At 40.8% G+C, this 54698-nt stretch carries 46 protein-coding genes and 2 pseudogenes; 4 read left to right on the top strand and 44 right to left on the bottom strand.

The annotated features are described in order from the left end of the window. From QM469_RS05825 to QM469_RS05745, 17 genes and pseudogenes are all read right to left on the bottom strand, one after another. The coding region (locus tag QM469_RS05825; protein ID WP_212750421.1) for an IS630 transposase-related protein at positions 1-86 on the bottom strand (86 nt) is incomplete at its 3' end. Positions 87-195: 109 nt separating this feature from the next. Continuing rightward, the gene (locus QM469_RS05820) at positions 196-888 is read right to left on the bottom strand and encodes a methionine ABC transporter permease (RefSeq protein ID WP_000818851.1); all 693 of its coding nucleotides are present in this window, start codon (positions 886-888) and stop codon (positions 196-198) included. A gap of 1 nt (position 889) precedes the next feature. After that, positions 890-1951: a methionine ABC transporter ATP-binding protein gene (locus tag QM469_RS05815; protein WP_414276249.1), complete on the bottom strand. Its 1062-nt coding sequence runs from the start codon at positions 1949-1951 to the stop codon at positions 890-892. Next, complete coding sequence (locus QM469_RS05810) at positions 1944-3317, bottom strand: M20 family metallopeptidase (RefSeq protein WP_371607928.1); 1374 nt, start codon at positions 3315-3317, stop codon at positions 1944-1946. Before QM469_RS05810 ends, QM469_RS05815 begins: the two co-directional genes overlap by 8 nt. Before the next feature lie 122 nt (positions 3318-3439). Beyond that, a complete protein-coding gene (locus QM469_RS05805) occupies positions 3440-4294 on the bottom strand; it encodes a MetQ/NlpA family ABC transporter substrate-binding protein (protein WP_000694516.1) in 855 nt (284 codons plus the stop codon). 153 nt (positions 4295-4447) lie between these two features. Beyond that, complete coding sequence (locus QM469_RS05800; protein WP_049502808.1) at positions 4448-5290, bottom strand: amino acid ABC transporter substrate-binding protein; 843 nt, start codon at positions 5288-5290, stop codon at positions 4448-4450. Between the two features lie 102 nt (positions 5291-5392). Continuing rightward, positions 5393-5716: an AzlD domain-containing protein gene (locus QM469_RS05795; RefSeq protein ID WP_045762538.1), complete on the bottom strand. Its 324-nt coding sequence runs from the start codon at positions 5714-5716 to the stop codon at positions 5393-5395. Further along, complete coding sequence (locus QM469_RS05790) at positions 5706-6401, bottom strand: AzlC family ABC transporter permease (RefSeq protein ID WP_371607930.1); 696 nt, start codon at positions 6399-6401, stop codon at positions 5706-5708. Before QM469_RS05790 ends, QM469_RS05795 begins: the two co-directional genes overlap by 11 nt. 161 nt (positions 6402-6562) lie before the next feature. Beyond that, on the bottom strand, positions 6563-7237 hold the full coding sequence (locus QM469_RS05785; RefSeq protein WP_414276248.1) for a lysostaphin resistance A-like protein: 675 nt from the start codon (positions 7235-7237) through the stop codon (positions 6563-6565). A gap of 120 nt (positions 7238-7357) precedes the next feature. Further along, positions 7358-8026 (bottom strand): lysostaphin resistance A-like protein, encoded by a 669-nt coding sequence (locus tag QM469_RS05780; protein WP_414276247.1) that lies wholly within the window; start codon positions 8024-8026, stop codon positions 7358-7360. An 11-nt stretch (positions 8027-8037) separates the two neighbouring features. Continuing rightward, a pseudogene (locus tag QM469_RS05775) lies at positions 8038-8711 on the bottom strand (lysostaphin resistance A-like protein). A gap of 120 nt (positions 8712-8831) precedes the next feature. After that, the gene (locus QM469_RS05770; RefSeq protein WP_414276246.1) at positions 8832-9500 is read right to left on the bottom strand and encodes a lysostaphin resistance A-like protein; all 669 of its coding nucleotides are present in this window, start codon (positions 9498-9500) and stop codon (positions 8832-8834) included. Positions 9501-9737: 237 nt separating this feature from the next. Continuing rightward, positions 9738-10601: an XRE/MutR family transcriptional regulator gene (locus QM469_RS05765; RefSeq protein WP_414276245.1), complete on the bottom strand. Its 864-nt coding sequence runs from the start codon at positions 10599-10601 to the stop codon at positions 9738-9740. A gap of 111 nt (positions 10602-10712) precedes the next feature. Next, positions 10713-11723 (bottom strand): tRNA (adenosine(37)-N6)-threonylcarbamoyltransferase complex transferase subunit TsaD, encoded by a 1011-nt coding sequence (tsaD, locus tag QM469_RS05760; RefSeq protein ID WP_375555428.1) that lies wholly within the window; start codon positions 11721-11723, stop codon positions 10713-10715. After that, positions 11713-12150 carry a ribosomal protein S18-alanine N-acetyltransferase gene (rimI, locus tag QM469_RS05755; RefSeq protein ID WP_414276244.1) on the bottom strand — a complete coding sequence of 146 codons (438 nt, stop codon included), beginning with the start codon at positions 12148-12150 and terminating at the stop codon, positions 11713-11715. Before rimI ends, tsaD begins: the two co-directional genes overlap by 11 nt. Next, positions 12147-12830, bottom strand: coding sequence for a tRNA (adenosine(37)-N6)-threonylcarbamoyltransferase complex dimerization subunit type 1 TsaB (tsaB, locus tag QM469_RS05750; RefSeq protein WP_414276243.1), 684 nt, complete (start codon positions 12828-12830; stop codon positions 12147-12149). The genes rimI and tsaB overlap by 4 nt, the downstream gene beginning before the upstream one ends. 110 nt (positions 12831-12940) lie before the next feature. Further along, positions 12941-13147, bottom strand: coding sequence for a hypothetical protein (locus QM469_RS05745; RefSeq protein WP_281335535.1), 207 nt, complete (start codon positions 13145-13147; stop codon positions 12941-12943). A gap of 399 nt (positions 13148-13546) precedes the next feature. On the opposite strand from QM469_RS05745, the gene QM469_RS05740 reads away from it, so the two are divergent. Both QM469_RS05740 and rnjA read left to right on the top strand, forming a co-directional pair. Further along, a complete protein-coding gene (locus tag QM469_RS05740; RefSeq protein WP_315640276.1) occupies positions 13547-13780 on the top strand; it encodes a DNA-dependent RNA polymerase subunit epsilon in 234 nt (77 codons plus the stop codon). A 1-nt stretch (position 13781) separates the two neighbouring features. After that, the gene (gene rnjA, locus QM469_RS05735; protein WP_045762525.1) at positions 13782-15461 is read left to right on the top strand and encodes a ribonuclease J1; all 1680 of its coding nucleotides are present in this window, start codon (positions 13782-13784) and stop codon (positions 15459-15461) included. A gap of 105 nt (positions 15462-15566) precedes the next feature. Here the strand turns inward: rnjA and QM469_RS05730 are convergent. From QM469_RS05730 to QM469_RS05670, 13 genes and pseudogenes are all read right to left on the bottom strand, one after another. Further along, positions 15567-16444, bottom strand: a pseudogene (locus QM469_RS05730) (glycosyltransferase family 2 protein). 214 nt (positions 16445-16658) lie between these two features. Continuing rightward, the gene (locus QM469_RS05725) at positions 16659-17879 is read right to left on the bottom strand and encodes a hypothetical protein (RefSeq protein ID WP_414276242.1); all 1221 of its coding nucleotides are present in this window, start codon (positions 17877-17879) and stop codon (positions 16659-16661) included. A 7-nt stretch (positions 17880-17886) separates the two neighbouring features. Next, a complete protein-coding gene (locus tag QM469_RS05720; RefSeq protein ID WP_414276241.1) occupies positions 17887-19374 on the bottom strand; it encodes a glycosyltransferase in 1488 nt (495 codons plus the stop codon). 98 nt (positions 19375-19472) lie between these two features. Continuing rightward, positions 19473-20681 (bottom strand): glycosyltransferase family 8 protein, encoded by a 1209-nt coding sequence (locus tag QM469_RS05715; RefSeq protein WP_414276240.1) that lies wholly within the window; start codon positions 20679-20681, stop codon positions 19473-19475. A gap of 105 nt (positions 20682-20786) precedes the next feature. Beyond that, positions 20787-20966, bottom strand: coding sequence for a glycosyltransferase (locus QM469_RS05710; RefSeq protein WP_371607937.1), 180 nt, complete (start codon positions 20964-20966; stop codon positions 20787-20789). Positions 20967-21514: 548 nt separating this feature from the next. Beyond that, positions 21515-22552: an aldose epimerase family protein gene (locus QM469_RS05705; protein WP_414276239.1), complete on the bottom strand. Its 1038-nt coding sequence runs from the start codon at positions 22550-22552 to the stop codon at positions 21515-21517. Between the two features lie 146 nt (positions 22553-22698). Then, on the bottom strand, positions 22699-23694 hold the full coding sequence (gene lacD / locus QM469_RS05700; RefSeq protein WP_414276238.1) for a tagatose-bisphosphate aldolase: 996 nt from the start codon (positions 23692-23694) through the stop codon (positions 22699-22701). 10 nt (positions 23695-23704) lie between these two features. Further along, entirely contained in the window at positions 23705-24871 is a 1167-nt protein-coding gene (locus tag QM469_RS05695) for an SIS domain-containing protein (protein WP_315640272.1), read from the bottom strand. Between the two features lie 118 nt (positions 24872-24989). Continuing rightward, the gene (locus tag QM469_RS05690) at positions 24990-25394 is read right to left on the bottom strand and encodes a PTS sugar transporter subunit IIA (protein WP_075229687.1); all 405 of its coding nucleotides are present in this window, start codon (positions 25392-25394) and stop codon (positions 24990-24992) included. Positions 25395-25397: 3 nt separating this feature from the next. Further along, on the bottom strand, positions 25398-26219 hold the full coding sequence (locus tag QM469_RS05685; protein WP_049509363.1) for a PTS system mannose/fructose/sorbose family transporter subunit IID: 822 nt from the start codon (positions 26217-26219) through the stop codon (positions 25398-25400). After that, a complete protein-coding gene (locus QM469_RS05680) occupies positions 26206-27111 on the bottom strand; it encodes a PTS mannose/fructose/sorbose/N-acetylgalactosamine transporter subunit IIC (protein WP_000616985.1) in 906 nt (301 codons plus the stop codon). Before QM469_RS05680 ends, QM469_RS05685 begins: the two co-directional genes overlap by 14 nt. Before the next feature lie 26 nt (positions 27112-27137). Further along, the gene (locus tag QM469_RS05675) at positions 27138-27614 is read right to left on the bottom strand and encodes a PTS system mannose/fructose/N-acetylgalactosamine-transporter subunit IIB (RefSeq protein WP_045762519.1); all 477 of its coding nucleotides are present in this window, start codon (positions 27612-27614) and stop codon (positions 27138-27140) included. Then, positions 27611-29398 carry a glycoside hydrolase family 35 protein gene (locus QM469_RS05670; protein WP_414276237.1) on the bottom strand — a complete coding sequence of 596 codons (1788 nt, stop codon included), beginning with the start codon at positions 29396-29398 and terminating at the stop codon, positions 27611-27613. Before QM469_RS05670 ends, QM469_RS05675 begins: the two co-directional genes overlap by 4 nt. A gap of 325 nt (positions 29399-29723) precedes the next feature. Here QM469_RS05670 and QM469_RS05665 point away from each other — a divergent pair, with 325 nt between their 5' ends. Beyond that, positions 29724-30440 carry a GntR family transcriptional regulator gene (locus QM469_RS05665; protein ID WP_045762517.1) on the top strand — a complete coding sequence of 239 codons (717 nt, stop codon included), beginning with the start codon at positions 29724-29726 and terminating at the stop codon, positions 30438-30440. A 271-nt stretch (positions 30441-30711) separates the two neighbouring features. Beyond that, positions 30712-35094, top strand: coding sequence for a G5 domain-containing protein (locus QM469_RS05660; protein ID WP_414308238.1), 4383 nt, complete (start codon positions 30712-30714; stop codon positions 35092-35094). A gap of 98 nt (positions 35095-35192) precedes the next feature. Here QM469_RS05660 and purB read toward each other — a convergent pair whose 3' ends face one another. From purB to comA, 14 genes are all read right to left on the bottom strand, one after another. Next, entirely contained in the window at positions 35193-36491 is a 1299-nt protein-coding gene (purB, locus tag QM469_RS05655) for an adenylosuccinate lyase (protein ID WP_311522434.1), read from the bottom strand. An 11-nt stretch (positions 36492-36502) separates the two neighbouring features. Further along, positions 36503-37345: a hypothetical protein gene (locus QM469_RS05650; RefSeq protein ID WP_311522433.1), complete on the bottom strand. Its 843-nt coding sequence runs from the start codon at positions 37343-37345 to the stop codon at positions 36503-36505. A 25-nt stretch (positions 37346-37370) separates the two neighbouring features. After that, positions 37371-38066, bottom strand: a complete 696-nt coding sequence (locus QM469_RS05645; RefSeq protein ID WP_311522432.1) for a hypothetical protein — start codon at positions 38064-38066, stop codon at positions 37371-37373. 9 nt (positions 38067-38075) lie between these two features. Beyond that, a complete protein-coding gene (gene purK, locus QM469_RS05640) occupies positions 38076-39149 on the bottom strand; it encodes a 5-(carboxyamino)imidazole ribonucleotide synthase (RefSeq protein WP_311522430.1) in 1074 nt (357 codons plus the stop codon). After that, positions 39136-39627: a 5-(carboxyamino)imidazole ribonucleotide mutase gene (purE, locus tag QM469_RS05635; RefSeq protein ID WP_311522428.1), complete on the bottom strand. Its 492-nt coding sequence runs from the start codon at positions 39625-39627 to the stop codon at positions 39136-39138. Before purE ends, purK begins: the two co-directional genes overlap by 14 nt. 190 nt (positions 39628-39817) lie before the next feature. Next, positions 39818-41080, bottom strand: coding sequence for a phosphoribosylamine--glycine ligase (purD, locus tag QM469_RS05630; RefSeq protein ID WP_311522427.1), 1263 nt, complete (start codon positions 41078-41080; stop codon positions 39818-39820). Between the two features lie 121 nt (positions 41081-41201). Beyond that, positions 41202-42749, bottom strand: a complete 1548-nt coding sequence (gene purH / locus QM469_RS05625) for a bifunctional phosphoribosylaminoimidazolecarboxamide formyltransferase/IMP cyclohydrolase (RefSeq protein ID WP_414276235.1) — start codon at positions 42747-42749, stop codon at positions 41202-41204. 82 nt (positions 42750-42831) lie between these two features. Further along, a complete protein-coding gene (gene purN / locus QM469_RS05620; protein WP_414276234.1) occupies positions 42832-43386 on the bottom strand; it encodes a phosphoribosylglycinamide formyltransferase in 555 nt (184 codons plus the stop codon). Further along, positions 43386-44408 (bottom strand): phosphoribosylformylglycinamidine cyclo-ligase, encoded by a 1023-nt coding sequence (gene purM / locus QM469_RS05615; protein WP_414276233.1) that lies wholly within the window; start codon positions 44406-44408, stop codon positions 43386-43388. Before purM ends, purN begins: the two co-directional genes overlap by 1 nt. A gap of 40 nt (positions 44409-44448) precedes the next feature. Then, positions 44449-45891: an amidophosphoribosyltransferase gene (gene purF / locus QM469_RS05610; protein ID WP_414276232.1), complete on the bottom strand. Its 1443-nt coding sequence runs from the start codon at positions 45889-45891 to the stop codon at positions 44449-44451. A gap of 168 nt (positions 45892-46059) precedes the next feature. Then, a complete protein-coding gene (locus QM469_RS05605; RefSeq protein ID WP_414276231.1) occupies positions 46060-49785 on the bottom strand; it encodes a phosphoribosylformylglycinamidine synthase in 3726 nt (1241 codons plus the stop codon). A 208-nt stretch (positions 49786-49993) separates the two neighbouring features. After that, complete coding sequence (gene purC, locus QM469_RS05600) at positions 49994-50701, bottom strand: phosphoribosylaminoimidazolesuccinocarboxamide synthase (protein ID WP_371607956.1); 708 nt, start codon at positions 50699-50701, stop codon at positions 49994-49996. A gap of 167 nt (positions 50702-50868) precedes the next feature. After that, positions 50869-52218, bottom strand: a complete 1350-nt coding sequence (locus QM469_RS05595) for a bacteriocin secretion accessory protein (protein WP_414273059.1) — start codon at positions 52216-52218, stop codon at positions 50869-50871. A 12-nt stretch (positions 52219-52230) separates the two neighbouring features. Then, a complete protein-coding gene (gene comA, locus QM469_RS05590; protein ID WP_371607958.1) occupies positions 52231-54384 on the bottom strand; it encodes a peptide cleavage/export ABC transporter ComA in 2154 nt (717 codons plus the stop codon). Between the last annotated feature and the right edge of the window lie 314 nt (positions 54385-54698).

Genomic DNA, 54698 nt, shown 5'->3' with positions numbered 1-54698 from the left:
TCAAAAACTTTGGCCGCCTCGACATGGCTGTGTCCCTCTTTGATGTAATCTAATGCTCGTTGTTTAAAATCTGTACTATATGCCATGGCTTTATTATAACATGTATTTTATAAACTAAGTGACTATAAAAGAAAAAGATTGAAGAAAATTGTTCACAACTGACTTTTTCTTCAATCTGAGAGCCACACGGCTCTTTTATTTATGGCTTAATTTCTTGGTCAAAAAGTCTCCCAAGAACTGAATTGTAAAGATAATCAGGATAATGATGAGTGTCGCAAGGACTGTTACATCATGATTGAAACGGTTAAATCCATAGGCGATAGCTACGTTACCGATACCACCTGCTCCGACCGCTCCCGCCATAGCTGTTTCACCGACAAGGGAAATCAAGGTTACAGTTGTCACACGGATCAAGTCTGGTAGACCTTCTGATAGGTAAACACCCACGATGTCCCAGAAAGTAGCTCCACTGGCTTGAGCTGCCTCGATGACACCGCCATCTAGCTCTGCCAATACCACCTGTACTTGACGGGCAAAAAAGGCAAAGACTGCAAAAGATAGGGGTACAATAGCCGCATTTGGTCCGATACTTGTCCCTACGATTAGATGAGAGAAGGGTGACAAGACTGCCAAGAGAATAATAAAGGGAACCGCACGGAATATAGAGGTAATCTTATCTAAAATCCAGAAGACGACCTTATTTTCCAAAACACCGCCTGGAGCTGTCAAGACAAGGAAGAGACCTGCAACCAGCCCTAGGAAACCTCCGATGAGGAAGGAAAGAACCGTCATATAAAGGGTCAAGTAGATTGCTGTTCCCCAGCCAGCTTGACCAGACCAACCCATCTTATAGACGTTTGGTAAGTATGCTTTAATCAATTCTGCCATCTTACTGTCCTCCCTTCAATACTTTTAGTTGCACACCAGCCTGACGGATGGCGTCTTGAGCGCTTGCCAAGGCTTCTTTTTCCCCTGACAATACAACCACAAGTTCACCCACAGGAGTGCCGTCCAAAATTTCAATGTTCCCATAGAGAATATTGGCTGTTACTTGGTAGTGCTTGTACAATTCATTCAGAAGTGGTTCATCTGTAGAAGCGCCTGCATACTTGAGTTGTACCAAAATGCTGTTTTCAGATAAGTGCTCTACGATTTCCTGTTTCTCAATCTTGACCATAGCTTCATCAATACCTGTCGCAGTTGAGATAAAGTCCTGAGTCAATGGCTGCTTAGGATCTGAGAAGATTTCAAGAACGCTACCTTCTTCAATCAAGCGGCCATCCTGCATCACTGCCACACGGTTAGCAATATCTTTGACAATCTGCATCTCGTGTGTAATCAGGACAATGGTCAAACCTAGTTTACGGTTCAATTCTTGCAAGAGTGACAAGATTTGTTTCGTTGTCTTTGGATCAAGAGCTGAAGTTGACTCGTCTGAAATCAAGATTTTTGGATCATTGGCCAAGGCACGCGCAATAGCCACACGTTGTTTTTGACCTCCAGATAGTTGTGAAGGATAGTTTTCGGCACGGTCAGCCAAGCCCACCAAGTCTAGCAATTTAGCTACTTTAGCCTTCTTTTCTTCCTTGCTGAGCCCAGAGTGTTTGAGGGCAAAGGCTACGTTTTCCTCTGCTGTTTTCTGACTCATCAGGTTAAAGTGTTGGAAAATCATCCCAATATCTTGACGTTTATGTCGTAATTGCTCAACAGTTAAGGTAACCTTGCCATCAAAAATTACATCATTATCTACAGTAATTCGACCTGCAGATGGTTTTTGCAAGAGGTTAATCACACGAACTAGGGTTGATTTCCCTGCCCCAGAATATCCAACGATTCCGTAGATATCCCCTTCTTGGATGTGAATAGTCACATCCTTGACCGCTGTGATGGTTCTTTTCTTTTGGTGAAAAGTCACATCTATCTGATCTAATTTGATAATATCTCTACTCATAGCTTCTAATCAGCTCCTCTACTAATTCAATATGGGTGTAATAATCGGCGATTCGTACATTCTCGTCTCCACCATGGTCTCGGCTATTAGCATTTCCTAGACCAAAGGCAACCATAGGTACTTCTAAGGCATCAAAGACCGTATGCATAGGTCCTGTCCCTGCAGTTGTTGGCAAGACAGATACGCCCTGTGGATAGAATTTCTTGGCCAACTCAATAACATTGAGAATAGATGGTGCACTCATATCACTTCGATAACTCATCTCACCCAAGGTATAGTATAATTCTACCTTATCAAAGCCGTTTTTGTCTAGTTGTTTCCGGATTTTATCCAAAACATCATGTGGGTCCAAGCCAGGAACCAAACGAACTTCTAGCTTGGCACTAGCCTCTGCTGGTAGAATCGTTTTAACTCCTTGCCCCTGATAACCAGACTGAATCCCTTCGATATTGAGTGCTGGTTCAAAGAAGAACCGTTTGAGAAAGGCTGTACGTTCCTCTTGTAAAAGTGGCAATTCCAAGCCATAAATCTGGCTGACTTCCTCTGGATTGCGTTGGGCATAGGTTTCAACCAAGGCTAACTCTCGTTCATTCGGCTCTTGTACTTCTTCGTACAGACCTTCAACCAAGATACGGCCATCTGCAGCTCGCAAACTGGTCAAGGCTTGAATGAGATACCATGGAGCTGACTCCACAATACCTCCATAGCTAGAGTGGATATCCACATCGGCACTCTTGACCTTGGCATCAAAAGTCACAATTCCCTTGTTTCCACCAGAGATTTCTAGCTGTTCCAAGGCATTTTTGGTTCCTTGTTCCCAGACCAATAAATCTGCACCACGAAGCTTGTTCGCATGTTTTTCTAGATATTTGTCCAAGTCCATAGAGGCAGATTCTTCTGCACCTTCCATGATGAAACTGATATTGACTGGTAGATCATCATGATGCTGCATGTATTTTCTAAGAGCACTCAAGCGGGCGGTGATATGTCCCTTGTCATCATCAACCCCACGTCCATACATGATGCCATCACGGACAGAAAGCGTAAATGGATCCTCTGTCCAGACTTGGTCGCCATCCGCAGGTACTGTGTCATAGTGGTTGTAGAAAATGATAGTCTTGGCATTTGGGCGTGAACTTTTAAAATGCGCCATGACAAAGGGTGCCGTATAACTCTCATCAATCTCGACCTCTGCACCTACACGCTTGAAGATTTCGCCTAGATAACGAGCCACCTCTTTAAGGCCGACTTGTTGGGCAAAGACTGATTTTTTAGAAATCAAGGTCCGCAACACTTCAAAGTAATGTTGCGCTACATGATCCTTTTCAAACTTTTCAATTTGTTCTTCTTGGCTAGGGAAAACCATTTTCTCTCTACCTTTCTACTAGGACTTGTACCTTTGGAATCAATACAAGTGGATGTTCCTTTTCTTTAGTCTCTATATAAAAGCAAGAGGTGGAAAAAATCTCTCCCACCTCCCTGTGTTTATTACCAAACTGGTTGATCCAAGCCGTCTGAAGTTTCTTCGATGACTTTTTTCACTTCATCAGTATGGTAAGCTGCGATAATTTTCTTGATTGCATCAGCTTTAGGTGATGATTCCCAATCTTTTTTCGCAACGATGATGTTGTACCATTGTTTTGAGTTTTCGTCAGCTTGCTCTTTAAAGAGTGCTTTCTTGTAGTCCAATTTTGCTTCTGTAACAAAAGTGTTGTTTACAACTGCAGCATCAACTGAAGTCAATGAACGAGCTGTTTGGCTAGCGTCCAACTCAGTGATTTTCAAGTTCTTTGGATTTTCTTTGATGTTTGCGATTGTAGCAAGTTCAGTTCCTGAAACATCCAATTTAATCAAACCAGCTGATTGAAGAAGGTAAAGGGCACGGCTTTCGTTAGTAGCATCGTTTGGAATTGCGATTTCACCGTTATTTGGGATTTCTTCCACTTTAGTGTACTTGTTTTCTTCCCCGTTTTTACCTGAGTAAAGGCGGATTGGTGAGATATAAGTATCTGCAATCGCTACAAGGTCTTTACCGTTTTCTTTGTTCCAGTTGTTCAAGAAGTTGTAGTGTTGGAAAGCGTTCAAGTCTACTTCACCATCAGCAGTTGCTTTATTTGGTTGTGAGTAGTCTGTAAACTCTGTGAATTCCAATTTAATTCCGTCTTTTTCAACCAATTCTTGGACTTTGTCCCAGCGTGCTTCTTCTGAACCGCTACGGTTAACAGTCGCAATTTTAACTGTAGTTGTATTGTCTGCTTTCTTGTCTGAATTTCCGCAAGCTGCAAGTGCAAGGCCTGCTACTGTAGCGATAGCTGCTACGCCTAACCATTTTTTGATTTTCATGATTCGTTCTCCTTTAAAAATAATACCGTACTAGTATCTCACAATTTGTTTGATTTCACAAATTGTTATTAGATAGTCAGATATATAGTTTTAAACTATATGTCTAAAAGTTACAAAATCATCCATCTACGAGAGAATGGATGATTTAAAAATTTATTTAATATCAGCTTCTGCTGGCAGATAAGAACCGCCAAAGAACTGTTGAGATAGCTTTTCAAGGGTTCCATCTTTATATAATTCTTGGATGCGTTTGTCCACAAATGCCTTCAACTCATCTTGACCTTTGGCAAGAAGTGGGTATACGTAAGGTTGTTGGTCGCTTGGAAGTTCGATAACTTTCAAGTTATCCAAACCTTGGTCCTTGATGACTGTCTCTACACCGATTTTATCAAAAATCTTGTAGTCAAATCGGCCATCACTCAAACGTACCATGATTTGTTGGAAGTCCCCTTTAACGTAGTTAAGGATAGTTGGGTTATCTGAGTGTTGTTTGTTGTAGTCTTCTAGCTGTTTAGCAGATGTTGTTCCTTGAACAACTTCTGTTGATTTTCCACCGATATCATCAAACGATTTGATGCTAGAGTCATCTTTTTTCACTACAAGAACGTTAGGGTTTTTAGCAGTTGGAGCTGCATAAAGGTATTTTTCAGCACGTTCTTTAGTGTAGCTGATGTTGCTAACAGCCATTTGGTAACGATCAGCATCAAGTCCTGCAAAAACACCTGACCACTCTGTCTTCTCAAACTTGACAGTATACTTGTCAGAATCTTTAAAGATAGCGCGAACCACTTCAATCTCGTAACCAGTCAATTCGCCATTTTCTTCATAGTTGAATGGTTTTGGTGTAGCATTGGTTACAACGATAATTTCTTTTTTACTAGATGTTGCTTCACCAGATGCAGCATCTTTCTTTTCACCGCCTGAGCAAGCTACCAATACACCTGCGGCTACAAGCCCTAGAGCAGCAAGTGATGAATATTTAACGATTTTTTTCATGATAAATCCTCCAAAATAGAATACAATCTTATTTTAACAGAAAAAAAGGAATTACGCTATTATATGATTTCTATATTTGTGATAGGTTTTCTTTATGGCTGATTAAAAGACCAAACGTAGGACTGCTATCAAGACCACTCCAAAGAGAACAGTCCCAACCAGATTACGGTAACGAAAGGCTACAAAAGCCGTTGGAAAGACTGCTAAAAAGTCTAACCACTTTATCTGCGGAAGGCTTCCAACTTTTCCTGTCACCACACTTGAAAGAATCAAGGCAAAGATAATAGAAACTGGTAGAAATTTCAAAAAGCGCTCTACGATAGGCGGCAAACCCTTGTACTTGGCTAGGATAAAAGGAATCATTCTTGGAATCCAAGTCACCAGGCCAGAAAAGACAATTGCTAATAAAATATACTTACTGACCATCCAAGACCACCCCCATGGTACAACCTAGCAAGGTCGCAAACAGAACAGCTAATGACTGAGACACCACCGTCAAGAGCAAAAAGAAAGATACAGCTACAACTGCTAAAATTATGAAGAGATTGCGCAAAGGAATCCGTTTTTGCATAATCTGAAATTGGGAAGTAAAAATCCCAATAAACATCCCCACTAGAGCAAAATCTAAGCCAAAAATTTCTGGATTTGGTAGAAGTCCACCTAGAGCAGTTCCGACTACAGTTCCGACAAACCAAGCCACATAGCTGTTAAGGTTGTTCCCGTGCATCCACATAGGATTGACCTTATCCGTATGCACCAACTCACCCATCAAAACGCCATAGGTCTCATCGGTCAAGAGGCTGGACATGCCGATATTGTGCCAGAGACTTGTATGACGGAAATAAGTCGACGCATGCAAACTCAGCAAGAAGAGACGCAGATTAATCAAAAAGACCGTCATGGCAATGGCTGCCACAGGCGCTTGAACTGCTATCAAGGCTATCATGGCAAACTGAGCACTCCCAGCATAAACAAAGAGGCTCATCAAGCCCATCTCTACAGATGTCACATAGGGCGCACCGATAATCCCACAGGCAAGACCGATACTAACATAGCCCAGAGCTGTCGGCACCGCAGCCTGCACACCCTCCCAAAATCCTTTTTCTTTCATAGATTTCCTCACTAATCATTCCTTCAGCAACTGCTTTCCAAACAGTCACAGCAAACATTATTATAACATATTCGTGAAATAGAAAAAAGTCTGCTGACTGACAAGAACAGAAAAAGACTGGGAAGCCAGTCTCATGATGCAACTTATAAACTATTTTAGATTTAATACCCAAATACCAATAAACTAACAACGATTAAAAATGTATTCCACAAGATATGAAGAGCCATTGGCCAATAAACTGAACGAGTATAACGAAATAGCATACAGAACAAGAGACCTGCTCCTGCATAAACGATGAAGTCTGTTAACACCCAGCCATACTGTAAAACATGGATAAGACTAAAGAGTGTGGAGGAAATGACGACATCTATATAGTGCTTTTTAAATTTGGACAATGCCGTCATCAGAAGCCCACGAAAAACTAACTCTTCAACGATAGGAGCAATGAGACTGCCATAGAGAATGCGCATAATAAAGTAACTAATTCCTGTCAAATTAGCAGCTTCTTTCATCATTTCGCTCCCATTTTGCGTGCTAGGAAAAATCAGAGTCGTTATATTTACCCACACAAACATCAGTATAAAGAAAAGAAAGAAGACACCCAGATAAGCCCAACGGAACTGGAAGCGACCGCATTCTTTCCAACCTTGACTCTTTACAAGAACCACTGTAGCAGCAATCCCCTCAAGAGCTATCAATAAAATTTGTAAGCCATAAAATCCAAAATCTGATAATTGGTTAACAAATTCTAACCTTGCTACAAAATTGAAAATTAAGTAATAGATGATTATTATCAAAACAGTTGACAAGTAGAATTTCTTATCTTTCTTTTTCATCGTTGATCCTTTTAAGTTTTATTTACGTCGTCTTTCAGCCAAACCTTCCCAGAGTCCTTTCATCCAATCAGAAGCACCACGATTAGGACTCATCCCTTTATTTACAATTCTCAAAATCCACTAAAATAACAAAGGCAGAATTTGAGCAATGGCATTATTAACTATATGCAGTCCAATAGGCCAATAAATAGACTTTGTCACTCTAAAAAAGACTGCCATTATTAGACCACCACCCATATATACGAAAAAGTCTGTCAAGACCCAACCATGACTACTGATATGCAAGATTCCAAATAAAGCAGCCGAACCAAGCATATCCAGTCCCCACTTCTTCCCTTTTTCCAGAGCTGTCATCACCAATCCACGATAGATCATCTCTTCAAAAATGGGACCTGCAATCACTGGATAGAAAAAATACATCAAAAATGCAGTAGGACCTGTAAAAGTAGGAAGATCCAGTTGATAAGAAATTTCATTTTGGGTGGACGGAAAAATAAAAAATGTAACGAAATTCCAAACAAAAAAAGCTAGAAGAGCTAAAAAGAAATAGAAAAGATAGGACACTTTAAATTTTCTGCTATTGATTTGTTGCCATTTTCCTGACCAAATCATGGCAACAAGAGCAAGCAAAACCACAAGAAAATTCAATATCATATCCGAAAAATAATAGCCAAAATCAGATAGACCAGCAGCCAAGTCGCTGTGTAAAACCAGACGGATGAAGAACTGGTCCGCCATGATAAGTAGAATAGCTACAAACAAGTAGTAGCGTGAGATTATCTTTTTCATATATCACCCTTCTAAAATCCAAACACCAATAAACTGACAATGAGCAAGAAGGTATTCCATGAAGCATGTAAAGCTATGGCCCAATAAATAGAGCGTGTATATCGAAACATCATGCAAAATATCAAGCCCATTACAAAGTAGAGTATGAAATCTGTCGTTATCCAACCATGCTGTAAAACATGCATAGCACCAAATATGGCAGCAGAAACAAGAACATCAATATAGTAGTTTTTAAATTTAGACAAGCTTGTCATCAAAAAACCACGACACACGATTTCTTCTGCTACAGGTGCGATAAGGCTACCGTAAAGTACACGCGTAATAAAATAGCTAATTCCTGTCAAACTGGTGGCTACTTCCACTACCGTACTTCCATTTTGCGTACGAGGAAAGATACGAGTTGCTAGATTTGCCCACACAAATAATAAGAAAAAAGAAAGAAAACACCTAGGTAAGACCAACGAAACTGGAAACGACCACACTCTTTCCAATGTTCGCTTTTGACAAAAATAATTGTAGATACGGTTCCCAAGATAAGTACCAATAAAACCTGAAACACATAGTAGATCTCATCAGACAAAGCTACAGTAAAATCTAAGTCTGGTATGACATTAAAAATGAGGTAATAAGTCAAAAGCAACAAGCCAGTTGCTAGGTGAAATTTCATTTCTTTCATTTTCTTCATTTAATTACTTCCTATACTATTTTATCGACGACGTCTTAACCACTCACCTGTTGGCTCTACAGCCCAATCAAAAGCACCACGATGAGGACTCTTCACTTGATTTATGATTCTCAAAATCCTCTAAAATAACAAAGGAAGTATATGCCCGATACCGTTATAGACTATATGCAGTCCAATAGGCCAATAAATAGACTTTGTCACTCTAAACAAGACCGCAAATATGATACCGCCACCCATATATACGAAAAAGTCTGTCAAGACCCAACCATAATCACTAATATGCAGAATTCCAAATAAAGCAGCAGAACCAAGCACGTCCAGTCCCCATTTTTTCCCTTTTTCCAAAGCGGTCATCACCAATCCACGATAAATCATCTCTTCAAAAATGGGACCTGCAATCACAGGATAGAAAAAATACATCAAAAATGCCGTAGCGCCTGTAAAAGTCGGAGCAGCGAATTGGTAAGCAAGTCCATTTTGGGTAGGTGGGAATAGGAAAAATTTGATAAAATTCCAAATAAATAAAGCAAGAAAAGCTAAAAAGGAATAAAAAAGATAGGACCCTTTAAATTTTCTACTGTTAATTTGTTGCCATTTTCCTGCCCCTACCATGAAAATAAAAACAAGCAGAACCACCAAAAAGTTCAACATCATATCCGAAAAGTAATAGCCAAATTTAGATAGACCAGCAGTAAAATCGTTGTTTAAAACCAGACCACTGAAGTACTGGTAAACAATGACAAGTAGAATGGCTACAAAAAAGTAGTAGCGTGAGATGATCTTTTTCATTCTTTTTTCTCCTATACTATGGAATGAAGACAGTATAACACGAAAAATTCCATATTTAAAAAAATCGCATATTTGATATTTTTTCTTATGGAAATTTCACATTTGCGATTTTTATGGATTTGACTTTTTCACTGATATAATATAGTTACCACTATATATGAGGACATGAAATGAAGAAACAAATCATAACATTATTGACAATTGTTGCTGATATTATTATCATTTCCCCATTTCTAACTAATCGATAAGTGCTTTGTATTGCTGTAAGCGTAGTTCAAAAAGAGCTGTTAATTGTGGATTTTCTAATATTTTCAGAGATTGGATAAAGTGTTCAATCTCTTTTTGATTGCTTCCCTTGGTTTGAAGGAAAACACTCAATTTCTTTAAAAATTGCCATGATACTTTCTCAAAAACATCATACGGATGGAGCATACTCTCCAACTCAGATTCAAAGATTGGGATGTAAGAGAAAAGTTTGCGCTCCATAAGCTCTGAGATAATATTTAGAAAGCCACTTTTCATATATAATCTATTGTGTGCCAATTCTTTAAATTCCTTGGATTTTTCGAGTAAGGAGGTTGATAAAAAGATTAAATCTTGATTGCTCAAAAAAGGCATGGTATTGCAAAAAATATAGAGTTCAAACCATGTCCAAGACTCGATAGCATAGAGATAGGTGGTTAAAAACTCGCTATCCTCCTCTGCTAGCGGATATCTTTTATCTAGTGAATGGATAGCATCTTTAATCACAATAGAGTTCAAACGACGATAGGTCTGCGCCATCTGTTCTTGCTCAATTTCTTTCAACAATTGCTCTAAACCAGCTATATCTTGATGGGCAAAACGATCCACAATCCTTCTACCAAATCGCATATGTGGAGATTCTTGGTAGTTGTTGAGCTTATGACCAAACTCATCAAAGGTCACATTTATCCCTTGGATAGCTAGGATCAACTTATCCGCAGACAGCATGGACTGCCCTAGTTCGAACTTGGATAGCTGAGAGGCTGTTAGTCCACCACAAGCCACATCTGACTGCTTGAGCTTTCTCGCCAGGCGCAATTCCTTGTAAAATTCTCCTAATTCCTGTTTTTCAATCATAGGCAAGCTCCCTTTTTAAAATTCCCTTTACTATTCTATTCGTAAAAACTTTTTACTTTTTTAACATATTATAAAATATTTTAGCAAAAAAGCCAGCTTCAAGCTGACTTTTCATTCTATAGTATCAAAAGCGAGGCTAGGTTTGGCATTTAGCTCCAATCCTGCAAAGTTTTCTTTGTTCCACTCGCTGACGCTTGCGTAGGCAATCATGCCTGCATTGTCCCCGCAAAGACGCAGAGGTGGAATGATAACCTTGACGTCAGTGATTTCAGCTGCCAAGCGTTCTCTTAATCCTTTGTTAGCTGCTACACCACCAGCTACAACGAGGGTTTTAACAGGGTATTTCTCTAAGGCTTTTTTAGTTTTTGCCATGAGAATGTCCATAACTGCAGCTTGGAAAGAAGCAGATAGGTCTTCCTTGGATAAGCTTTCTCCCTTTTGCTCGGCATTGTGGTGAAGATTGATAAAGGCAGACTTCAAACCTGAGAATGAGAACTCCAGATTATCCTCCTTAATCATGGCACGAGGGAAATCATACACATCCTGCCCCTGATGAGCAAGTTCATCGATCTCACGACCTGCTGGATAGGTCAAGCCCATGACACGTCCGACCTTATCATAGGCTTCACCAACCGCATCATCACGAGTTTCACCAACAATCTTATAATCACCAGCCTCAGAAACATAGACCAACTCTGTGTGCCCACCACTGACTAATAGAGCTAGTAAGGGGAATTCCAAAGGCTCCACACTTTGAGCTGCCATGAGGTGGCCAGCCATGTGGTTAACGGGAATCAGCGGAAGTCCATGTGCCCAAGCAAATGCCTTGGCAGCTGACAAACCAACAAGCAAGGCTCCGACCAAGCCTGGTCCATAAGTAACCGCAACAGCTGTTACATCTTCTTCTGTAATCCCTGCTTCTGCCAGCGCCTCCTCAATACAGGCTGTAATAACCTCAACATGGTGACGACTAGCCACTTCTGGCACTACACCACCAAAACGTTTGTGACTCTCAATTTGACTAGCAATGACATTGGATAAGAGCTCGTCGTCGTTTTTCAATACGGCGACACTGGTTTCATCGCAAGATGTCTCAAATGCTAAAATATATCTATCCTTCATCTATTTCTCTCTTCATGATAATGGCGTCCTCGACTGGATCATGGTAGTAGGACTTTCTATCAGCGATGACTGCCATTCTTTCTTTCTTATAAAATGCCTGTGCTCGTTGATTTGACTTTCTGACTTCGAGGAAAATCTCCTTATCTGTCGGTAATTGAGCAAATAAGGTTGACGCAATTCCCTGACCCTGATAGGTTCCTTTGACAGCGATTTGCAGGACTTCTGCTTCAAAGTTATTTTCCTGAACAGCTAAAAATCCAATCACTTCTGCCCCATCGTAGGCTAAAGCATACCAGGTTTGGTCTTGGGACAGGTCTGCTTGGATTTGTTCCAAAGTCCAAGGACTGACTGGATAAACATCTGCCATAACAGCATAGATGGATTGAGTTAAGTCAGATTGCTGTTGGATTCGTTTAACCTCTATCATAGGCGTTTAATGTAGGACTCGCCAGATTCAGTGTGGTTCTTGAGCCAATTTTCCTCAGCTTCTACACGCTTGAGGTAATTTGGCACAAAATCATGCAAAGAGTCTGCTTCCTTATCCCAAGCCCAGAGGGCTAGATTCGCTGCATTTGGCAAGGTTCCCTGATAGTTAGCCTGTGGTAGTTGTTCTTGAATCTGCTCCACAAAGGCTCCTACTTCACCGACAAAGGTTACCCGTTCAGCATCCTTGACTTGCTCTAGGACCTCCTCGAAAGATAGGTGAGCTTCAGGAAAGACTGGCTGGGCATTTTCATAAAATCCTGCATAGACATTGTTACGGCGTGCGTCCATCAAAGGGACAACCAAACCTTCCTGCTGGCTCGGTACCAGGGCCAAAAGGCTTGACATGCCCACTAACTCGATATTTAGAGTGTGAGCTAAGGTTTTGGCAGTTGCTACTGCAATTCGCAGACCTGTGTAGCTACCTGGTCCTTCTGCCACAACGATTCGATCCAAATCCTTGGGTGTCCAATCTAGGCTGGCCATCAAAAAATCAATGGCTGGCATAAGGGTAATACTGTGATTTTTTTTGATATTGATTGTCGTCTCTGCAAGAAGCTGCTTGTCCTCTAAAATAGCAAGAGAAAGAGCCTTGCTGGACGTATCAAAAGCTAATACTTTCATAACACATTCCTATCTTTTTGTCTGTTTACTATTATACTACAAAAGCCGACACATGGGAATTTTCTTTGTTTTGAAACAAAAATATCCTGCCAAACAGACAGGACAAGTACTTAAGTATTCAAACCAAAGTAAAATACAAGCCAAACCACATAGGTCACAAGAAGGAGGAAAATGGAATACAGTGTTACAAAGAGAATTTTCCAGTGTATAGCTGTTTTTCTATGTTCCAACCGAACAAATAGTAGATTGCCACCGTAAACACAGGCAACAAAAACAGCAAATACCAAGAGACGAATCGCGATAGCTAGTTGAAACATAGAGAGCCTCCTTTCTCCAATTCTAAAAGCAAATATTTCAAAATCATCATCTAACGAAAAGGATCCCAAGCAGTTGTAGCAGTATGTAGAATTTTCATACAAATAAGTGAAACACAAAATCAAACATAGCTAGTCCTCCTTCATCAAGAAAAGCCTCTTTTCTAACTTTATTATAGCACTTGCATCTGATGTCTTCAAATACTTATACAAGGTAAAATGAAATCCATTTCAAGCTCCTTACTTTCATGTTTCCTGCTTTTACTAATTCCCCTTTTTATGTTATAATTGAGATAATTGTAACGAATCAAGGTCAATAAAGACAAAAAATGAACTGGAATCAAACCAGCTTCAAACTGAGCATTTTTGAATATAGCTGACCTGAAAGCAGAAAGGAAACATATGATTTACAAAGTTTTTTATCAAGAAACAAAAGACCGTAGCCCACGTCGTGAAACAACACGCTCACTATACTTAGACATCGATGCTAATTCAGAACTTGAAGGACGTATCGCTGCTCGCCAGCTTGTCGAAGAAAATCGTCCAGAATATAATATCGAGTATATCGAACTCTTGTCTGACAAATTGCTAGACTACGAAAAAGAAACTGGCGCATTCGAAATTACGGAGTTCTAATATGGCCTACACTCTTAAACCAGAAGAAGTCGGCGTTTTTGCCATTGGTGGTCTAGGAGAAATCGGAAAAAACACATATGGTATCGAATATCAAGATGAAATCATCATCGTTGATGCAGGGATTAAATTCCCAGAGGATGACCTTCTCGGTATCGACTACGTTATCCCTGATTACTCCTACATTGTAGAAAATATCGACCGCGTCAAGGCTCTCTTGATTACACACGGACACGAGGACCATATCGGAGGGATTCCTTTCTTGCTCAAGCAAGCAAACATCCCTATCTATGCTGGTCCACTGGCCCTTGCCTTAATCCGTGGAAAACTCGAAGAGCATGGACTTTTGCGCAATGCTACACTTCACGAAATCAACCACAACACGGAGTTGACCTTTAAAAACCTTAAAGCAACTTTCTTTAGAACAACCCACTCGATTCCAGAGCCATTGGGAATCGTCATCCATACCCCTCAAGGGAAAATCGTCTGTACAGGTGACTTCAAGTTTGACTTTACACCAGTTGGTGAACCTGCAGACTTGCACCGTATGGCAGCCCTAGGTGAAGACGGAGTGCTTTGCTTACTCTCTGACTCGACCAATGCTGAGGTTCCAACCTTTACAAACTCTGAAAAGGTTGTCGGCCAGTCAATCATGAAGATTATCCAAGGTATCGAAGGACGTATCATCTTTGCATCCTTTGCCTCAAATATCTTCCGTCTCCAGCAAGCAACGGAAGCTGCTGTTAAGACTGGGCGTAAGATCGCAGTCTTCGGGCGCTCTATGGAGAAAGCTATTGTCAACGGGATTGAGCTTGGTTACATCAAGGCTCCTAAGGGAACCTTCATCGAGCCAAATGAAATCAAAGACTACCCTGCAGGTGAGATTCTTATCCTCTGTACAGGTAGTCAGGGCGAACCTATGGCAGCCCTCTCTCGTATCGCTAACGGAACTCACCGTCAAGTGCAACTCCAACCTGGTGATACCGTTATCTTCTCATCTAGCCCAATTCCAGGAAACACCACTAGCGTCAACAAATTGATTAACATCATTTCTGAAGCTGGTGTTGAAGTTATCCATGGTAAGATTAACAACATCCATACTTCTGGACACGGTGGTCAACAAGAGCAAAAACTCATGCTCCGCCTCATCAAACCAAAATACTTCATGCCTGTTCATGGTGAATACCGCATGCAAAAAGTCCACGCTGGACTTGCCGTAGATACTGGAGTTGAGAAGGACAATATCTTTATCATGAGCAATGGTGATGTGCTTGCCCTTACTGCAAATTCTGCTCGTATCGCTGGTCATTTTAATGCTCAAGATATCTACGTCGATGGAAATCGTATCGGTGAAATCGGTGCAGCTGTGCTTAAAGATCGTCGCGATCTATCTGAAGACGGTGTCGTTCTAGCTGTCGCAACCGTTGACTTCAAGTCTCAGATGATTCTATCTGGACCAGATATTCTCAGCCGTGGATTTGTCTACATGAGAGAGTCTGGCGACTTGATTCGCCAAAGCCAACGTATCCTTTTCAATGCAATTCGCATCGCTTTGAAAAACAAGGATGCCAGCGTCCAATCTGTCAATGGCGCTATCGTAAACGCCATTCGACCATTCCTTTACGAAAATACTGAACGTGAACCAATCATCATTCCGATGATTCTCACACCAGATGAAGAATAAGAAAAAATTCTCTGAAATCGAATGACTTCAGAGAATTTTTTTATTTTACAATAAGTTGTACTAATTATTTTTCTTTAATCAACTAGTCTATAAATCCTATCGCTCTCACCGACGCTTGGTCTCAATAGCTTTTTTCACCAAAATCTGTTGATAAGCTTCCATATCTCCGCGTTTCAATGATTCTTCTTCATGAATGGATAATCGCCATTTATAAGCCTGAATTTCCTTATCCAACAACTCCTGAGGTGCCCCAATCAGATTCAAAATAGTCAGACGCTCTTCAATACTCTTTAAAGGATAAACATCTGCAAGATTAACTGTTCTAGTCACACTTGTGGAGCGTTTTCTATGAATATAAATGGCTTTATTCATATAGGCAATCTTATCTGCTTGAAGATAAACCTTATAGGTCGTATAATCGTCTTCTACCTTCTGATACGTTGGATAGACAATATCCTTGAAAAGCTCCGCTTTATAGAGTTTTGCCCACGGAACAGTAAAACATTGACTAAGATTATATTTTCCGTCATATTGATGATGGAACCAATCAAAAGGGCTATACACTTGTTCAAAATAGTTGTCTGCACCTACATGGATTAAAAAACTCCCCTGATCTTCAATAAACTGAGTGAAATTACCAATTGCAATATCTGCATCCGTTTTTTCCAATAAATCATAAAGGCTTTGGATATGGTCTAACTCTAGCCAATCATCATTATCAACAAAGACAATGTAATCACCTGTCACAGCTTCCAAGGCACGATTACGACTGGAAGCAACTCCTCCATCTGGCTTATGGAAAACTTTAACACGCGCATCTTGATTCTTATATCGTTGACAAATAGCTGCTGAACCATCCGTTGAGCCATCATTGATTAAAATAACTTCAAGATTTTGATAAGTTTGTTGAAGAATGCTATCTAAACATTTTCAAGATAGGTCTCTGACATATAAACAGGAACGATAACACTTATTTTTTCAATTTTTAGTCTAAGTGCTTCAAATATCGCTGGATTGATACAATCATATTCTCTTAGCCACAAACTCTTGATTATATTTCTCCATACTAAGTTGATGATTGAAACACAAATTGTCAGCAAGTGAAATACTAAGCTAAACGCTATATAGTTATTGTTATCTTTATCTAGGAAGATCTATTCTAAAGCTTTCACGATACTTCCCTTATTTATCCATCATTTAAAAAAGTAACTTCAACTCTTCCCTGGTCACTAAGTACGGATTCATCTTTTGTTTATCATAAGCAGATTGATATTTTTCTGGATTTACAAGTTGAGATAATTCGTCAATCATCTCTGCTACACCATCCCTTGGAAACACATGGTCAGTAACATAAAACTCTGGTTGGTGACACGTGTCCTTAAAAGCATAAAGGATCATGCCATTTTCAAGAGCTGTACGGCTACCATCAAGTATTTCCTGCGCATGAGAAATATCCAGATAAATGCTACACGTTTGTAAAAGTTTCTCATATATCTCTCTAGACAGGCCTGGGTAGAGATGAACATTTGCATGACAATCCAAATCTAATAAACGCCCTCCCATTACTGTTAGCGCAGCAATATGAAATTCAAAATTCGGTAGGGCAGATACAAGGACTTCAATTTGCTCTAGTTCTTGCGTATCTGTAAAAATTAAAATATGCGGACGAAACTCTCTAAAGGCCCCAAGAAACGTTGGTAGATAAATCAGGGGAAGATTCATATTGTCTGTCTTTAATTTCAAATCTCGAGTCAGTAGTTTCCCACAACGATCTTTTAGATACGAAATATCTTCGACAGATAACTCTTCTCTTATGTAAAACATTATCTGATTAGATGAGAGGTTAGGCATATCCCTAAGCAAGCTTATATCCGATAACACTATACAATAACCTGTAGACAATTGTTTATCTAAAATCAGTTTTCTTGCTTCATCAATTGAAGAAAAGCCCTGTTCCCGACCGTTTGCTTCTCGATAAAGTGCACGATTATGAGATGAAAAAAGATAGAGTTGTTCTTGACTTTCCTGACCATAAATGTCTATCTCTTTTTTCCCACCACTCCAAATTTCTCTATGAAAACAAGTTCCCGATAAATCGTAATGATCTCTTGCACAACAAACACCTTTGTTATCATACCATTCGACTAACTCCACCATTTGTGGCCACTGAGGATAACAGAAAATCTTCCCTTTTTTATTTCCTTCCGCTACGATATCACCTGTAGAAAGAACCTCCCAAAATCGAGGTAAGGGAAGTTGAGTCATGTGTAAGGGACTTGAATTTTCATGATTAGAAAAAAAACTAGTAAAAATATTGTTAATCGTTAATGGTTTCAGATCCATCCCCATGAGTTCTAAATCTTTTTTTAGGCGATCGTCATCTGAAGACCATTCCCTCGTCAGATAATAATACATCATTGCTTTTTTATTCCCATTCTCTAGTCAAAAATTCATACCATTGTTTTGTTATGCAGTCTGATAAATATTCTTCAGCCAAGCGGTAAGAGCCTTCCCTCAGCTGTTTGATCTGTTTGAAGGCTTTCTCTAAAGCTTTTGTTAAATCAACCACAATTTCCTCATCCGAACGAGCATCAAAAGGAACTAAATAACCATTTTTACCCTCTTGAATAAAGGTCTGATTTCCATAAGGTACATCTAAACCAACAAGAGCTTGTCCAGAACCAATTGCTTCTAACAAAGTTATACCAAAAGTTTCCCATTCCGAGGTAGCCAAATAAAGTTCATACTCTTTGAAACGGTTTGAAATTGTCTGATGCCCCTTAAGATGGATATAATTTTGTGCTTCTAGATTGGCAATCTCTGCTTCAATATCCTGCCATAGCATCCCTTGCCCATAGATATCTAAGTTGACGTCTGGAAAAATTTCATGAAAAGCAACGATGGCTTTGATTGCTAAGTCTAACCGTTTTCGGCGTTCAAACCGCACGGCAATCATCACAGAATAAGGTTTTCGTTCATCAGCTAATTGCAACTGTTCTAGGGCAGCTACTGGAAGAACGCGAACTTGACCAGTTTTCCCTAGTAATGCTAAATGTTTTTCCAATTCATCCTTCTGTGATTGCGTTGATACTAAAATATCATCAAATTCCTCGGCATATTGAAAAAGGTGATAGTATTCAGAATTGATCTGATCTCCCCAATAATGAATAGAGTGCACAACACAGGATAATCTTGCTTCTCCTTTTAAACGTAAAAGAGATGATGTGAAGGGAAGATTCTCTAGACGATCAATAAATACATGATCCTCTTTACTAAACTGCAACTCTGATAAGGCTCGCTCTAAAAATTCAGACTCACTATAGAACCACTCCGATCCACACCGATAAACTGCTTCAGTATCCTCACCTGGTTCTTTCTTAATCTCTTCAAAGGCTATGGAACCATCTCTATTATGAAACAGTCGGCGAACAACTCTAGCTTCTAGACCAAATCCAGCATCCACTGCTGTAAAAAATTCTGTGAACAGCTTTTTCTTACCATAATGTTCTCTACGAAGTAAACGACCAAATACATAATAATCTACATAATCCACATAATCCGGTTTTAGACTGTTTTTATGTAGAATGGTAGTCACACCATCTTGTTCTTGAAAAATCAATTCACAATTATTTTCCTTATATTCAGCAGTCAGGTGTAAGAGCTGCTTCATATCATCTATACGGATCCCCAAGCTCATATCACGCTGATCTGTCAACAACATATGTGCTAATAGGATTTCTTCCTCAAGATGACCCAAAGAAAGGTAATAGTCCCATTTAAAGCGAGGAGGGACCTGTGTAAAAACAAAACTGGCAGGAAGGTCCAAGTCGCGAAAAACCTTCCCGCGATATGCTTGAGCAACATCTACACCATTTGGTTCTAAACCCACCATAAGATTAAAAGTGTAAAGCATTCTTTAACTCCAAACTAAACTCTAATCACAAGCATCAAATCATAGACTCCATAAAAGAAGTGAACTAGCGAATGATTAGATTATCTACTAAAACTTTCTCATTTATCTAACGAATTGAGGTAAGCTTTAATCGCCACTACCATCACTTCAGGAGTTTGTGAAGAAAAAATCTGACTTCCTCCTGTTGGGTCCTTACTGGTATTATCAAAAGCAAAGATCGGTTTCCCTAATTTATGAATCTCCTGAGTGATATTCATAATTTCGTTAAAATGATTGATATCCAAATAAAAATCGATTTTGCTAAGAACATTTTCAAAATTATAAGGATTGAACTGTGGATAAATGGACACATTTAAATATCGTTGTAAATCGACCACTTGGGAGGCAAAAGTTGTATGAGCCAAAATATGAAAATGAACCTCAGGTAGTGCTTTTATCAAAAACTCCAAGTGCTCCATCTCGCAAGCATTTGTAAAGATTGCAGTATGATATTTTTCTTTTTCTGTAAGCTCATCTAAACCATGTTTGATAATCTCTTTCCGTAAGATAATATCTGACCAATCTAAAGCATAGAAGAACCACCACTTATCTCCCAAGCGATTATTATATACAGCTGACCATGGTTTTTCGTCTGTATAATGAATAACAGAAACCTCTGATTCATATTGATTCGCTTTTACATACCATTCATCTTTTTGAAAACGTGTCGCAATAGTATCCATTCCAACCATAAAATTGTAATTGACGTCTAGCTCTTTCCATTGCCCTACAAAAAATCGGTTTAAAATTCCTTGATCACCAAACTCAACTTCATGGTACTGATCTGCTAATTCAAACAATTTTGTTGAAATCGCATGCTCTCTCCAATGGGCATTATTTATCAATAAAACGCCTGAATTGAAATTTGTTTGCTGCAATTCATCTCTAACTGCTGCGACTGGGCTATCACCTAGATCTATTGCAAAAAGGGGTGTTAAATCTCCATTGACAATAATATCCGAATCAAGATATAAAACCTTATCTTCCTTCAGTATGTCTGGAATAAAAAAGCGAAAATAAGCTGCGTATGATAAATGCGCCGTTGGTAAATGATATTTTCGGAGATGATTATTAGAAATCTTTACATTTACAATTTCTGAATGAATAGCTTTCAATCGCTGATTCATAATACGAAACCATTCCGAAGGTAGATCGTCATTAAAAACATAAAATTTTATATCATCGTTATAAGCACAAACAGACTTGATAGTAGTTTCCACCTTATCCATATATCCATTATCTGCTCCAAGTACGATTGCTTTCTTCATTTTTCAATCCCTTTTATCTAACGTTTATTTTCTTTTTCTATTAACTAATAAAATCTGTCGAATTTCATCTACCATTTTTGAGGTTCTTCATGGGCGATTACTTTATCAAAGAGTTCTGCTTGATGGGCTACAATATCTAAGGGCAGCACAGTTTTTCCCTAGATCTTGATAGGTTTGATTGAGAATACTATCTAGACATTGTCGTAAGTAGTTTTCAACGTTGTAAACTGATACAATTATACTAATTTTTCTGTCATTTTTATATTTCTCTTTATACTTTTCCAAAGTTATGAAAAACGGTTCTTCAGTAGGATTCCCAATTCACTACTAGCTTTCTATAGTTTGCGGAAAAATTCTCTGATGAAAGCTGAAATATCTTTACTCATGATTTTATCCAGCCTCTCAGTAGTCAACTCCTCTGACCGGTTCCACCAATATCCTTGATTTGACCATCGGGTAACAGTTGAAAAAAGCGCTGATGTTGCTTATTTTTATGTGAAAAGATACAGAATTTTCCAGATACTGATACCATTGCTAATCTTCCCCTTATAACTTTGACCAAGAACACGAATCTTCTATAGAGAGTTTTTTTCCCAAAAATCTTTATAAAAATCTAGTATTTTTTAGTCAAAATCCTAGATTTATTCCATTTTAATTATACCTTATTTTTAGCAAAAAAGCCATCTTATAAAATTCTCAATCGGGCATAATCTGGATTTTCAAATCTCTATAAGTCTTCTCTGCCATCATCCGAAAATCAAAAGAATAACCTAAACTCTAACAGCTAGCAAATAACTAACGGTTAAAATCTAGGTTTACTCATAGAAACTTCATTATTTCACGACAAGCTCGTAACGTGTTTTGCTGGTGAAAGTTTGGCCTGCTTTGAGAATGACTTGATCTTTAAGATCGCTATGAATAGCATCTGGTAAAGCTTGCGCTTCTAGAGCAATTCCATTGTGCTGAATCATTGGCTGACCAGCGATGATGACACCCTCATCCACAAAGTTTGCTGTGTAGACCACAAAGCAAGGACCCTCTGTCTTAAAGAGTAAGAAACGACCTGAGTTTTGATCATAAAGGAAACCAGCATTGTCATGTCCTGCAGGTAGCGCAAATGGATGGTCCAAACCAGATACGAGTTGGATTTGCTCATCTTCTTCTGCAAAGATATCCTTCAACAAAGCACCATTGTAGATATGTTTGACCACATCACTGTTAGCATCTGGGGTTTTAGCTGGAACACCATCAGGAGCAATTGGATAAATCCCCTCTGTATTCAATTGGAAGACATGGCGGTCAACTGTCTGCGTGAAATCACCAGACAAGTTAAAGTAACTATGGTTGGTTGGATTAACTAAGGTATCCTGGTCTGTCGTCACCTTGTAACTAACTTCGTAGGCACCACTTTCTTCCAAGTTGTAGCTAATCCAGATCTTAAGGTTTCCAGGGAACCCTCCTGTCCCGTCTGCTCTTTCTGTGTAAAGAGTCAAGCCATTATCATTCACTTCGACTAGCTCAAACAAGCTAGAATCCCAACCAGTTGAGCCACTGTGGTTACAGTTGCTAGCATTGTTGACTTCAAGATCATAGGTCTTACCATTAAGTTCGAAAGTCGCACCTGCGATACGACCTGCCACTGGACCTACACTCGCTCCATGTTTAGGGCTATTGCCCACATAGCTTTCAAAATCGTCAAAACCTAGGATAACATTGGCAAAATTGCCAGCCTTATCTGGAGTTACATAGCGTAAAATTGTTGCTCCATAAGTCATGATTTCCAGTTGGTATCCTGCCTCCGTTTCAAAACGGTAAGCGAGGACATCCTTGCCATCAACTTTTCCAAATACACGTTCTGTGTATGCTTTCATTCTTCTCTCCTTTTTCTAATTCAATTAAGCAAACAAACCACAGAAAGCGCATTCACTCTCTATGGTTTTATTGTATGATTTACAAACACCTTTTTCAAGAAACCATAGATATTTTATTAACAAAAGTCGTTTCTTCTATTTCTGATCTATGCTTCTACACGTTCGGTCCATGAAGTCGCTGTTGTTTGAAGAACTTTGTTCAATTCGTCAATGTTTTCAAAACCAGTTGTACGAAGCCATTCGCGAGCTGCTGCTTCACCATCTTTAATGTAAGCTTCAACGGAGCCAGCCCATGTTGCACGTCCACAAAGAACGCCGTTGAAGTTTGCGCCTGATTCGTGGGCAAAGACAAGTGTTTCTTGGAAGAGCTTAGCTGATACACCTGCACTCAAGTAGATGTATGGAAGGTTAGTAGCTTCGTCTTGAGCTTTGAAGAAAGCAGCTGATTCTTCACGTGTATGAACGATTTCACCATCGCCAAATCCTTCAACGTATTTCACGTTAACTGGAACTTCCACTTTCAAGACATCAATGTTGAAACGTGGGTCTGAGAAGACCTTCATAGCACCGATAACTTTGTGTGGTTTTACTTTAGCGTATTCTGCAGAACCTGCGTCAGCAATCTTTTCATCGTAAGCCAAAATTTCAAGGAAGAATGGAATGTCTTCAGCTACACACTCAGAACCAATACGTTCAATGTAGGCTTGTTTTTGTTGGTTAAGTTCGTCAGAGCTATCTACGTCATAGTAAAGCAAGAACTTAACAGCATCTGCACCTTGTTCCTTGATGCGTTTTGCAGACCAAACATCCAAGCAGTCTGGCAAACGTTTTGTGCTTGTTGTGTCGTATCCAGTTTTTTCATAAGCAAGGAGAAGACCAGCTTTTGGATCAAGAGCTTTTGTAGCTGGAAGTCCATACTCAGGGTCAAGAAGCATTGATGAAGCGTATTTTGTCAATTCATCCGCAACTAACACTTTAAGTTCTTCCATTTGAGCTACTGTTGGCTCTTCTGTTTGGTATTGAGCCATGAGGCGTTTCAAAGCACCACGTTGGTCAAAAGCAAGAGCTGAGATGATACCATTCTCGTCTGAGAGTTTTTGCATGCAAGCAAGTTTATTTGGGCTTAATGTTAATTTACTCATAAATAACTCCTTATTTTTCAAACTCGTGAATAATAACACCTTGAACGACACGGTTTACAGTACCAGTAGGTGATGGCGTATCTGGTCTATTACCAACTTTAAGCGAAGTTAAGAGCGAGAACAGTTGACCATAAACGATGTAAGGGAAGACACGGTAAACATCATTCAGAACCCCACCGCATCCAAGTGCTACTTCCTTCACATTTTCAAGTCCAAAGGCTTGATCACTCAAAAGCACTACGCGACGAGCGATTTGATCCCCTGCAACTTCACGTACCAAGTCCAAATCATACTTGCGAGTGTAGTCTGTGGTTGAACCAAATACCAAAACAACTGTATTTTCATTGATCAAAGATTTTGGACCATGACGGAAGCCAACTGGGCTTTCATACATAGTCGCTACTTGACCAGCAGTCAATTCCAAAATTTTAAGCTGAGCTTCATGAGACAGACCAAAGAATGGACCTGCACCTAGATAAATCACTCGGTTAAAGTCTAGGTCAACCAACTCTTTGACATCTGCCACATTGTCAAGAACTTTGCGAGCTAAACTAGATAGCACTTCAAAACGTTCAGCTTTAACAGCAAAGTCTGTTGGATCAAATACCAAAAGTGCTGTCAACATCATTGAAGTGAAGCTTGAAGTCATAGCAAAGCCAGCATCATTAGACGCAGCTGGTTGTAGCAACAAGAGGTTGCGGTCATCACCATGCGCTTGGAGAGCCAATTTCCCTTCAGCCGCACATGTGATAGTTACTTGATAAAGTTCATCAACCAAAGCCTTGGCCAAGTCAACTGTTGCCACACTCTCAGGTGAGTTCCCGCTACGCGCGAATGATACCAAAACAGTCGCCACATCTTTTTTCAAATAAGTTTGTGGGTTTGCTACGATATCAGTTGTCGCAATAGCATTAAAATTCCATTTACGTTCATCATAAACTTCCTTGAAGTAAGGAACGAGAGTATCACCTACATAAGCAGAAGTTCCAGCACCAGTCAGGATAACCTTGATGTAGTCATGTTTGTCAGCAATTCCTTGTAAAAAGGCTGCAATTTCATCTCGTCGTGCTTGATAAGCTTCAAAAGCTTCTTTCCAAACGTCTGGTTGTTGGTAAATTTCGCGAGTTGTGATTTCTGCCCCCAACTCAAGCAATTCTTCTTTTGTATAATCTAGCATTGAGTCCCTCTAATCTATTATTATATTGTTTTTTATTTAAAATATGGGAATGGGAGTAAGCCCCATTCCCATTTATATTCTATGAAATATGTTCTAACAGTATTTCTGTTATTACACCTTATTCGTCTTCATCGTCATCGAAGCCAGCCAATAGATCATTAACTTTGACAATGCTCTCTGAAGCACGATTTTTATAATCTGCATCAGCGCCAGTTAGGCTTGCATTGATAAATTCAATCACCATTGGAAGATTCATTCCTGCATAAAGTTCGATGTCACGACCTTCCATAATCAAGCGGCTCACCACGTTACATGGTGTTCCACCAAGGAGGTCAGCAAAGACTAGGAAATCATCCAAACCTTCGACAGCAGCTTCAAATTTCGCAGTGAAATCTTCTGGTCCATCTTCTGGAAGAAGAGCTACCGCATGAATGTTATCCTGTGGACCCATAATCATTTCTGTGCTACCTTTTAGTTCTTCACAAAAACGTCCATGGCTCACTAAAATCAATGATTTACTCATAAATTATGCGCCCATTCCAAGTACAAATTTACCGATGAATGAAAGTCCAACTGCAAGAGCAATGATGATACCGATTGCTTTAGTTGAGTTCATACCTTTCTTACCAAGCAACCAGAAGATGAATGCTGTGAAGATTGCTGGAAGCAAGCGTGGGAAGATTGAGTTCAAGATATCTTGGAAGTCAATCATTTTCTCACCGATTGGCAATTTGTATGAAATTTCAAAGTTGATCATTGTTGCTACAAGAGCACCCATCATGAACACACCAAGTACAGATGCAGCTTCAATCAAAGCTGTCAAAGTGCTTTGCATGTTGTTGATAAGGTTAACCCCTTCTTTGTATGCAAATTCCAATTGTTTCCAACGGAAGATGTCATACGCTACTGCAACTGCGATCCAAAGGAAGATACCCCAAGGTTGACCAGCGATAGCCATTGTTGCAGCGATAGATCCCATGATAGCAGGTACAAGTGAACCAAAGATTGTATCTCCAAGAGGAGCGAATGGTCCCATCAAACCTGTCTTGATACCGTTAACCGCATCTTTTGAGCCAACGCCATCTTTTTCTTCCATAGCAAGGTCAAAACCAGCGATGATTGTGTGGAAGAATGGTGAAGTGTTGAAGAATTGAGTATGAACTTTCATCATTTCTTTCAACTCAGGAGTTCCATCTCCATACATTTTACGCAATTGTGGCAAGATCATGTAAAGGTAACCTGATGCTTGCATACGCTCGTAGTTCCATCCCAATTGGAAAGTGAACAAGCTACGTTTGTTAATTTGATTAAAATCTTCTTTTGTTAATTTGTAATTAGAATTCGTCATCTTCAATTTCCCCACTTTCTGATGGTGTAGAAGGTGCTGCTACAGCAACTTTTTGGCTGTTCTTGAAGTGAACAACTGCAAGGAAGATACCCACGATAGAGATACCGATCATAGACAATCCTTTGAAGTTGTTTGCAAAGCCAATTTTTTCAGCAACGTCAGCAGGAAGAGTGCCAATGATACCAGCAACTGCTCCACCAAGACCTGTTACGTATGAGTAAAGTACAGTCAACATAGCTGTCAAACCGAATCCCATAGCAAGGTAGTGAAGGTTACGTTTAACTGGAAGGTAACGAAGCAAGATAGCGAATCCAAGACCTGGAAGCATACGACCTGCAAGAGTCAAACCGTCTGCAACCCATTGGTATTCTTTAACAAGGTTTACAACACCTTGTACGAATTCTCCACCGAAAGCAAGCGCGAAGAATACTGGAAGGGCACGAGAAGCAGCCCATGGAAGCGCACCAAGAAGGTAGTTACGTTCGATAGCTTTATAGTCAAAGCGTTCGATCGCAGCATCAATACGGTGTGCGAAGAATGTAGTAGTCATACGACCAAGTACGTCGAAGTAAGTCAAAAGTGCCGCTACTGGTACAGCGATTGTAGTGATCGCAAGGTCAGTTTCGATACCTTGTGAGACTGAGAAAGCAGTCGCAAGAACCGCACCAGAAGTTGCGTCGATACGAGAAGCACCACCAAAGGTACCTACCCCAAGTACGAACAACTGCAAGCTACCACCGATAAACAAACCAGTTGTCAAATCTCCCATGATTAAACCAGTAATGAAACCAGCGAATACAGGGGAACCTGCAGAAGAAACGATCGTCAACTCATCACAGATTTGATAAGCTGAGTACAAAGTGAGAAGTAAAATTTGCCACCATTGTATCATAACAATGACCTCCTAAAAATTTTTTCCTATTTTAATAAGCTCAAAAAGTCTGAAACTGGATCATTTGGAACCATTTGAGCAGTAAGTTTAACACCTTTTTCCGCCAATTTGTGAAAATCTTCTACGTCTTTATCTACAACGTTGATTGAACGTGTGATAGAACGAGTTTCTGGTGTTTGAGACATGTTGCCGACATTGACTGTTTCAAGCGGTACGCCTGCTTCTACCAAACCGAGGAAACGGTCAGGTTTGCGTGCTACAATCAAAAGACGTTGGCTATCATATTTTCCAGCAAGGATATTGGCTGCAGCTTTTTCAACTGGCAAAATGCTAAGTTTTACACCTGGTGGTGTTGCAAGTTTCAATCCGCTCTTTTCAACGTCGTTATTAACAACTTCATTGTCAACGACCATGATACGTGAAACATTAAGTTTAGCAGACCAAAGGTTTGCTACTTGTCCGTGGATCAAACGTCCATCGATACGGCATCCTACAATTGTCATAAATTTTCCCCCTTTATATGTTTTAGTGTAGGTTTACGAGTTAAATGTATGTGATCTTTATACTCCCCTTCAGTTTCAAAGATAATGATGCGGTTAGAACCTTCTTTGAGATAGCTGTGCGGAATATAAAGCGATAAGGTTGGACCAACATTCCAGAAACGACCTAGATGATGTCCATTGACATAGGCAATCCCTTTACCAAACTCAGATAAGTCTAAGTAGGTATCCTTTGGCACCTCAACTTCAAAATCATAGGCGTAAAAGGCAGGCTGACCTTCTGCCCATCCTTTTGAGAAATCAATCTTTTCAGGATTATCTAGTGGAAGCGGATAGTGTTCCCAGTTCAGCATAAAGTGTAGGTCTTTGCAGACACCTGTACGAATCCCTTTTCGTTGTGTATCTGCTAGGAATTTATGCCCGTAATTGACACGCCCCATATTTTCTATCAGGACATCAAAACGAGAGAGCGCTTTCTTTTCTCCTTGATAGAAGATGTCCTCACCAATTTCTGTCTGGTACTGAGTTGCAACCCATTTACCATCTACAAATAGCTGAGCTCTGTCTCGACCGTCAATGATACGGATACGTTCTTCTTCTGCATCCCAACTAGCTTCTGTACGATAGAGTAGGTAGCCGTAGCTTTGTCCCAACTCTTCCATTTTCTTAGGATAGAGACTCTCGATTGGACTTGTTAGGCTATCCAAGGTTTCGAACAGAGAAACTTTCTCAACCAGTGGAATGTTTTCAACTTCCATGCTCTCTTTGTAAAGCGGTTCTAATTGTGGATACTCAGGATAGTAAGTCGCCATCATTTCCTTAACTGCCATGTATTTTGCAGTTGGATTCCCAGCTTCATTAAGGAGAGCGTCATAATCATAAGATGTTACTTGTGGTAAATCAATAGTTCCTCGAGCTGAACAACCATTCATAAATCCAAAGTTGGTTCCACCGTGGAACATGTAAAGGTTGATAGAGCCTTGCTCTAGTACCTCATGTACGGCTTCTGCTAACTCCTCTGGCTCACGCGTAATGACTGGTTCTTTCCATCGGTTAAACCATCCATCCCAGAATTCCATACACATGAGTGGCCATTTCTTGCCATACTCATCAAAGAACTCTTGCATTTGCGAGAAGTTAAAGTTAGCTTTTGAACCAAAGTTCCCTGTCACAAAGAGATCATCTTCAATCAAGGTACCAGCTTTCAGAGTTGCTCGCCATGGACCATCAGATGTAAAGAGCGGACAAGTCACTGAACGTTCTTCCATCAATCGGCGAATCTCACGCAAGTAGGTTTTGTCCTCACCGTATGAACCGTACTCATTTTCAACCTGCATCATGAGGATGTTACCACCATTATCCAACAATCTTGAAACAAGACGTGGAAGTAAATGATCGTAGTAACGTCCTACCATTTCAACAAAGGCTGGATCAGAAGAACGGATTCGCATGTCTTTATTTAAAAGCCATGCTGGTAAACCACCGAATTCCCACTCTGCGCAGATAAAGGGAGATGGTCGAACAATAGCATACAAGCCTAAGTCCTGAGCTGTCTGAAGAAATTTTTCAATATCAAGATTGCCTTCAAAATTGAAGTTTCCTTCAGTTGGTTCATGTAAATTCCAAGCGACGTAGGTTTCAACAGTGTTAAAACCTAAAGCCTTGAGATTGTACAATGAATGATACCAGTCTTCTTCAGGAATTCTAAAATAATGAATGGCACCAGATAAAATTTTGAATGGCTTCCCATCTAGGTAAAAATCATCCTCAATTTTAAACCTTGTCATTTTACCACCTCATACTTTTCCGTTTGCGCTTTCATTTGTTGTTATATTAAATGATAAACTAATGAATCCATCTTGTCAATAGATTTTTCGAAAATTATTTAAAATTTTTCTTTTTTTTACTGAATTGTTTTCTAAAATTCTTGTAAAAAATTTTTTTCTTAAATATTCTCGATCCAGATAGCATAAATATATAAGTTTATAACCTCAAATAATATGTAAGTCAATCACTTAGCCTATTATTTTATTTTTTTTACATTATTTACTATCATTTCCAAACCATTTATGATAAAATCGAAGATGGAGAAGGAAAAAATGAGGTGAAAATATGGCAATTCCAAAGTATCAATATATCAAAGATGAATTAAAAAACAAAATCATTTCAGGTCAATTTGCAAGTGGCGACAAGTTCTACACTGAAGCAGAATTGATTGCAATGTATGACGTAAGTTCGATCACTGTTGTTCGCGCCTTAAACGACCTTGCTAAAGACGGTTATATTGTCCGCCAACAAGGAAAGGGAACCTTTGTGGCTCGCGCTCGCAAACACAAACTCGTAGAATTTTCTGATGTAGAAATTTTTGAAACAAAGGACGATAAAGTCACTGTTCTTTCTATTGAACGCGGTAACGATCTTAACTACTTAGAAAAATTAGGATTGCGTGGCGATCAATTTTATTACAAAATCGAACGTATCCGTGAATCTAACGGTGTTACTTATATCTACCACACATCTTATATCCCTGAACAATACATCAATGCAAACTATCCAAATCTTGAATACTATAGTTCTATCTATAATCGTTTCAAATTGGACTACCACATTCACATGAATGACGAGCATTTTGAAGAAATCAATGAAATTGTATTTCCAACTCCAGAACATGCTGCTTCTATCCTAGGAATCGACTCTCAGTTCCCAACTGTTCTCCAAACCAAGACAACTAAACTTGAGTCAACTGGCCAAGTGTTGGAATACATTGAAACATACAAACGTTCTGATTTCTATAAGATTAAATTTATCTCATGTGATCGCGATCACTAAACATTAAAAAGTCTGAGACAATCGTTTCAGGCTTTTCTATTTTTCATTATAGCACGCTAGCTTTTAGTAGGAAATATCAAATGGCTTTAAACTATAATTTGGAGAAATTTTACTAAAAACAGAGTAAAGATTGAAAAGCAGTTCAAATTAAATAACTTCTTATATTTTTTATAGGTATTTTATTAAAATACTTGACTTTACTAGATTCAGATAATACAATGGAATCAGTTTGTGAAAACGCTACCAAAACAATAAATTAGGAGGTTATTTAATGAAACCAGAAAATAAACAGCGTTTCTCTATTCGTAAATACGCAATCGGAGCAGCCTCTGTCTTGATCGGCTTTGCCTTTCATGCGCAAGCTGTTGCCGCTGATGGAGTCGTACCTACTACAACAGAGAATCAACCTACTATCCAAGCCGCAGGAGAATCGTCTCCACAGGCCAGCGAAGAAAAACTTGAAACTAGTCCTACACCAGAAGCCGTAGTTCCTGCAGCTCCAGTGACACCTGTAACAAACACTGAAGCACCAAAAGTTGAAGCTACTCCTGCACCTATTGTAGAAAAAACTGTTACAACCGAAGAAACTCCAGCAAAACCAGAAGTAACTGAAGAAGCTAAGCAGCCAGAACCAGAAAAGGCAGAAAACAAAGAAGTTGCTAAAGTTGAAACTCCTGTAGTCGCTACAGAGAAAGCAGCTCAAGTCAATGAAAAACTAGCTAAAAAGAAAATCGTTTCAATCGATGCAGGGCGTAAATACTTCTCTCCTGAACAACTGAAAGAAATCATCGACAAAGCCAAACACTATGGCTATACTGATCTTCATCTTTTAGTGGGAAATGATGGCTTGCGCTTTATGCTTGACGATATGTCTCTAACTGTTGGTGACAAGACTTATGCCAGTGACGATGTCAAACGTGCTGTCGAAAACGGAACTAATGCCTACTACAACGATCCAAATGGTAATCACCTAACTGAAAGCCAAATGACCGACTTGATTAACTATGCTAAAGATAAAGGTATCGGCCTTATCCCAACAGTTAACAGTCCTGGTCACATGGATGCTATCCTCAATGCCATGAAAGAATTGGGTATTGAAAAGCCTAACTTTAACTATTTTGGTAAAGAATCAGCGCGTACTGTTGACCTTGACAATGAAAAAGCTGTTGCCTTCACAAAAGCTTTAATTGATAAGTATGCAGGCTACTTTGCTGGTAAGTCTGAAATCTTCAACATCGGTTTGGATGAGTACGCTAATGATGCTACTGATGCCAAAGGATGGAGCGTTCTTCAAGCCTATAAATGGTATCCAGAAGATGGATTCCCAGACAAGGGCTATGACAAATTCATCGCCTATGCTAATGACCTAGCTCGTATCGTTAAATCTCACGGTCTTAAACCAATGGCCTTCAACGACGGTATCTACTATAATAGTGATACAAGTTTTGGTACCTTTGATAAAGATATCATCGTGTCTATGTGGACTGGTGGCTGGGGTGGTTACGATGTCGCTTCTTCTAAACTACTAGTTGAAAAAGGGCACGAAATCCTCAACACTAACGATGCTTGGTACTACGTTCTCGGCCGTAATGCTGATGGACAAGGTTGGTACAACCTTGATCAAGGTTTGAATGGTATTAAGAGCACACCAATTACTTCAGTTCCAAAAACTGAAGGAGCTGATATTCCTATCATCGGTGGTATGGTAGCTGCTTGGGCTGATACTCCATCTGCCCGCTACTCTCCATCTCGTCTATTCAAGCTCATGCGCCAATTCGCAAATTCAAATGCTGAATATTTCGCTGCTGACTACGAGTCTGCTGAACAAGCTCTGAAAGAAGTTCCAACAGACCTTACTCGCTACACAGCAGAAAGTATTGCAGCCGTTAAAGAAGCTGAAAAAGCCATCCGTTCTCTTGATGGCAACCTCAGCCGTGCTCAACAAGATACTATTGATCAAGCGATCGCAAAACTCCAGGAAGCTGTTAGCAACTTGACCTTCACTCCAGAAGCTCAAAAAGAAGAGGACGCTAAACGCGAAGTTGAAAAACTAGCTAAGAACAAGGTTATCTCTATCGATGCTGGACGTAAATACTTCACACTAGACCAGCTGAAACGTATCGTTGACAAGGCTAGCGAACTTGGTTACTCTGACATCCATCTCCTCCTTGGAAATGATGGACTTCGCTTCCTACTGGATGACATGACTATCACTGCAAATGGCAAGACCTATGCTAGTGACGATGTGAAAAATGCCATCATTGAAGGAACAAAATCTTACTACGACGATCCTAATGGAACTACTTTGAACCAAGCTGAAATTACTGAACTTATCCAGTATGCTAAAGATAGAGGCATTGGAATTATCCCTGCCACCAACAGTCCTGGACACATGGATGCTATGCTTGTCGCTATGGAAAAATTAGGCATCGCAAACCCTCAAGCTAATTTTGACAAGGTTTCAAAAACAACTATGGACCTTGAAAACGAAGAAGCAATGAACTTTACAAAAGCTCTTATCGGCAAGTACATGGATTTCTTTGCAGGTAAAACTAAGATCTTCAACTATGGTACAGATGAGTATGCCAATGATGCTACCAACGCTCAAGGTTGGTACTACCTCAAGTGGTATGGCCTCTATGGTAAGTTTGCGGATTATGCTAATAGCCTAGCTGCCATGGCTAAAGAAAAAGGTCTTCAACCAATGGCCTTTAACGACGGCTTCTACTACGAAGACAAGGATGATGTTGAGTTTGATAAAGACGTTATCATCTCTTACTGGTCTAAAGGATGGTGGGGTTACAACCTTGCATCTCCTCAATACCTAGCAAGTAAGGGGTACAAATTCCTTAACACGAATGGAGATTGGTACTACATTCTCGGTCAAAAACCAGAAGATGGTGGTGGCTTCCTCAAAAAAGCTATTGAAAATACTGAAAAAACTCCATTTAACCAGCTAGCTTCAACTAAATACCCTGAAGTTGACCTACCTACTATTGGTAGTATGCTAGCTATCTGGGCTGATAGACCAAGCGCTGAATACAAGGAAGAAGAAATCTTTGAACTCATGACTGCCTTTGCAGACCACAACAAAGACTACTTCCGTGCTGACTACAAAGCACTACGCGAAGAACTTGCTCAAATCCCTGAAAACTTAGAAGGATATAGCACAGAAAGTCTCGATGCTCTCAAAGCTGCTAAAGAAGCTCTTAACTACAATCTTAACCGTAATAAACAAGCTGAGTTGGATGCACTTGTAGCTAATCTTAAAGTAGCTAGACTAGGTCTTAAACCAGCCGCAACTCACTCAGGAAGTCTTGATGAAAGCGAAACTCCTGCTGCTGTTGAAAACCGACCAGAGCTTCTCGTTAAGACAGAAGAAATTCCTTTTGAAATCGTTAAGAAAGACAATCCTAACCTCCCAGCAGGACAAGAAAAAGTCATCACTGTCGGTGTCAAAGGAGAACGTACAAATTACCTTTCTGTCGTGACTGAAAATGGTATGGAAACCGAAACAGTTCTTGAAGACAAAGTCACAAAAGAACCTATCACTCAAGTGGTAGAAGTTGGAACTCCAGTCACTCACGTAGGAGACGAAGAAGGAGTTGCTCCTGTTGCAGATGCAAAACCACGTGTTGTCATCGAGGACGAAGAAATTCCATTTACAACCATCACTCGCGAGACTCCTTCGCTACCTAAGGGACAAACTCGTCTAGTAACTGCAGGTGTGAACGGTCGTCGCAGCTACTTCTATTCTGTAACTACGGCTACTGATGGAACTGAAGTTAAAACTCTAATAAGCAGTGAAGTAAACCTAGAACCTATCACCCAAGTGGTAGAGGTGGGGAACCCTGTCACTCACCTTGGTGATGAAAAAGGACAAGCTACTATTGCTGAAAACAAACCAAGAGTTGACATCCAAAATGAAGAAATTCCATTTACAACCATCACTCGTGAAACTAATCAATTACCTAAAGGACAATCTCGTATCGTGACTGAAGGTGTAAACGGCCGTCGTAGCCATTTCTACTCTGTGACTACTGCTGCTGACGGAACTGAAGTTAAAACATTGGTTACAACTGTCGTAGCGCAAGAACCTGTCGCTCAAGTGATTGAAGTGGGGAACCCTGTCACTCATGTTGGTGATGAACATGGGCAAGCTGCTATTGCTGAAAACAAACCAAGAGTTGACATCCAAAATGAAGAAATTCCATTTACAACCATCACTCATGAAACTAATCAATTACCTAAAGGACAATCTCGTATCGTGACTGAAGGTGTAAACGGTCGTCGTAGTCATTTCTATTCTGTAACTACGGCTGCAGACGGAACTGAAGTTAGAACATTGGTTACAAGTGTCGTAGCGCAAGAACCTGTTGCTCAAGTGATTGAAGTGGGGAACCCTGTCACTCATGTTGGTGATGAACATGGACAAGCTGCTATCGCCGAAGAAAAACCAACACTAGAAATCCCAAGCGAGCCAGCTCCAGCAACTGTTCCTGCTGAGGAAAACAAAGCACTTCCTCAGGGTCCAGCTCCTGTTGCAAAAGAAAATAAACTTCCTGAGACAGGAAGCCAAGGTTCAGAATGGTTGATTGCTACTGGTCTTATGTCAGCTCTCACAGCTTATGGACTTAGCAAGAAAAAAGATTAAAGATGAATCTTTTGATATAAGATAAAAAGCGGGACTTAAGTCTCGCTTTTTTGTGTTGAATATAAGTACTGTTTTACTTGTGAACCTATCACAGCATATTAGTCACCGAGTCCGAGGCGGTCAAAGATATCATCCACTCGTTTGGTGTAGTATACAGGGTTGAAGATTTCGTCGATTTCTTCTTGAGTGAGGCGAGAAGTTACCTCTGGATCTGCTTCTAGAAGTGGTTTGAAGTCAACTTGGTTATCCCAAGAGTAGGCTGTTTTTGGTTGTACCAAGTCATAGGCTTGCTCACGGGTCATACCTTTCTCAATCAAGGTCAACATGGCACGTTGGCTAAAGATAAGACCAAAAGTCGAGTTCATGTTGCGAATCATGTTTTCTGGGAAGACTGTCAAGTTCTTGACGATATTTCCAAAACGGTTGAGCATGTAGTCAATCAAGATGGTCGTATCTGGCGTGATGATACGCTCAGCTGATGAGTGAGAGATATCACGTTCATGCCAAAGGGCTACGTTTTCATAAGCTGTTACCATGTGACCACGAATGACACGCGCAAGACCTGTCATGTTTTCAGAACCGATAGGGTTGCGTTTGTGAGGCATAGCTGAAGACCCTTTTTGCCCTTTAGCAAAGAACTCTTCTACTTCGCGTTGCTCAGATTTTTGAAGACCACGGATTTCCGTTGCCATACGCTCGATAGAAGTTGCGATGCTAGCAAGAACTGCAAAGTACTCAGCGTGAAGGTCACGAGGAAGCACCTGTGTAGAGATTTCTTGAGCACGGATACCAAGCTTGTCGCAGACGTATTTTTCAACAAATGGTGGAATGTTGGCAAAGTTACCAACCGCACCAGAGATTTTACCAGCTTCCACACCAGCAGCCGCATGCTCGAAACGCTCGATGTTGCGTTTCATTTCGCTATACCAAGTTGCCAATTTAAGACCAAAAGTTGTCGGCTCAGCGTGCACACCGTGGGTACGACCCATCATAATGGTGAACTTGTGCTCCTTAGCCTTGTCAGCGATGATGTTGGTGAAGTTTTCTAGGTCACGACGGATGATGTCGTTGGCCTGCTTGTAAAGGTAACCGTAGGCAGTATCCACCACGTCAGTAGAAGTCAAACCATAGTGGACCCACTTGCGCTCTTCACCAAGAGTCTCAGAAACCGCACGTGTGAAGGCCACCACATCGTGACGAGTCTCCTGCTCGATTTCCAAAATACGGTCGATGTCAAAGTCCGCTTTCTCACGAATCAAAGCCACATCTTCCTTAGGGATTTCCCCTAACTCAGCCCATGCCTCGTCAGCCAAGATTTCCACCTCAAGCCAAGCACGGTATTTATTTTCTTCAGTCCAAATGTTCGCCATTTCGGGGCGAGAGTAACGTTCGATCATGTTGTTTCTCCTTAATCTTTTGGTGTATATAAATCTTTATAGAATTTGTCATTAAAAGATTTAAATTTATTGTCTTGACTATCTAGTTTTCCCCTAAAATAAATATACTTAGGTTCTTTATCTATTAAATCAGCAATATTTCTTGTATTAGAACGTTTTTGTATCTGCTCTAAACTTGAATATATATTCGGATAGTTAGAGCTTATAAATTGTATCTGTAGTATTTTTTTATTAAAACTTGCAATAGAAACTTGAGCTAGACCGTAAAATATCTTTTGTTTATCCTTCACAAGAGGTTTTTTAATATCAACAAAATATTCATCCAGAGAAAGTAATTCATTTTCTATTCTGATATTTTTTAAACTTTTATCAATTTGCGGATCTTTATAAAGCTCTACAAACGTTGCCACAGCAGAAAGTTGTCTATCATGAACTTGTTTTCTATAAATATTTGTTCTAGAGAAAGTTATCGAATGCTCTGTAGTATCAAGTGAAGCAACACTTTTTTTACCATTTACCTTCGCTTTACTCAATGACTTCTTAACAGATATTATTCCACTATCTGAAATTGTTCCTTTAGCCCCTAAAACTTCCTTATTCACCTGTTCCTTAAATTCTTGTGGGGATATGCAAGTACAACCTTCAACATGTAGTTCGTCATTATGAGATGGTTTAAAATAAAACCTTTTCCCACCTCTTCTTTTCCAGTTTGTACATGTTAAAGGAATTTCACAATTATTATCAATACACCTAAATTGTTTTTCAGAATTCAATCTTCCTTCAAGGGAATATTTTTGCGCCTCAAGTGCACTAATGGTCTCACTCAATTCTAAACTATACGCTCGTTCAACCACAACCTACCCCATCCTTTCAATTCTTTTACTGATAATACTTTCCATCTATCTTCAACCTATTTTTTATTTGCTCAATAAAAGGCTTAAGACGTCTATACGCTAATTTGCCAAGCTCTAACTCATATTTAATTTCTTTCCTTTGTTCAGCAATCAAGTGGATTCCATTTCTATAACTATAAATCTCAATTATTTCTGCTGGCAAATCTATTACACTATCTTCCCTATGAATTTTACCAATTAAGTTCAATTTCTCAGCTGTTCGACATTTATCATCAAATCGAATCGAAGTCTTTTGTTTTTTCTTTCTCTTATAATATATAGTGTGTATTTCTTTACCATCATGAGATAATTCAGCTTGTAATTTCTCCTTCTTATTTTGTGGAATACATATACTGGTAGGTACATTATCTTGATGAGTTAAATCTTCATACTCAGGAGTATCTGAATAATAGGTATTTAAAACATACTCTAACACCGCTTCATAGATAGATGCATAAGAGAGAATTTGACTCCTAATTTGAAATCTTAAATGTATATCAGTTGCTTCTAGTCCCTCATATAATTTATAAGCGTATCTAACAGATTGAAATTCCTCTATAATCCGTTTTTTTAAATCAGAATCTTGTATAAAATCAAATTCTTCTTCATACCAATCTTCTTTAGGTAGGTGACTTTCACAATATTTTTGAATTTCTTCTTGACTACTTTTTGGTAATGGCATAATAACTCTTTAAAACTCCTCTACTTCATCCGGCACATCACTAAACAAAGTCACGTGTCCCATCTTGCGATTCTGCTTTGCTTCTATTTTACCATACAGGTGGAGGTGGGCGCTTGGATTTTCTGTGACATATTTTTCAGCGGCCTCGACATGCTGGCCGAGGACATTGAGCATGACGGCTGGGGCATGCAGATGGATAGCTGGCAATGGTGCTCCCAGAACACCTAAAATATGGGTATCAAACTGGGAGAAGTCGCAGGCTTCGATAGAGTAGTGGCCTGAGTTGTGTGGACGTGGCGCAATTTCATTGACAATGATGTCATCAGCAGTCGCAAACATTTCCACGCAAAGGGTGCCAGATAGGTGCAGTTGTTCAGCAATTCGCACCGCCATGGCTTTGGCCTTGTCAGCTAGACTGTCAGAAATACGGGCAGGAACGATAGTTTTAGATAGGATGTTGTTGCGGTGGATATTTTCCTGAACTGGGAAAACCGTCACATCCTTACCATTCCCAGACACAATGACAGAAATCTCCAAGTCGAAATTGACAAATTCTTCCAAAACGCAGTCTGCTGAATCTGCTAATGCATAGGCTTCTACCAAGTCTGCTTCTGAGCGAATGACCTTTTGTCCATGCCCATCGTAGCCACCTGTCGCAGTCTTGAGGACATAGTTTTTCGATAGGTCAATATCTGCCAAATCTTGGCTTGAGGTCACAACCTTATAAGGTGCCACGGTGACTTGGGCCTTATTTGAGAGAAAGTCCTTTTCAAAAATACGGTTTTGAGAAATGCGAAGCAGATCTGTCCCTTGTGGGAGCTGTCCTTCTTTGATAACGGCGTCAAGGCCATCAGCATCCACATTTTCAAACTCATAGGTGAGGACATCGCAACGCTCAGCCAACTGACGGAGGGCATCCACATCGGTATAAGGTGCCACGATGATTTCCGCCACGCGAGAGGCCGGGCAATCCGCAGCAGGATCAAGTGCAATGACCTTGTGACCCATGTAAATAGCAGAAATGGCCATCATCTGACCAAGCTGACCGCCACCGATAATTCCGATTGTTTTAGATGAGCTCATTTGTAGACTCCTCTGCGATTTTTCCTTGTTCTTCTGCGAAATCTGCCAAAGCTGTCGCGATAGCCTGATCCTCTACTGACAAGAGACGGAGGGCAAAGAGGGCAGCGTTAGTCGCACCTGCTTCACCGATAGCCATGGTTGCGACTGGCACACCACCTGGCATCTGAACGATAGAGTAGAGCGAGTCCACGCCACTAAGAGCACGTGTTTTGACTGGTACACCAATGACAGGCAGAGTGGTTTTGGCAGCTACCATACCTGGCAAGTGAGCAGCGCCACCCGCACCTGCGATAATGACCTTTATGCCACGGCTACGTGCTTCTTCGGCATGTTTGAACATGAGGTCAGGCGTCCGATGGGCGGAAACAACTTTCTTTTCGTAAGCGACGCCGAAGCGGTCTAGAACTTCTGCTGTTTTTTGCATGGTTGCCCAGTCGGATTTTGAGCCCATGATGATGGAAATAATTGGTTTAGTCATAATTTTTCCTTTTTCTTCTTTTTTGATAATGGTCTTAGGTGGTGGGGACGGAAGCAAACCTTCGGTTTCATTCCTAAAATTTGAGCCTAAGGTCTCAAATTTTCCCTAGACCAGAACAGATACTGTTCTGGTCTTTTCACCACGGCGACCATTGTCGTGTTTGGCGACTGCGTCGCCTTTTCTTATATCTTTATCTAATTGCCTTGCTTCCGATATCGGTTCGGTAGAAGAGGCCTTCTGTGTTTTGGTTGTTGAGTTCCTTGTAGATAATGTTTTGGCCGTCTTTAACGGTATCTGCTGTTGTGACGAGAATATAGACACGTCCGCCGTTTGAGATGAGACCTTGGCCGTTTTCAGCGAATTTGGCACCGGCATAGTAAGTGATGATGTCGCCTTCTGTCTTGGTAGGAAGCTTGACACCTTTCTCATAAGCGAGTGGATAACCGTTTGATGCTACAACCACACCTAGTGTCACACCCTTATCCGTCCAAGTAATAGCTGGCTCTTTACCATCTAAAATGTCAGTGATGTTTTGTGCAAAATCTGATGTCAAGCGAGGCAAGATGATTTGCGTTTCAGGATCTCCAAAACGAGCGTTAAACTCGATAACTTTGGGTCCATCAGCTGTCAAAATAAGACCTGCGTAAAGGACACCAAGATACGGACGGCCTTCTTTGATCATACCTTCAAGAACTGGCTTGATAATAGTCTCCACTGCCGTATCAACTACATTCTGTGGTAAGTGTGGAACTGGCGCATAGGCACCCATCCCACCAGTGTTAGGCCCCTTGTCGTTATCATAGGCACGTTTGTGGTCCTGAGCTGTTGGCATGATGTAGAACTTGTCACCATTGACAAAGGCAAAAAGTGAAAATTCCTCTCCTGCAAGAAACTCCTCGATAACCACACGCGCACCTGAGTCACCGAATTTATTGTCCAAGAGCATCTCGTGAGCAGCTTCGACTGCTTGCTCGACTGTCTCCGCAACGACAACACCTTTCCCAAGGGCCAAACCGTCTGCCTTGACTACGATTGGAGCGCCTTTTTCTTCGATATAGGCCTTGGCTTCCTCGAAATCTGAGAAGGTCCCATAGGCTGCTGTCGGAACATCATATTTGACCATGATTTCTTTAGCAAAATCCTTAGACCACTCCAGCTCAGCCGAAGCTTTAGTCGGACCAAAAGCCTTGAGACCTGCTGCATTGAAATCATCCACGATTCCGGATGCAAGGGCATCATCTGGCCCGATAAAGGACCAAGCTATATCGTTGGCTTTTGCAAACTCAATCAATTTAGAATGTTCGGAAATAGAGATATCCACCAATTCCAGACCATCCAGAGTCATCCCGTCATTTCCAGGAACTACAAAGACTTTTTCAACGTCTTTTGACTCAAGCAACTTCTTAGCAATGGCATGTTCACGACCACCCGAGCCGACAACTAACAGCTTCATCTTTCAACCTCTTTTGCGAATTATTTACCAATATTATACCATAAACGTTCGTTTTAATCTTGTTTCGTTTCGCTTTTAAAGTAAAAAAAGGAAAGAAACTGTTTTCTTCCCTTTTATTTTCTTAATGTCTAAAATGTCTCACGCCTGTGAAGACCATGGTCAAGCCGTATTTATCAGCAGCTTCGATGGATTCTTGGTCACGGACGGATCCACCAGGCTGGATGATGGCCTTAATACCTGCTTTGGCGATTTCTTCCACGTTATCCGCAAATGGGAAGAAGGCATCTGAAGCAAGGACAGCGCCCTCAAGACGGTCTTTAGCTTGGTCAATAGCAATACGGACAGAAGCCACACGGTTGGTTTGACCAGGACCAACACCAAGTGTCATGTGGTCATTGGTTACGATAATCCCATTTGATTTGACGTATTTAATAGCTTTCCATGCAAACTCAAGGGCCGTCGCTTCTGTCTCAGTTGGTTGGCGTTTGGTAACCACTTGCCAGTCAGCCTGACTTTCTTTCACAACGTCTTGGTTTTGAACGAGGAGACCACCAACAACACCTGTGTATTCTGCTTCTGCTTCACTGGCATCTTGTGCGTCAAATGGCAAGGCTAGGATGCGCAAGTTTTTCTTCTTAGTTGTCAAGATTTCAAGCGCTTCGTCAGAATAGCTTGGTGCAATGATGATTTCAAGGAAAACACCGTGCATTTTTTGAGCTGTCGCAGCGTCCACTTCACGGTTGAGAACGACAATACCACCGAAGATAGAAACTGGGTCAGACTCATAAGCGTAGTCCCAAGCTGTTTCGATATCGTCAGCTTGACCGATTCCACATGGGTTCATGTGTTTCAAAGCCACAACGGTTGGACGATCTTTGAAGTCACGGATGATACGGATAGCAGCATCAGCATCACGGATATTGTTGAAGGATAATTCCTTACCGTTAAGCTGTTTAGCAGATGCAATAGAGTAGTCTGTTGGCAAGGCTTTTTGGTAGAAGTCTGCGTCTTGTTGAGGGTTCTCACCGTAACGCATTGGTTGCTTGAGGTCATAAGTCAAAGTGAGTTTTTCAGGCTTGCTTTCACCCACTTGAGCTGTGAAGTATTCCGCAATCAAGGCGTCATAAGCTGCTGTGTGACGAAATACTTTGGCTGCCAAACGTTGGCGAGTTTCATAAGAGGTTTCGCCGTTTGCTGCCAACTCGTCCAAAACCACAGCGTAGTCAGCAGGATCTACCACAACTGTAACACTGGCATGATTTTTCGCTGCTGAACGAAGCATAGATGGACCTCCAATATCGATGTTTTCAACCGCGTCAGCGTAAGTCACATCTGGTTTAAGGATAGTTTCCTTAAATGGGTAAAGGTTGACCACCACAAGGTCAATGAGCTCAATCTTGTTGTCCTTAGCCGCTTCCAAGTGGCTATCCAAGTCACGACGTGCGAGAAGCCCTCCGTGGATATTTGGGTGGAGGGTCTTCACACGACCGTCCATCATTTCTGGGAAACCAGTCACATCATCGATAGCAATGGTGTCCACCCCAGCATTGTCAAGGGCAACCTTGGTCCCACCTGTCGAGATGATATCCCAACCAAGTTTTTTTAGTTCTTGGGCAAATTCTACAATGCCCGCTTTATCTGAGACTGAAATAAGTGCTCGTTTAGTCATGTTCTTTCTTTTCCTTTTTAAAAAAGTTCTTTCTTTGCTACAGTGCTACAGTCGAAAATTTTCTTTCAGCTCGAGGGCTTCCTTATTTTCGTGCAGCCCCCAAAATATCCAAGACCTCTGGATAAAGTTTGTACTCTGTTTCGTGGATGCGAGTTTCGAAAGTATCAAGGGTATCCCCTTCAAGGCGCGGCACACGGACTTGTTTGATGACCTTACCGGTATCAACGCCCGAATCCACCCAATGAATGGTCACACCAGACTGGTCAACGCCTGCATTCCAAGCATCCTCAATACCATGAGCGCCTGGAAATTCAGGGAGATAAGCTGGGTGAATATTGATGATACGGCCTTCATAAGCTGCTAACAAGGTTGGACCGACGATTTTCATGTAACCTGCAAGACAAACCAAGTCAATCTGGTGTTCATCTAAGAGCTCAACAATGGCTCCTTCGTAGTCTGTCTTATTCTCAAACTCCTTGAGTTCGAAGGCATAGGATAAAACTCCAAGATTTTCGGCACGCTCAAGTACATAGGCATCCCGGTTATCTGAAAAGACAAATTCAACTGGAAATTGTTCTGCAATGACCTGAAAGTTTGAACCATTTCCAGAAGCAAAAACAGCAATTTTTTTAGCCATTATTTTATCACCACACTTGCATCTGCCTTCTTGACAATTCGACCGATTTCATAAACAGGCTCGTCAAGAAGTTCTTTGACACGTTCCACATTCTCTGGTTTCACCGCAAGCATGAGACCAATACCCATGTTGAAAATTTCAAACATTTCTTCGTGTTTGATTTGACCATATTTTTCAAGGGCTTTGAAAATTGGAAGGACTGGTACTTTGCTTTCATCAATTTCAGCAGCCAAGTCATCAGCGAACATACGTGGTACATTTTCGATGAAACCACCACCTGTGATGTGGGCAATCCCATTGACCAATTCTTCTTTGATGAGCGGCAAAGCTGCTTTGACGTAGATACGAGTTGGTTCAAGAAGAACGTCTTTAAGTTTCTTCCCTTCCAATTCTGGGAGAACTTCTTCACCTGTATAGTCCGCAAAGACACGACGCACGAGTGAATAACCATTTGAGTGGATACCGCTTGAAGCAAGCCCCAGAATCACATCGTCTTCAGCTACTTTTGAACCGTCGATGATTTGAGATTTTTCTGCAACACCGACTGCAAAGCCAGCCAAGTCATAGTCATCTTCACCGTACATACCTGGCATTTCAGCTGTTTCCCCACCGATGAGAGCTGCACCGGCTTGCACGCAACCTTCTGCAACACCTGCAACGACTTGTTCCAATTTAGCAGGTTCATTTTTACCAGTTGCGATATAGTCAAGGAAGTAGAGGGGCTCTGCTCCTGCAGCGATAATATCGTTAACACACATAGCTACACAGTCTTGACCGATCGTATCGTGTTTGTCGTACTTGATAGCCAGCATGAGTTTAGTGCCGACACCATCTGTACCTGAGATCAAGACGGGCTCTTTGACACCAGTTTTTGAAAGGTCGAACATACCACCGAAGCCACCGAGAGCTCCCATAACACCTGCACGCTCCGTACGTGCCACGTGTTTTTTGATGCGTTCAACAACTTCATAACCTGCTTCAACGTCCACACCCGATTGAGCATAAGCATTTTTATTCGTCATTTTATTCATTCCTTTTCTTTAATCGAGAGTCTTTAGCCGTCTATTTGTAAAAACTGATCTTGTCATCCAAACTTCTGCGATAGTCTTCTTCATAGTCATAGAGAGGAGTTGGATATTTCCCATCAAAGTAAGCCACACAGAGGCCGCCATTTGGTGCATCTGTCTCAATACCGATTGAGTCAATTAAGCCCTCAATAGAAAGATAGGTCAGGCTATCTGCACCAATAATTTGACAGGTTTCTTCAACCGTATGATTAGCCGCAATCAATTCCTCACGACTCTGAATATCAATTCCATAGAAACATGGATAAGCCAGAGCTGGGCTAGCAATCGCCACATGAACTTCTGTAGCACCTGCTTCTTTCAGCAATTTTACGATACGACGAGATGTTGTGCCTCGTACAATCGAGTCATCGATCATGACCACGCGCTTGCCTTTAACGACACCAGAGACAGCAGACAATTTCATCCGAACCCCTTGCTCGCGCAATTCTTGGGTCGGCTGGATGAAGGTTCGTTGGGTATATTGGTTCTTGATGAGCCCCATTTCATTTGGTAGACCTGATTCTTCCGCAAATCCCATAGCTGCGCTAAGAGAGGAGTTTGGCACCCCGACCACGATATCAGCTTCATACTTGAACTCACGTGCCAGTTGAGCTCCCATTCTCTTACGAGCCGTATGGACATTGACTCCGTGGATATTGGAATCAGGACGGGCAAAGTAAATATATTCCATGGAACAGATAGCCAGTTGAGTATCGTTTGTATAGCTATCATACTGGATGCCATTATCATCAATGATGACAATCTCACCTGGTTTCACATCGCGAATCCACTCAGCACCGATTACTTCAAAGGCACAGGTTTCAGAGGAAACCACTACTGCTCCATTAGCCATTTTCCCGATTGACAGAGGACGGAAGCCATTTGGGTCAAGCGCGGCAATTAACTTATCTTCAAACATCAAGAGATAAGCAAAACCACCTTTAACAAGACTGAGTGCTTCCTTGATTTTACCCATCAGGTTTGGATTGTGGCTACGGCGAATAAGGTGAGCCAAGATTTCAGAGTCAGAGGTTGAGCTGAAAATCGCTCCTCTTTGTTCCAATTCTTGCTTGAGCGATTCTGCATTGGTCAGATTCCCATTATGAACCAAACCAAACTGCATATCATGAAAGCGGAAAAGGAAAGGTTGGATATTGTCTACAGAAGCTTCTCCCGCAGTCGCATAACGCACGTGCCCAATCGCTCCAGTTCCTGTCAATTTATCCAAATTCGCAGGATTTTTGAAGACTTCTGATAAAAGCCCCATATCACGATGACGCTTCAATTTCCCTTGGTCATTGGAGAGGATTCCTGCCCCCTCCTGACCACGGTGCTGAAGGCTATGGAGTCCAAAATAGGTCAATTTGGCAGCGTCTGGGTGACCCCAGATACCAAAAACACCACATTCCTCATTAAGAGATTTTACTTCGTATGTCATTTTATATACCTAATTTTTATTTGTGTATCATTCCTTAACGATACTAGAGCGGAATGATACGGCAGAAGCTCGTTTCACTCGCAACAATAAATCATTTGCAATTGTCGTAAGTTAGATCTACTTGATTTTACATTTACTGATGGTTATCTATTAGAAAATCTGCAAAGCCTATTTTCCAGTAAAGTATTTAACCGCTGATGCAAAGAGATATTGGTCTTTATTTCCTGGAATATTTTGGAAGAGACCGTCTTCGAAACGTTCTGAGTGCCCCATCTTCCCAATAATTTGACCGTTCTTACTGGTGATACCTTCAATCGCATTGACAGATCCGTTAGGATTGTATTTTGAATCCATGCTTGGTTTACCTTCGAAGTCAACATATTGGGTAAAGATTTGACCATTATCACGAAGCTCTGCAAATTCTTCAGCTGTCACGACAAATTTACCTTCACCGTGTGATACTGGGATGGCATGAATGTCACCAACTTCTACTCCAGCAAGCCATGGTGAGTTCGTGTTAGCAATACGTGTTTCAACCATCTTAGCTACGTGTTGGTTGGCATCATTGTAGAAGAGGGTTGGACTAGTGCTGCCTGCATCTTCAAAGTTACCGTATGGAAGAAGACCTGATTTGACAAGAGCTTGGAATCCGTTACAGATACCGATAATCAAACCACCACCTTCGATGAAGCTATCAATGGCTGCACGTACTTTTTCGTTAAGCAAGATATTAACGATAAATTTAGCTGATCCATCTGGTTCATCTGCTGCCGAGAAGCCACCTGCAAAGAAGAGAATATTGGCTTTCTCGATATTGTCAACCATGGTGTCAACAGACTTGACAATAGCCTCTTCGTTAAGTGTTACAAATGGTACCAAGTTGACTTTTGCCCCTTCTTTTTCAAAGGCTTTAGCGGAGTCATATTCTGAGTTGGTACCTGGAAACACTGGGATGTAAACCACTGGTGTCTCAACTGTTTCTTTAACTTTGATCACAGCATCTGATGCCACAGCTGGTACTTCTTCCAACTCAGTTGCTTGTGCAAATTCCGTTGGGTAAACCTCTTCCAATTTACCTTGGAAGGCACTGTCAAGCTTGTGTCCATCAAGCGTTACATCATTGACAGAAAGTGTAAAGTCAGCTACTGTTTGTCCAATCTTGGCAACACCTGCAATGTCTTCAGGCGATGTGAAGACGAATCCACCCAATTGAGCTGTCAAGCTAGTGTCAAGGTCTGCTAATTCGACGTTTGCACCAATATGGTTACCAAATGTTGCAAGGGCAAGAGCTTCAACCACACCACCATATTTGACAGCTAATGCAGATGTGACTTTATGGTCAGCTTGAATTGCTTCAAATTGAGCAAAGTTAGACTTGATAAGATCAAAATCAATTTCTTGTGCCAAAGCTTGACCTGGAATATAGTAAATATTTTCACCAACAGCCTTAAATTCTGGAGAAAGAACCTTACGGCTATCTGCAGTTGTTACCCCAAAAGCAACCAAGGTTGGTGGTACGGTCAATTCTTCAAAGGTACCAGACATAGAGTCTTTACCACCGATAGATGGCAAACCAAGTTGAATCTGAGCTTCAATGGATCCAAGGAGAGCAGCTACTGGTTGACCAAAACGCTCTGCTTGTTTATCCATACGCTCGAAGTATTCTTGATAAGAGAAACGAGCCTTAGACCAGTTGGCACCAGCAGCAACCAAACGAGCGCTTGCTTCGATAACCGCATAAGCAGCACCATGGTATGGAGACCATTCTGCTACATAAGGATTGAATCCTTGCGCCATAACAGAAGCAGTTGTAGTCACGCCATGTTGAACTGGCAATTTCTGTACAGAAGCTTCAGTTGGTGTGATTTGGTAGCGACCACCAAGTGGGTGGTTAACTGTTGAACGACCAACTGAGCTATCAAAGATGGTTTGTAAACCTTTTTGACTTGCATGGTTAAGGTCAGCCAAGACTTCAAGAGTATCAGCTTCAAGGGTTTCAGCAGATGTTTGACGTTCTTCTGGAAGCTTGACATCCTTGTCAACCACCTTAGCATCTACAACCACACGTACACCGTTTGTATCAAGGAAACGACGCTCCAAGTCCACGATTGTTTCACCATTCCAGTGCATGACAAGATTTGGTTTTTCAGTTACTGTCGCCACCACAACAGCATCAATATTTTCTTTGTTACATTCAGCCACGAAGGCATCTACATCTTCGGGACGAACCACGACAGCCATACGTTCCTGAGATTCAGAGATAGCAATTTCTGTACCATTCAAACCTTGGTATTTCAATGGCACTTTGTCTAGGTCAATTTCAAGACCATCAGCCAATTCACCGATAGCCACACAGACACCACCAGCACCAAAGTCATTTGATTTCTTGATCAGACGTGTCACATCCCCATTACGGAAAAGACGTTGAATCTTACGTTCTTCGATGGCATTCCCTTTTTGAACCTCAGCACCAGCTGTTTCAACAGATTCAACCGTTTGAACTTTAGAAGAACCTGTCGCACCACCGACACCGTCACGTCCAGTCTTACCACCGAGCAAGATAATCACGTCACCAGCTTCAGGTTTTTCACGGATCACATTTTCCTTAGGAGCCGCACCGACAACGGCACCTAGCTCCATACGCTTAGCAACGAAACCTGGGTGGAAGTATTCACGAACATAAGTTGTTGCAAGACCAATTTGGTTCCCATATGAAGAATAACCATGAGCCGCTGTTTTAGAAATAACCTGTTGTGGCAATTTACCAGCACGAGTTTCTGAAATCGGCGCTGTAATATCACCAGCACCTGAGATACGCATGGCTTGATAAACGTATGAACGTCCTGACAATGGGTCACGAATGGCACCACCGATACAAGTAGCCGCCCCACCAAATGGTTCAATTTCAGTTGGGTGGTTATGAGTTTCGTTTTTGAACATGAGAAGCCATGGTTCTTTCACACCATTAACATCCACTTCAATTTCAACTGAGCAGGCATTGATTTCATCAGACACTTCCATGTCATCCAAACGACCATTGGCACGCTCATAGCGACCAAAAATAGTGGCCATATCCATCAAGGTTTGAGGTTTCTCGGTACGTCCCAACTCATCACGCATGGCAATATACTTGTCATAAGTCGCTTGCAATTGTTTTTCAAATTTAGAAGCTGAGAAGTCGATGTTTTTCAACTCAGTCTCGAAAGTTGTATGACGGCAGTGGTCTGACCAGTAAGTATCCAAAACCTTTAACTCAGTCTCAGTTGGTACACGTCCAATTGACTTGAAGTAATCTTGAATGAAAAGAAGGTCATCTACTTCCATGGCCAAGCCTTGCTCAGCCTTATACTTGGCAAAATCTTCTGCCGTATAGCTTTCAAAGAAATCCAAGTTTGGAATGGTCTTGTCAGACTCAGAGAAATCCTGTTTCGCAATGCCAACAGTGATATCTTTGAAACGAGAATCCACTGGGTTCAAAAGGTAGTTTTTGACAGCTTCCAACTCATTTGCATCAATATCCTTGTTAACCAAGTAAAGTTGCGCTGTGTTCACTGTTACATCATTTGAACTACCAAGCAAAAGCAAAGCTTCTTGTGAAGATGCCGCACGTTGGTCAAATTGACCAGGCAAACTTTCGATGGTAAAGAAAGCATACTTCTCAAGATCAGCTTTAACCACAGCCTCGTCCAAAACAGTATCAGTCACTTGCTCAGAGAAGATGTGTTTTTCCGCACGCGCAAACAAGTCCTCTGCCAAACCAAAAACATCGTAAACCTGAACAATCCGAAGATCCTTCAAAGTTTTCAACTGAAGATTATGCTGTAATTCTTTTACTAAAGAGTCCGATTTCACACGAAAATCAGCTTTTTTCTCAACGAAAATACGTTTATCCATTTTAGTTCCTTTATTTCTATTCCAACAGGCTATTGAAGACGAAGGTTTCCCGCTTCAACCAACTTATTTCAAGTCTTGCAACTTCTCTAACACAACCTGATATACATCCGTTAAACTGCCTAAATCTCTACGGAGTGAAAAGGTCTAGTAGACCTTTTCAGCCTGAGTCCTTTTACTTGAAAGACGAAGGTTTTTCGTTTCAAACAACTTATTTCAAGCCCTGCAATTTCTCCAACACAACCTTATATACATCCGTTAAACTGCCTAAATCTCTACGGAAAACATCCTTGTCCATATGGTGCCCTTCAGCATCCCAGAGGCGGCAGTTATCTGGTGAGAATTCATCTGCCAAGATAATCTTGCCATCCTTATCAAAACCAAATTCCAGTTTAAAATCGATCAAGCGAAGACCAATTTGTGCAAACCAATCTTTCAGCAATTCATTGATACGACGCGTTTCTTCCTTGATATAAGCAATTTGCTCATCGTTGGCAATATTCAAGAACTTGACATGCTCATCATTGATGAATGGGTCATCCAAATCATCGTTCTTGTAGTAAAATTCAACGATTGGAGTTTCCAGATTCAAACCTTCTTCCACACCAAAACGTTTTGAAAAAGAACCCGCAGTCACGTTACGAAGGACAACCTCCAAAGGAATGATGGTAACTTTCTTGTTAAGTTGTTCGGTATCAGAAATACGTTCGATAAAGTGAGTAGCTACACCAGCAGCATTCAATTTTTCAAAAATAAGAGACGAAATCTGATTATTCAGCATACCTTTACCCTCAATAGTCTCTTTGCGAGCTCCATTCAGCATGGTGGCCTGGTCCTTGTAGACCGACTTAATCACATTTTCGTCTTCTGTAGTATAGATATCTTTAGCTTTTCCCGTATAAATAAGTTTACTGGACATTTTTTGTTCGCCTTTCGTATTACTTTACATCATTCTAACACAACAGATACTAAAAATCAAATATTTCACGAACTATATTTGATATCATATCTGAAAAAGTACAGAAAAATCGCAAACGAATTTTCATTTGCGATTTTCTAAGATTGATTTGAATTAGAATGCGAACCTTATTCTCGTTTCAAAAAGCGGTCAAGATAGTAGCGTAAAAAACTCTTCCTACCTGTAATCATAGTCAAACGACCTTCAAGTCCATAACGAAGTTTTTCTGCTTGTTCAGCATTCAAATCCGTCTCTGCCTCTAATTTAAAGAAATTACCCTTTTCTGTCTGAGTCGCACTGGTATCGATATTGGTAATCTTGGATGTCAACACTAGCTGCTTATTGGCATCCGTTACCGTTGTAAATCGTACCTCATTTCCATGCTTGAGACCAGCAACTTCCTTAGAACTGATATAAGCTGTTAGTTTTGCCTTCCTCTCTTTAGCCAACTGCGGAAAAAGATGAGCGAGGATCGTTCCTTCTGGAATGATGGTAGATCGACTATGCTCAGGATTCAAATGTAGAACACCATCTTCTGTTGCTGTAATTTTCCCCTTCTCTAAAAGATTCCCTTGAATCTTTTTACCCGACTCCGCTTCAAGAATTTTCTGATCCAAGAGCGTTAATTCCTGACCTACCTTGGCTAGTTGCTGAGATTTTAATGACTCCAACTGACTTCCTAATCCAGATGCATAAGCTTGCTGGGCTCCTGAACCTGCATACTGTACTCGATAACCTGCAAGAGTTGACTCCAACTGAGTGATTTGAGCATCTATTTGAGATAGGGCCTGCTGTTTGGATTCCGATCCCTGCTCTTTTGTTGACTGATAAGACTGATAAATAGCATAAGCTGGATGATCACTCTCTAAGTGTCCATCACCCTGAATGGCAGACTTGGCTTGCTGATATTCTTTAATTTTGGACTGGGTTTCGCCAATGATATTGCCTAATTCTGCCTGACTACCACTGGCTGCTGCATTTTGAGATGATATACTAGCATTTTGTTGCTCAACCTGACTCCGCAGACTAGCAGCTTGATTTAGATAATCTAAAAAACTATGCTGATAGCCAAATTTGTCTGCTTCTGGAAATTGATCACTTCCTGCTTGAAGGCTTGCTTTTAAATACTCCATTTGAACCTTCTGATCCTTGAGCATTTCCAACTGACTAGCATAATTCTCAGCCTGCACTGCTTCTGCTCCCTCTTGGTATTGAACGAGAAGTTCTCCCTTCTTGACCAACTTATTTTCTTCCAAATGATTGGCAATAATGCGATTGTTGCTAGTTGACTGGATATTGGCAAGGATGCGACTAGGTTCGACAGTAGCCCCAGCTGTCAAGCTTATCTCCTTTTGTGCAAAGATTGAAAAGACTAGCAGAAACAAAAACAAGATAAAACTCGGAAAAATCACATAACTAGAAAAATTATGATAACGACGATTATAAAACTCCGCACTTTCTAAAAATTCTGATTGCATCTTTTCTCCTCTCTAACTATTCACCAAATGGGCATAAAAGCCACCCTGTGCAAGCAAATCGGCATGATTTCCTTCTTCGACAATCTTGCCCTGATCCAAGACAACAACCTTCTCTGTCCGCTCAGCAATGGTCAAGCGGTGAGCAATGAAAATCAAGGTTTTATCTAAAGCCATGAGATTATCCACGATTCGCTTCTCTGTCAAAATATCCAGACTGCTAGTCGCCTCATCCAATATCAAGACAGGCGCATCGGTCAAGAGAGCACGCGCCAAAGCGATCCTCTGACGTTGCCCACCTGAAATGCCCGCTCCATCCGAAGTCAATTCTGTCTGGTAATTCAGTGGCATGCGCTCAATATCCTCCCGAATCTCTGCCAACTCCACTGCTCTCAAGATATCCTCCTGGGTCGTCCCCTCCTTAGCTCCGAGGAGAAGATTCTCCAAGATCGTTCCATTAAAAACGTAGGGTTGCTGAGGCAGATAGTTGATATACTGGCGCAGAGCCTTTTTATCAATCTGATTGAGATTGATGCCACCCAGGCTAATCTCCCCCTGACTTGGATCGTAAAAATTAACCATCATCTTAGCCAAGGTCGTCTTACCTGATCCTGAAATTCCCACAAAAGCCACTTTAGAGCCTTGTGGAATAGTCAGATTGATGTCCGACAAGACATCTCGACCATAGCCATATTTGTAGTGAACCTGCTTGAAAGTCAGATCTCCTTCTAGAAAGCTCAAATCTGAGACTGTTTTCTTTTCCTCAAACTCAGATGCAACCAGATAAACTTCATTCAGACGGTTATTGGCTACCTGCGCTGTCTGAAGTTTGGTTTGCAGATTGATGATATTCTCCAAAGGATTTGTAAAATAAACAAGCAAGGTATTATAGGTGATCAACTGGCCCAAACTCATCTTATTGTCCATAACTAGGAGAGCCCCCATCCAGAGAATGCCAACATTGAGCAAGAGCTGGGCAATCTTTTTCAGAGCCTTTTGCTGACTTTCTGCCCGACTGTAGGTAAAAGATTTTTTTAGATAATCCACAAATTCCTTGTCAATCTTTTGGTAACGTTGACTTTCACTGGTCAAAGACTTGATGGTCTCAATGCCATTGATGTCCTCAATGATAGAAGAAGACAGAACCGCATTGGCTTCCATGGTATCCCGATTCATCTTTTCAAAGGGCTTCATAAAAGCAAAGATAATCACTGTGTAGATAGGAAGAGCTAGTAAACTCATGAAAAAGAGATTGCTATTCTGCGAAAATAGAACTACTGAAATAATCAAGACAATAGATACATCCAAAAAGATTGACAGAATAGTCGAAGCCAGCGCATCAATGATACTATTTGCATCCGTGAAACGAGACACGATTTCCCCTGTCCGTCGTGTCGCAAAAAAGGACATGGGCAAATGAAAAACATGCTTGATATAAGACAAAATCACATCAATGGACAAGCGTTGCCCCAAAACAATCAAGAGATACTCCTGAGCATAAGATAAGATTTGCTGAAGAACATAAACGATGACTAGCCCTATTGAGATAATGCCCAAGGTTGAACGCATCTGATCTGGTACATAAGTGTCAATGATTGATTGAAGATAATAAGAACCCACAATGTTAATCAAGGTTACCAAGAGGGTCGCCAAAACGATATTAACAATCAAACCTCGCTGTTTCACTAATATAGGGATAAAGGAGAGAAGGCCATTTTTTTGTTCCTTATGAGGCTTATAAGTCGGAGATGGTGCCATAAAAATAGTGATCCCTGTCCACTCCTTAGCAAAGCGCTCACGAGAAATCTTGGTCAGCTTAACACTAGGATCTGGATCAGCAATATGAATATTGTTCTTGTCCTGCCCAGTCACCACATAATAATGGAGCATTTTCCCTTCCTTAAGCACATGAGCCACAAAAGGAAAAGTTACATCCGGCAAATCAAACAAGGTCATGTCCGCCTTTATTGCTCGCGTCTCAAAACCAATCTCCTCAGCAACCTTGACTAAGCCTAAAGCCGTAGTCCCATCCATGGTCGTCTTGGCCAACTCTCGCAAGTGAGCCAGAGAATAATAACTACCATAATAACCAAAGACCATGGCCAATGAAGCTACACCGCAGTCCATCTGATCCACCTGCGGACGATAATGACGTTTCCCAAATTTCATATCCTACTCCTTTTCCTAACAATCTCCAAAGAAAACTTTGTAAGATTATTTTATACAAACAAAGAAGCAAAAAGAAAATTATTTCTAAAAAAACAATAACTGCACCTGAACAGCACTTTTTCCTAAATAAAAATAGGTAGAACAAACGTCCTACCTAGAAAATATAATGATTAATATTTCTTACCTTTTCCAATTTTTTGTCAATCATATAATGAAAACAAGGGTGGTACAAGATAGTTTTTTCACTCATTGTCACCTTAAAGCTTAGACCAGCAAGTACTTTAAAAAGCAAAAGATTCATCAGAAATAAGAAA

It is taken from the genome of Streptococcus infantis (assembly GCF_047464215.1).
GTDB lineage: Bacteria > Bacillota > Bacilli > Lactobacillales > Streptococcaceae > Streptococcus > Streptococcus infantis_P.
The sequence above is the reverse complement of the archived record's forward strand: the minus strand, read 5'-3'. Positions and strand labels throughout refer to the sequence as shown.

Coding starts and splice junctions, on each gene's coding strand:
- QM469_RS05645 (WP_311522432.1), bottom strand. CDS start 38,066: ATGCCATTACCAAAAAGTAGTCAAGAAGAAATTCAAAAATATTGTGAA.
- QM469_RS05790 (WP_371607930.1), bottom strand. CDS start 6,401: ATGAAAGAAAAAGGATTTTGGGAGGGTGTGCAGGCTGCGGTGCCGACA.
- QM469_RS05765 (WP_414276245.1), bottom strand. CDS start 10,601: ATGATTGAAAAACAGGAATTAGGAGAATTTTACAAGGAATTGCGCCTG.
- QM469_RS05810 (WP_371607928.1), bottom strand. CDS start 3,317: ATGGTTTTCCCTAGCCAAGAAGAACAAATTGAAAAGTTTGAAAAGGAT.
- QM469_RS05670 (WP_414276237.1), bottom strand. CDS start 29,398: ATGACAAGGTTTAAAATTGAGGATGATTTTTACCTAGATGGGAAGCCA.
- QM469_RS05795 (WP_045762538.1), bottom strand. CDS start 5,716: ATGGTCAGTAAGTATATTTTATTAGCAATTGTCTTTTCTGGCCTGGTG.
- QM469_RS05660 (WP_414308238.1), top strand. CDS start 30,712: ATGAAACCAGAAAATAAACAGCGTTTCTCTATTCGTAAATACGCAATC.
- tsaB (WP_414276243.1), bottom strand. CDS start 12,830: ATGAAAGTATTAGCTTTTGATACGTCCAGCAAGGCTCTTTCTCTTGCT.
- tsaD (WP_375555428.1), bottom strand. CDS start 11,723: ATGAAGGATAGATATATTTTAGCATTTGAGACATCTTGCGATGAAACC.
- QM469_RS05715 (WP_414276240.1), bottom strand. CDS start 20,681: ATGAAGAAAGCAATCGTACTTGGAGCAGATAATGGATATATGGATAAG.
- QM469_RS05685 (WP_049509363.1), bottom strand. CDS start 26,219: ATGACGAATTCTAATTACAAATTAACAAAAGAAGATTTTAATCAAATT.
- QM469_RS05800 (WP_049502808.1), bottom strand. CDS start 5,290: ATGAAAAAAATCGTTAAATATTCATCACTTGCTGCTCTAGGGCTTGTA.
- QM469_RS05675 (WP_045762519.1), bottom strand. CDS start 27,614: ATGACAATTGTAGGATGCCGTATCGATGGACGTTTGATCCACGGACAA.
- QM469_RS05805 (WP_000694516.1), bottom strand. CDS start 4,294: ATGAAAATCAAAAAATGGTTAGGCGTAGCAGCTATCGCTACAGTAGCA.
- comA (WP_371607958.1), bottom strand. CDS start 54,384: ATGAAATTTGGGAAACGTCATTATCGTCCGCAGGTGGATCAGATGGAC.
- QM469_RS05720 (WP_414276241.1), bottom strand. CDS start 19,374: ATGCTTTACACTTTTAATCTTATGGTGGGTTTAGAACCAAATGGTGTA.
- QM469_RS05785 (WP_414276248.1), bottom strand. CDS start 7,237: ATGAAAAAGAAAGATAAGAAATTCTACTTGTCAACTGTTTTGATAATA.
- purH (WP_414276235.1), bottom strand. CDS start 42,749: ATGACTAAACGAGCACTTATTTCAGTCTCAGATAAAGCGGGCATTGTA.
- purE (WP_311522428.1), bottom strand. CDS start 39,627: ATGACTAAACCAATTATTTCCATCATCATGGGCTCAAAATCCGACTGG.
- purC (WP_371607956.1), bottom strand. CDS start 50,701: ATGTCCAGTAAACTTATTTATACGGGAAAAGCTAAAGATATCTATACT.
- QM469_RS05770 (WP_414276246.1), bottom strand. CDS start 9,500: ATGAAAAAGATCATCTCACGCTACTACTTTTTTGTAGCCATTCTACTT.
- purK (WP_311522430.1), bottom strand. CDS start 39,149: ATGAGCTCATCTAAAACAATCGGAATTATCGGTGGCGGTCAGCTTGGT.
- purM (WP_414276233.1), bottom strand. CDS start 44,408: ATGACGAATAAAAATGCTTATGCTCAATCGGGTGTGGACGTTGAAGCA.
- QM469_RS05780 (WP_414276247.1), bottom strand. CDS start 8,026: ATGAAAAAGATAATCTCACGCTACTACTTGTTTGTAGCTATTCTACTT.
- rnjA (WP_045762525.1), top strand. CDS start 13,782: ATGGCCTACACTCTTAAACCAGAAGAAGTCGGCGTTTTTGCCATTGGT.
- QM469_RS05605 (WP_414276231.1), bottom strand. CDS start 49,785: ATGGATAAACGTATTTTCGTTGAGAAAAAAGCTGATTTTCGTGTGAAA.
- QM469_RS05815 (WP_414276249.1), bottom strand. CDS start 1,951: ATGAGTAGAGATATTATCAAATTAGATCAGATAGATGTGACTTTTCAC.
- QM469_RS05725 (WP_414276242.1), bottom strand. CDS start 17,879: ATGATGTATTATTATCTGACGAGGGAATGGTCTTCAGATGACGATCGC.
- QM469_RS05695 (WP_315640272.1), bottom strand. CDS start 24,871: ATGCTAGATTATACAAAAGAAGAATTGCTTGAGTTGGGGGCAGAAATC.
- QM469_RS05745 (WP_281335535.1), bottom strand. CDS start 13,147: ATGTTTCAACTAGCTATCGCGATTCGTCTCTTGGTATTTGCTGTTTTT.
- purD (WP_311522427.1), bottom strand. CDS start 41,080: ATGAAGCTGTTAGTTGTCGGCTCGGGTGGTCGTGAACATGCCATTGCT.
- QM469_RS05690 (WP_075229687.1), bottom strand. CDS start 25,394: ATGAGTAAATCATTGATTTTAGTGAGCCATGGACGTTTTTGTGAAGAA.
- QM469_RS05820 (WP_000818851.1), bottom strand. CDS start 888: ATGGCAGAATTGATTAAAGCATACTTACCAAACGTCTATAAGATGGGT.
- QM469_RS05705 (WP_414276239.1), bottom strand. CDS start 22,552: ATGAAAGCATACACAGAACGTGTATTTGGAAAAGTTGATGGCAAGGAT.
- purF (WP_414276232.1), bottom strand. CDS start 45,891: ATGACATACGAAGTAAAATCTCTTAATGAGGAATGTGGTGTTTTTGGT.
- QM469_RS05740 (WP_315640276.1), top strand. CDS start 13,547: ATGATTTACAAAGTTTTTTATCAAGAAACAAAAGACCGTAGCCCACGT.
- QM469_RS05665 (WP_045762517.1), top strand. CDS start 29,724: ATGGCAATTCCAAAGTATCAATATATCAAAGATGAATTAAAAAACAAA.
- purB (WP_311522434.1), bottom strand. CDS start 36,491: ATGATCGAACGTTACTCTCGCCCCGAAATGGCGAACATTTGGACTGAA.
- QM469_RS05595 (WP_414273059.1), bottom strand. CDS start 52,218: ATGCAATCAGAATTTTTAGAAAGTGCGGAGTTTTATAATCGTCGTTAT.
- QM469_RS05680 (WP_000616985.1), bottom strand. CDS start 27,111: ATGATACAATGGTGGCAAATTTTACTTCTCACTTTGTACTCAGCTTAT.
- purN (WP_414276234.1), bottom strand. CDS start 43,386: ATGGCTAAAAAAATTGCTGTTTTTGCTTCTGGAAATGGTTCAAACTTT.
- rimI (WP_414276244.1), bottom strand. CDS start 12,150: ATGATAGAGGTTAAACGAATCCAACAGCAATCTGACTTAACTCAATCC.
- lacD (WP_414276238.1), bottom strand. CDS start 23,694: ATGAGTAAATTAACATTAAGCCCAAATAAACTTGCTTGCATGCAAAAA.